This is a genomic window from Candidatus Methylomirabilota bacterium, assembly GCA_035936835.1.
Classification (GTDB): Bacteria; Methylomirabilota; Methylomirabilia; order Rokubacteriales; family CSP1-6; genus AR37.
The window spans coordinates 1-55,883 of sequence record DASYVT010000178.1; the positions used below are offsets into that span (position 1 = coordinate 1).

53 protein-coding genes and 3 pseudogenes (1 of these 56 running past the window's edge) are annotated in these 55,883 nt (G+C 68.7%); 42 read left to right on the forward strand and 14 right to left on the reverse strand.

Annotated features, from left to right (window positions below; all coding sequences use genetic code 11):
* Position 1: 1 nt before the first annotated feature.
* A pseudogene (locus VGV06_15955) lies at positions 2-1,366 on the reverse strand (acetamidase/formamidase family protein).
* A 301-nt stretch (positions 1,367-1,667) separates the two neighbouring features.
* Entirely contained in the window at positions 1,668-2,597 is a 930-nt protein-coding gene (locus VGV06_15960; protein HEV2056638.1) for a 2-dehydropantoate 2-reductase, read from the reverse strand.
* A 211-nt stretch (positions 2,598-2,808) separates the two neighbouring features.
* Here VGV06_15960 and VGV06_15965 point away from each other — a divergent pair, with 211 nt between their 5' ends.
* Positions 2,809-3,648, forward strand: a complete 840-nt coding sequence (locus VGV06_15965) for a tripartite tricarboxylate transporter substrate-binding protein (protein ID HEV2056639.1) — start codon at positions 2,809-2,811, stop codon at positions 3,646-3,648.
* Between the two features lie 192 nt (positions 3,649-3,840).
* Here VGV06_15965 and VGV06_15970 read toward each other — a convergent pair whose 3' ends face one another.
* Positions 3,841-5,103, reverse strand: a complete 1,263-nt coding sequence (locus VGV06_15970; GenBank protein HEV2056640.1) for an MFS transporter — start codon at positions 5,101-5,103, stop codon at positions 3,841-3,843.
* 149 nt (positions 5,104-5,252) lie between these two features.
* Here VGV06_15970 and VGV06_15975 point away from each other — a divergent pair, with 149 nt between their 5' ends.
* The 7 genes from VGV06_15975 to VGV06_16005 all read left to right on the forward strand — a co-directional run bounded on the left by VGV06_15975 (position 5,253) and on the right by VGV06_16005 (position 11,026).
* Entirely contained in the window at positions 5,253-5,495 is a 243-nt protein-coding gene (locus VGV06_15975; protein ID HEV2056641.1) for a CoA transferase, read from the forward strand.
* 140 nt (positions 5,496-5,635) lie between these two features.
* Positions 5,636-6,052 carry a PPOX class F420-dependent oxidoreductase gene (locus tag VGV06_15980; protein HEV2056642.1) on the forward strand — a complete coding sequence of 139 codons (417 nt, stop codon included), beginning with the start codon at positions 5,636-5,638 and terminating at the stop codon, positions 6,050-6,052.
* Between the two features lie 142 nt (positions 6,053-6,194).
* Positions 6,195-7,169: an LLM class flavin-dependent oxidoreductase gene (locus tag VGV06_15985; protein ID HEV2056643.1), complete on the forward strand. Its 975-nt coding sequence runs from the start codon at positions 6,195-6,197 to the stop codon at positions 7,167-7,169.
* Between the two features lie 90 nt (positions 7,170-7,259).
* Entirely contained in the window at positions 7,260-7,802 is a 543-nt protein-coding gene (locus VGV06_15990; protein HEV2056644.1) for a carboxymuconolactone decarboxylase family protein, read from the forward strand.
* Positions 7,803-8,006: 204 nt separating this feature from the next.
* Positions 8,007-8,939, forward strand: coding sequence for a cyclase family protein (locus VGV06_15995; protein ID HEV2056645.1), 933 nt, complete (start codon positions 8,007-8,009; stop codon positions 8,937-8,939).
* Between the two features lie 10 nt (positions 8,940-8,949).
* Positions 8,950-10,257, forward strand: a complete 1,308-nt coding sequence (locus VGV06_16000) for a Xaa-Pro peptidase family protein (GenBank protein ID HEV2056646.1) — start codon at positions 8,950-8,952, stop codon at positions 10,255-10,257.
* A 7-nt stretch (positions 10,258-10,264) separates the two neighbouring features.
* The gene (locus VGV06_16005) at positions 10,265-11,026 is read left to right on the forward strand and encodes a VOC family protein (GenBank protein HEV2056647.1); all 762 of its coding nucleotides are present in this window, start codon (positions 10,265-10,267) and stop codon (positions 11,024-11,026) included.
* Here VGV06_16005 and VGV06_16010 read toward each other — a convergent pair.
* A complete protein-coding gene (locus VGV06_16010; GenBank protein HEV2056648.1) occupies positions 11,014-11,499 on the reverse strand; it encodes a hypothetical protein in 486 nt (161 codons plus the stop codon). The two genes, VGV06_16005 and VGV06_16010, sit on opposite strands and share 13 nt — an antisense overlap.
* Before the next feature lie 19 nt (positions 11,500-11,518).
* Between VGV06_16010 and VGV06_16015 the strand changes: the two genes are divergently transcribed.
* The 4 genes from VGV06_16015 to cobA all read left to right on the forward strand — a co-directional run bounded on the left by VGV06_16015 (position 11,519) and on the right by cobA (position 14,706).
* Positions 11,519-12,517, forward strand: a complete 999-nt coding sequence (locus VGV06_16015; protein HEV2056649.1) for an NAD(P)-dependent oxidoreductase — start codon at positions 11,519-11,521, stop codon at positions 12,515-12,517.
* Positions 12,518-12,680: 163 nt separating this feature from the next.
* The gene (locus VGV06_16020) at positions 12,681-13,313 is read left to right on the forward strand and encodes a peroxiredoxin (GenBank protein HEV2056650.1); all 633 of its coding nucleotides are present in this window, start codon (positions 12,681-12,683) and stop codon (positions 13,311-13,313) included.
* Positions 13,310-13,942 carry a bifunctional precorrin-2 dehydrogenase/sirohydrochlorin ferrochelatase gene (locus tag VGV06_16025; protein HEV2056651.1) on the forward strand — a complete coding sequence of 211 codons (633 nt, stop codon included), beginning with the start codon at positions 13,310-13,312 and terminating at the stop codon, positions 13,940-13,942. The genes VGV06_16020 and VGV06_16025 overlap by 4 nt, the downstream gene beginning before the upstream one ends.
* Positions 13,939-14,706, forward strand: a complete 768-nt coding sequence (gene cobA, locus VGV06_16030; GenBank protein ID HEV2056652.1) for a uroporphyrinogen-III C-methyltransferase — start codon at positions 13,939-13,941, stop codon at positions 14,704-14,706. Before VGV06_16025 ends, cobA begins: the two co-directional genes overlap by 4 nt.
* Here the strand turns inward: cobA and VGV06_16035 are convergent.
* A complete protein-coding gene (locus VGV06_16035) occupies positions 14,703-16,040 on the reverse strand; it encodes a TAXI family TRAP transporter solute-binding subunit (GenBank protein HEV2056653.1) in 1,338 nt (445 codons plus the stop codon). The two genes, cobA and VGV06_16035, sit on opposite strands and share 4 nt — an antisense overlap.
* Before the next feature lie 90 nt (positions 16,041-16,130).
* Here VGV06_16035 and VGV06_16040 point away from each other — a divergent pair, with 90 nt between their 5' ends.
* From VGV06_16040 to VGV06_16055, 4 genes are all read left to right on the forward strand, one after another.
* The gene (locus tag VGV06_16040; GenBank protein HEV2056654.1) at positions 16,131-17,723 is read left to right on the forward strand and encodes a CHAD domain-containing protein; all 1,593 of its coding nucleotides are present in this window, start codon (positions 16,131-16,133) and stop codon (positions 17,721-17,723) included.
* 59 nt (positions 17,724-17,782) lie between these two features.
* A complete protein-coding gene (locus tag VGV06_16045; GenBank protein ID HEV2056655.1) occupies positions 17,783-18,826 on the forward strand; it encodes a Gfo/Idh/MocA family oxidoreductase in 1,044 nt (347 codons plus the stop codon).
* Between the two features lie 63 nt (positions 18,827-18,889).
* Positions 18,890-19,975: an Ldh family oxidoreductase gene (locus tag VGV06_16050; protein HEV2056656.1), complete on the forward strand. Its 1,086-nt coding sequence runs from the start codon at positions 18,890-18,892 to the stop codon at positions 19,973-19,975.
* A gap of 14 nt (positions 19,976-19,989) precedes the next feature.
* Positions 19,990-20,778 (forward strand): aldolase/citrate lyase family protein, encoded by a 789-nt coding sequence (locus VGV06_16055; protein HEV2056657.1) that lies wholly within the window; start codon positions 19,990-19,992, stop codon positions 20,776-20,778.
* A 132-nt stretch (positions 20,779-20,910) separates the two neighbouring features.
* Here the strand turns inward: VGV06_16055 and VGV06_16060 are convergent, their stop codons facing one another.
* Positions 20,911-21,648 carry an HD domain-containing protein gene (locus tag VGV06_16060; protein ID HEV2056658.1) on the reverse strand — a complete coding sequence of 246 codons (738 nt, stop codon included), beginning with the start codon at positions 21,646-21,648 and terminating at the stop codon, positions 20,911-20,913.
* A gap of 136 nt (positions 21,649-21,784) precedes the next feature.
* Between VGV06_16060 and VGV06_16065 the strand changes: the two genes are divergently transcribed.
* The 3 genes and pseudogenes from VGV06_16065 to VGV06_16075 all read left to right on the forward strand — a co-directional run bounded on the left by VGV06_16065 (position 21,785) and on the right by VGV06_16075 (position 27,981).
* The gene (locus VGV06_16065) at positions 21,785-25,387 is read left to right on the forward strand and encodes an ABC transporter ATP-binding protein (GenBank protein HEV2056659.1); all 3,603 of its coding nucleotides are present in this window, start codon (positions 21,785-21,787) and stop codon (positions 25,385-25,387) included.
* 137 nt (positions 25,388-25,524) lie between these two features.
* Positions 25,525-26,844, forward strand: coding sequence for a S1C family serine protease (locus VGV06_16070; GenBank protein ID HEV2056660.1), 1,320 nt, complete (start codon positions 25,525-25,527; stop codon positions 26,842-26,844).
* Positions 26,845-26,892: 48 nt separating this feature from the next.
* A pseudogene (locus VGV06_16075) lies at positions 26,893-27,981 on the forward strand (FAD-dependent oxidoreductase).
* Here VGV06_16075 and VGV06_16080 read toward each other — a convergent pair.
* Positions 27,972-28,472: a CinA family protein gene (locus VGV06_16080; protein ID HEV2056661.1), complete on the reverse strand. Its 501-nt coding sequence runs from the start codon at positions 28,470-28,472 to the stop codon at positions 27,972-27,974. The pseudogene VGV06_16075 and the gene VGV06_16080 sit on opposite strands and share 10 nt — an antisense overlap.
* 67 nt (positions 28,473-28,539) lie before the next feature.
* Between VGV06_16080 and VGV06_16085 the strand changes: the two genes are divergently transcribed.
* The 7 genes from VGV06_16085 to VGV06_16115 all read left to right on the forward strand — a co-directional run bounded on the left by VGV06_16085 (position 28,540) and on the right by VGV06_16115 (position 36,211).
* A complete protein-coding gene (locus tag VGV06_16085) occupies positions 28,540-29,964 on the forward strand; it encodes a M20/M25/M40 family metallo-hydrolase (GenBank protein ID HEV2056662.1) in 1,425 nt (474 codons plus the stop codon).
* Positions 29,965-30,039: 75 nt separating this feature from the next.
* Complete coding sequence (locus tag VGV06_16090; protein ID HEV2056663.1) at positions 30,040-30,723, forward strand: dienelactone hydrolase family protein; 684 nt, start codon at positions 30,040-30,042, stop codon at positions 30,721-30,723.
* Between the two features lie 54 nt (positions 30,724-30,777).
* Positions 30,778-31,932 (forward strand): MFS transporter, encoded by a 1,155-nt coding sequence (locus tag VGV06_16095; protein HEV2056664.1) that lies wholly within the window; start codon positions 30,778-30,780, stop codon positions 31,930-31,932.
* A gap of 46 nt (positions 31,933-31,978) precedes the next feature.
* Positions 31,979-32,479 carry a thioesterase family protein gene (locus VGV06_16100; GenBank protein HEV2056665.1) on the forward strand — a complete coding sequence of 167 codons (501 nt, stop codon included), beginning with the start codon at positions 31,979-31,981 and terminating at the stop codon, positions 32,477-32,479.
* Positions 32,480-32,539: 60 nt separating this feature from the next.
* The gene (locus VGV06_16105) at positions 32,540-33,343 is read left to right on the forward strand and encodes a sugar phosphate isomerase/epimerase (protein ID HEV2056666.1); all 804 of its coding nucleotides are present in this window, start codon (positions 32,540-32,542) and stop codon (positions 33,341-33,343) included.
* Positions 33,340-34,611, forward strand: coding sequence for an HlyD family secretion protein (locus VGV06_16110; GenBank protein ID HEV2056667.1), 1,272 nt, complete (start codon positions 33,340-33,342; stop codon positions 34,609-34,611). Before VGV06_16105 ends, VGV06_16110 begins: the two co-directional genes overlap by 4 nt.
* 4 nt (positions 34,612-34,615) lie before the next feature.
* The gene (locus VGV06_16115; protein HEV2056668.1) at positions 34,616-36,211 is read left to right on the forward strand and encodes a DHA2 family efflux MFS transporter permease subunit; all 1,596 of its coding nucleotides are present in this window, start codon (positions 34,616-34,618) and stop codon (positions 36,209-36,211) included.
* A 287-nt stretch (positions 36,212-36,498) separates the two neighbouring features.
* Here the strand turns inward: VGV06_16115 and VGV06_16120 are convergent, their stop codons facing one another.
* On the reverse strand, positions 36,499-37,503 hold the full coding sequence (locus VGV06_16120) for an ABC transporter substrate-binding protein (GenBank protein ID HEV2056669.1): 1,005 nt from the start codon (positions 37,501-37,503) through the stop codon (positions 36,499-36,501).
* Positions 37,504-37,854: 351 nt separating this feature from the next.
* On the opposite strand from VGV06_16120, the pseudogene VGV06_16125 reads away from it, so the two are divergent.
* Positions 37,855-38,214 (forward strand): annotated as a pseudogene (locus tag VGV06_16125) (alkaline phosphatase family protein).
* Between the two features lie 6 nt (positions 38,215-38,220).
* Here VGV06_16125 and VGV06_16130 read toward each other — a convergent pair.
* Both VGV06_16130 and VGV06_16135 read right to left on the reverse strand, forming a co-directional pair.
* Entirely contained in the window at positions 38,221-39,417 is a 1,197-nt protein-coding gene (locus tag VGV06_16130) for a CoA transferase (protein HEV2056670.1), read from the reverse strand.
* Positions 39,414-39,845 carry a MaoC family dehydratase gene (locus VGV06_16135; GenBank protein HEV2056671.1) on the reverse strand — a complete coding sequence of 144 codons (432 nt, stop codon included), beginning with the start codon at positions 39,843-39,845 and terminating at the stop codon, positions 39,414-39,416. The genes VGV06_16130 and VGV06_16135 overlap by 4 nt, the downstream gene beginning before the upstream one ends.
* 92 nt (positions 39,846-39,937) lie before the next feature.
* Between VGV06_16135 and VGV06_16140 the strand changes: the two genes are divergently transcribed.
* Positions 39,938-40,492, forward strand: coding sequence for a methyltransferase domain-containing protein (locus VGV06_16140; GenBank protein HEV2056672.1), 555 nt, complete (start codon positions 39,938-39,940; stop codon positions 40,490-40,492).
* Here the strand turns inward: VGV06_16140 and VGV06_16145 are convergent.
* Complete coding sequence (locus VGV06_16145; GenBank protein HEV2056673.1) at positions 40,489-41,313, reverse strand: alpha/beta hydrolase; 825 nt, start codon at positions 41,311-41,313, stop codon at positions 40,489-40,491. The two genes, VGV06_16140 and VGV06_16145, sit on opposite strands and share 4 nt — an antisense overlap.
* A gap of 113 nt (positions 41,314-41,426) precedes the next feature.
* Between VGV06_16145 and VGV06_16150 the strand changes: the two genes are divergently transcribed.
* The 13 genes from VGV06_16150 (at position 41,427) to VGV06_16210 (ending at position 52,511) form a co-directional block, all read left to right on the forward strand.
* Entirely contained in the window at positions 41,427-41,780 is a 354-nt protein-coding gene (locus tag VGV06_16150; GenBank protein ID HEV2056674.1) for an NADH-quinone oxidoreductase subunit A, read from the forward strand.
* A complete protein-coding gene (locus VGV06_16155) occupies positions 41,771-42,409 on the forward strand; it encodes an NADH-quinone oxidoreductase subunit B family protein (GenBank protein ID HEV2056675.1) in 639 nt (212 codons plus the stop codon). Before VGV06_16150 ends, VGV06_16155 begins: the two co-directional genes overlap by 10 nt.
* Before the next feature lie 174 nt (positions 42,410-42,583).
* Complete coding sequence (locus tag VGV06_16160) at positions 42,584-43,039, forward strand: NADH-quinone oxidoreductase subunit C (protein ID HEV2056676.1); 456 nt, start codon at positions 42,584-42,586, stop codon at positions 43,037-43,039.
* Between the two features lie 19 nt (positions 43,040-43,058).
* Positions 43,059-43,694: an NIPSNAP family protein gene (locus tag VGV06_16165; protein ID HEV2056677.1), complete on the forward strand. Its 636-nt coding sequence runs from the start codon at positions 43,059-43,061 to the stop codon at positions 43,692-43,694.
* Positions 43,695-43,706: 12 nt separating this feature from the next.
* Positions 43,707-44,867 (forward strand): NADH-quinone oxidoreductase subunit D, encoded by a 1,161-nt coding sequence (locus tag VGV06_16170; GenBank protein HEV2056678.1) that lies wholly within the window; start codon positions 43,707-43,709, stop codon positions 44,865-44,867.
* A 6-nt stretch (positions 44,868-44,873) separates the two neighbouring features.
* Positions 44,874-45,869 carry an NADH-quinone oxidoreductase subunit NuoH gene (nuoH, locus tag VGV06_16175; GenBank protein HEV2056679.1) on the forward strand — a complete coding sequence of 332 codons (996 nt, stop codon included), beginning with the start codon at positions 44,874-44,876 and terminating at the stop codon, positions 45,867-45,869.
* A gap of 106 nt (positions 45,870-45,975) precedes the next feature.
* The gene (locus VGV06_16180; GenBank protein HEV2056680.1) at positions 45,976-46,515 is read left to right on the forward strand and encodes an NADH-quinone oxidoreductase subunit I; all 540 of its coding nucleotides are present in this window, start codon (positions 45,976-45,978) and stop codon (positions 46,513-46,515) included.
* Positions 46,512-47,006 (forward strand): NADH-quinone oxidoreductase subunit J, encoded by a 495-nt coding sequence (locus VGV06_16185; protein HEV2056681.1) that lies wholly within the window; start codon positions 46,512-46,514, stop codon positions 47,004-47,006. The genes VGV06_16180 and VGV06_16185 overlap by 4 nt, the downstream gene beginning before the upstream one ends.
* Before the next feature lies 1 nt (position 47,007).
* Positions 47,008-47,307: an NADH-quinone oxidoreductase subunit NuoK gene (gene nuoK, locus VGV06_16190; protein HEV2056682.1), complete on the forward strand. Its 300-nt coding sequence runs from the start codon at positions 47,008-47,010 to the stop codon at positions 47,305-47,307.
* A 10-nt stretch (positions 47,308-47,317) separates the two neighbouring features.
* On the forward strand, positions 47,318-49,180 hold the full coding sequence (gene nuoL, locus VGV06_16195) for an NADH-quinone oxidoreductase subunit L (GenBank protein ID HEV2056683.1): 1,863 nt from the start codon (positions 47,318-47,320) through the stop codon (positions 49,178-49,180).
* Positions 49,177-50,715 carry an NADH-quinone oxidoreductase subunit M gene (locus VGV06_16200; GenBank protein ID HEV2056684.1) on the forward strand — a complete coding sequence of 513 codons (1,539 nt, stop codon included), beginning with the start codon at positions 49,177-49,179 and terminating at the stop codon, positions 50,713-50,715. The genes nuoL and VGV06_16200 overlap by 4 nt, the downstream gene beginning before the upstream one ends.
* The gene (locus tag VGV06_16205) at positions 50,712-52,139 is read left to right on the forward strand and encodes an NADH-quinone oxidoreductase subunit N (protein ID HEV2056685.1); all 1,428 of its coding nucleotides are present in this window, start codon (positions 50,712-50,714) and stop codon (positions 52,137-52,139) included. Before VGV06_16200 ends, VGV06_16205 begins: the two co-directional genes overlap by 4 nt.
* A 3-nt stretch (positions 52,140-52,142) precedes the next feature.
* Positions 52,143-52,511 carry a hypothetical protein gene (locus tag VGV06_16210; protein ID HEV2056686.1) on the forward strand — a complete coding sequence of 123 codons (369 nt, stop codon included), beginning with the start codon at positions 52,143-52,145 and terminating at the stop codon, positions 52,509-52,511.
* A gap of 48 nt (positions 52,512-52,559) precedes the next feature.
* On the opposite strand, the gene VGV06_16215 is transcribed toward VGV06_16210, so the two are convergent.
* Genes VGV06_16215 through ftcD form a run of 3 tightly spaced genes read right to left on the reverse strand, consistent with a single transcriptional unit; the run spans position 52,560 to position 55,006 of the window.
* The gene (locus VGV06_16215) at positions 52,560-53,687 is read right to left on the reverse strand and encodes a potassium channel family protein (protein ID HEV2056687.1); all 1,128 of its coding nucleotides are present in this window, start codon (positions 53,685-53,687) and stop codon (positions 52,560-52,562) included.
* A gap of 34 nt (positions 53,688-53,721) precedes the next feature.
* Entirely contained in the window at positions 53,722-54,063 is a 342-nt protein-coding gene (locus VGV06_16220; GenBank protein HEV2056688.1) for a hypothetical protein, read from the reverse strand.
* Between the two features lie 46 nt (positions 54,064-54,109).
* On the reverse strand, positions 54,110-55,006 hold the full coding sequence (gene ftcD, locus VGV06_16225; protein ID HEV2056689.1) for a glutamate formimidoyltransferase: 897 nt from the start codon (positions 55,004-55,006) through the stop codon (positions 54,110-54,112).
* Positions 55,007-55,071: 65 nt separating this feature from the next.
* On the opposite strand from ftcD, the gene VGV06_16230 reads away from it, so the two are divergent.
* On the forward strand, positions 55,072-55,883 hold the 5' portion of the coding sequence (locus VGV06_16230; protein ID HEV2056690.1) for an AIR synthase family protein. It continues 208 nt past the right edge of the window; only the first 812 of its 1,020 coding nucleotides appear in the window; the start codon lies at positions 55,072-55,074; the stop codon falls past the right edge of the window.

Consider the following 55,883-nt stretch of genomic DNA (forward strand, 5'->3'; position numbering starts at 1 on the left):
TCTACGCGCCTGCGAACAGGTTCTTCTTGATGATGGCGTGGACGCCCCAGTTGCCGTCCACTACCTGCGTCACGCCGAAGTCCACGGCGACGGACATCAGCGAGATCGCCTCGTCCTCGCTCAAGCCCTGGGTCGTCATCAAGAAATGCCGCATCTTCCGGAACGCATCGCGCATCGCCAGGTCGATGGAAGACTTGCTGTAGATCTGGCTCTGCGCGTCGGCGCCGAGCTCCGCCAGGTAGTTGGCGTAGCTGAACCCGTGCAGGACCCACTCGTCCTGGGTCGCTAGCAGCGGATAGTTGAGCCCCGCCAGCGCGGTGCCCGCCAGCATGGCGCGCTTGTGCACGATGAGCTGGAATGTGCCGGTGAGCGAGCACTCGATAGCGGTGCCGCAGAGCTCGGAGTCGCCCTGCGAGGCGTGGGAGTCTCCCGCGGAGAGCAGCGCCCCCTTGACCGCGACCGGATAGTACATCGTGGCGCCCTTGCCGATGCGCCAGTCGTCGATGTTGCCTCCGGTGTAGCTGGGCGGAATGGAGTCCACCATGTCGGCCTCGGCGGGTGCCAGGCCGAGCACACCGAAGTGAGGTCGGATGGGCACCCGGATGTTCTTGAGCACGCCCTGGTTCTCTTGCACCGTGCGATGGTCGACCGGGACGCCGGGGTAGTCGATGGTCTTGTGGACGACGCCGAACGGGTCCGTCTGCGGCGTCCAGCGGAAGTTGTACACGGCCTTCGCCCAGTTGCGCTCGCCGCTCGCGTCGACTTCGTAGATGGTGATCACCTCGCGCGGCTTGGGATCCGTCAGGAGCTCCTTGTAGTGGAAGCCCCACCACGCGGCGGCGTTGCTCCCGAAGCTCTTGCCCTTGTACGAAGGATTGGCGCAGGGCCTCGGCTTCACGTCGATGATCCGGACCTCGAGGATGTCCCCAGGCTCCGCCTCGCGGACCGCGACCGGCCCCGTGCAGATGTGGACGCCAAGACCTTCGCCCGCGCCACGGCCGAAGAGCGTCGGGTTCATCGGGCCCGCTCCGCGGCGGTCCACGCCCTTGCGTTGCTTGTCCCAGTAGAAGACGCTCTCCGCGCCCGCGTCGCCCTCCACCATTCGCTCGGCGTCGTCGTTGGCGTGATGCGTGAGCACCTCAATCGTGACAAAGTCCCCGGAGCTGACTTCGACCTGGGGCTTGAGGAGCTTGCTGAAATATCCCCAGTGCACCGTCTTGTCGGTCGCGGGAACGTAGTAGTGGTTCTTGGTTCCCGGTACTATCCCAGGCTGCGCCTGGGCAGTCGTCACCGAGGACAGTCCGGCCGCCGCTAACGACGCCGCCGCACCTCCGGCTGCCAAGGCTCCCTTCAGGAAGCCCCGGCGCCCTTCGTCCACCTGGTTACCAGAACCGTCGCGTTTGCCGTCGCTCGGGGCACCCTCACCACTCCCGCCGTGAGTCACTCTCGCCATGGGTTCTCCCTTTTCTACGTAACGCCTGTAATGAAGAGTTGTTGGGAATTGCCACAGCGTCGTTGCTGGCCTGTGCCCTACGTTGGGCAACTCTGCGATCCTTCGTGGAGTCGCGAACTCAGGGAACAATACCAGAGCAGTCCGGGCTACTCAAGGACCCCGGCGCTCCCGTCTTCATCCCAGTTGGGCGTGGCATTCGCCTTAGCGAAACGACTTAGTCTTTTCTTGGCGCACCGTTCACATAAGGTTTCAGCGCCGCATAGATAAAACTGTTCACCGGCGTGGGGATGGCGTGGCGCCGGCCAAGCTCGACCACCTTGCCAGCAAACCAGGGCAGCTCGATCCGGTTGCCGCGGAGCAGATCATTGCCCATCGAGGTGGTGTGGTGGGGCGGCATCGAGCGCATCATCGCGAGCGTCTTGTCGACGCTGTCCGGCGGCAGCTTGACGCCCTCGGCGAGGCCGACGGCGACGGTTTCGCGCAAGGCCGCCTCGTAGAGGGTGAACAGGTCGGGATCGTCGCGCCATGTGCCGAGCGGCAGCCGGGTCAGCGCGTTGAGGTCGCTCAGCGGCACCAGCAGGGCGAACTTTTCCCAGATCGGGAGCCTGATGTCGGGGCTCAGCACGCCCTCGAACCCGGCCGCTGCGCAAAGATCGCGCAATCGCTTGCCGCGGGCGCTGCTCCTGCCGTCGAGCTCGCCAAAGGTCATCTGCTGATAGGTCCCGGTCTGGCGGATCACCCCGGGCGTGACGATCGCCCCGGTGACAAAGGCGGTGCCGCCCATCACCCGATCGCGCCCGAGGATCGGGATCAGCCGGTCGGCGGCGTCGACGCCGTTCTGCAGCGGGATCACCGCGGTCTGCGGTCCGACGATCGGACGGATCTGCTCGCCGGCGCTTTCGACATCCCAAAGCTTGACGCAGAACAGCACAAAATCGACGACGCCGATGCGCGCGATATCGTCGGTGGCCTGGGCCGGATTTATATGAGTTCCCCCGCGATCCCCTTCGATGCGCAGCCCGCGCTCGCGCATCGCCGCGAGATGCGCACCGCGCGCGACGAAGGTCACGTCGGACCCGGCCTTGGCAAGCGAGGCGCCATAGATTGCGCCGATGCCGCCGGCGCCGATGACCGCGATGCGCATGCGATTCTCCTGATTTGGGCTCGGAGGGCCGATTCCACTCGCTCCAGACTTACTCTAGGCTCAGAAAGCTCACCAGCACAGGAGACGATGATGGCCCAATCGGCAAGCTCTCCTCCGCGCGAACGCATCCGCGGCGCCGTTGAGCATAGATAACATAAAACTCGTTCTCAGTCATGGCCGGCCGAGGCTCAGGTTCTTGCCTTGGCACAGCGTGAGCGACGTGCTCGGCCAGCAGGTGGTGATCGACAACCGTACCGGCGGCAACTCGGTGGTGGCCGCCAACGCCGTGCTGCAGGCGCCGCGCGACGGCTACACGTTCCTGGTCGATGCCGCCAATCAGCTGACCAACCCGTTCCTGATCAAGGATCTGCCGTTCGACTATCCGTCGACATGGATGCCGGTCAGTCAGTTGTCGAGCTTTCCCAAGGTGATCGCGGTGCGCCACGACTTCCCTGCCCGCACCATCCAGGAATTCATCGCGCTCGCGCGCGAGCAGCCCGGGGAATTCAGCTACGGCACGCCGCCTGCCGCCGGCATGGCCCACATGGCGGGCGAAGAATTGCAGCGCCGCGCCGGGATCAAGCTCGTCCACGCGCCCTATCGCGGCGGCTTCGACGCCGCGCGCGACATCGGCTCGGGCTCGCTGGACGCGGTGCTCATCACCACATCGTCGATCCGCCTGCCGCTGCAGAACGGCAAAGCACGCATTCTGGCCGTGACCAACCCCAGGCGGACCGCTTCCTTCCCCGACGTGCCGACCCTGGTCGAAAGCGGCTTCCCGGGCTTCGACATGAACGACTGGACTGGATTGTTCGCAGCCGCAGGCACGCCGGAGCCGTCGATCGCGCGCCTGTACGAAGCGGTCGCCAAGGCCTCGAAAACCCCCGCCGTCCGTGAGCGGCTAGACCCGATCGGGGCAGAGCCGGTCGCCAGCACGCCTCAAGAATTCGGCGTCTGGCCGGCCGGCCAGCGCGCGCTGCTCGGCAAGCTGCTCGTCGAGGCCGGCATCAAACTGGGCTGGCGGGCGGCGGCTTCGCCGGCGCCGCGCTGACCGGGCCGCTGGCGAGACTGCCAAGAGTCGATTCCGGCGCGGGCGGCGCGGGAGAGCTCGGCGGCGTGGACGGCGGCGGGTTGAGGAATTGAGCGCTGGCGGGGCCCGCGACCGCAATCAGGGCCACCGTCAGAATGCTGCGTTTCATAACGAACCTCCTGCGCTCGCTTGAGCGCGCACACGAGGCGCACTCTACAGCGTGGCGTCGGCCGTCGGCGACCGGCTGGTCTCCCGGAAAGTCAGGGCCGCCAGGAACGACAGCCCGGCGGCGCCCATGACGAGGAACGCCGGACTGAGGTCGTTGTCGGTTCGGTGCACCAGCCAGGTCGCGACCAGCGGGCTGATGCCGCCGAAGATCCCGAGACAGATGTTGTAGCCCAGTGCGATCGCGGTGCAGCGGATCGCCTTGGGCACCGCTTCGACCATGATGGCAGGCTGGGGGCCAAGGAACATGCCGACGGCCACCACAAAGCCCAACTGGCCCAGCAGGATGAAATGCGTCTGCGGGTGGTGCATGAGCCAGAGAAAGGGCACCGCGCCGACAAAGCCGATCGCCGTCGCTCCGAGCAGCATCGGCTTGCGGCCGATCCGGTCGGAAAGCCATCCCGCGCCGATGATGAGCGGGACCAGCACCAGCATGCTGACCGTATTGATTTCGAGCGCGCGCGCGGGGGCGATACCGTCGGCGAATTGCAGCCAGCTGACGATGTAGACGAAGAGCAGGTAGAATCCGACGGCGTTGAAAAGAGACAGGCCGGCCAGGCGAACCAGCAGCCGGCGGTGCAGTTGCAGGGTCTCCACGAGCGGGGCGCGTGTGGCGCCTTCGGCTTTGGGCTCGTCGCTGAGATGCCGGCGCAGCAGATAGCCGGCGATGCCGACGATCAGCCCCATGAGGAACGGGATGCGCCAGCCCCAGGCTTCGAGCGACTCGACCGACATCAGCGAGGCAAGCCCAGCCCCGACGGCCGATCCGAACAGAATTCCCCCGACGGCGCCGCAACAGGCCAGCGCCCCCACGGACCCGCGGCGGCCTGGCGGTGCGTTTTCGACCATGAAGACGATCGACGTTGTGTATTCGCCGCCGACGGACAGGCCTTGCACCATGCGCAGGAATGTCAGCGCAATGGGCGCCATGACCCCGAGCGTGGCGTAGCCCGGCAGAACGCCGATCAGAAAAGTTGGAACGGCCATCGCCGTCACCGAGAAAGTGAGCGCGGCGCGACGGCCAAGCCGATCGCCGATATGGCCGACGACCGCGCCGCCCACGGGCCGCATCAGGAAGCCGACGGCGAAGATGCCGAAGGCCGCCAGGACCTGGGCGACGGGATCCTCATGCGGGAAGAACTTCTTGCCGATGGCGGCGGCGAAGTAGCCGTAGATTGCGAAATCGTACCATTCGAGCACATTGCCGATGGCGCCGGCCGCGACGACCTTGCGTGTATTGATAGGATGCATTGTGCTCTTCTCTAGTGGGTTTTGAAAACGTAATGCAGCGCCAAATTAACCAGCTCGCCCGAGATCACGACTACGAGCAGCAAAAACACTCATTTGGGCGCATTGGATGAAGCGGCCAGTCGCGCGCCGAGCATGCCCCCGGCGAGGTCATCAACGACCCGCACCTCGTGGAGCGTGGCATGTGGGTGGACGTCAAGCACGCCAAGCGCGGGAAAACGCGGGTGCCAATCTCGCCGATCCGCCAGCACGGCGGCCCGTCGGCAACGGTGGACCGCCCCGCGCCGCTGCCGGGCCAGGACACGGACCGCGTGTTGTCGGAACTGCTGGGACTGACCCCCGACGAGCTGGCGGCACTCCATGCGGCAGGCGTGATCGAGCCGGTCAAGAGCTAACGAACACACCGCCGGATCTTGCGGACGTCATCCCCTCACCTTCGGTCGGCGACCGCGGACGCCATTCCGGTGCTTGACAGCGGCCACCGCCAGGTCTAGGTTCGCCGTAAACCCCCGTAAACCCACTGAGGAGGAAAGCCATGGCGATCGCGCTGCCCCAGTCCGTCAAGAAGATCATGCAGGACAAAGCCTATGGTCACGTCATCACGCTCAACGCGAACGGCACGCCCCAGGTGACGATGGTGTGGATGGACGCCGAAGGCGACGAAGTCCTGTTCAACACCGCCGACGGGCGGCTCAAGCCGAAGAACCTGCGCCGCGACCCCCGCGTCATCATCGCTGTGCAGGACCGCAACGATCCCCAGTCCCACCTGGTGTTCCACGGCAAGGGGACGGTGACCGAGGCGGGGGCGGACGACCACATCGACAAGCTGGCCAAGCGCTTCCTGGGCGCGGACAAGTATCCCTTCCGCCGGCCCGGCGAGAAGCGCCTGATCGTACGCGTCAAGGTCGATCGCATCGGCGGCTACGGCCCCAAGATGCAACCCTGGACGTAACGCCTTCGGGGTTGCGCTGTGACACGGCAGACCCCGGGGAAGACCCTCGGACGGGGCGGGCCATGACTGAGAAGGCAATGCTGGGCGGCGCCGTCCTGGGCCTGCTGCGGAGCCGTCTGTCTTCGATTCCCGGGCGGTGATCGTGGATATCTCCTGCGCGTTCCCCCCCGTCCCCGACACGCCGGATCACATCGCCCTGGCCGAGCGCCTGGGCTATCGCCGCGCGTGGGTCTACGACACCCCCGCGCTCCAGCTGGACGTCTGGATGACGCTCGGGCGCGCGGCGGAGCGCACGCGGCGCATCGAGCTCGGCCCCGGCGTCCTGATTCCGAGCCTCCGTCACGTGCTCGTCACGGCATCGGCCGTCGCGACCCTCGTTGAGCTCGCGCCCGGTCGCGTCAACGTCGGGATCGGGTCCGGCTTCACCGGGCGCCTCGCCATGGGCCAGCGGCCGAACGCGTGGCGGCTCGTGGCGGAGTACATACGCCAGCTCAAGGCGTTGCTCGCCGGCGAGGTCGTCGAGATCGAGGGCGCGGCCACTCAGATGATCCACGGGCCGGGACAGGCGCCCTCGAGACCGATCCGCGTCCCGATCGTCATCGGCACCGGCGGACCTAGGGGCGAAGCGGTGGCCCGACAGCTCGGCGACGGCATCTTCACCGTCGTACCGGTCGCCGGGTTCGCGTGGGCCTCGCTCCTCACGTTCGGCACCGTGCTGGAGCCGGGAGAGTCGCCCGAGTCGGAGCGCGTGCTGCTTGCCGCCGGCGCCGGCGCGGGCGTGGTCTTCCACCGCGCGTTCGATCTGCCCGGGGCGCCGGGGCGTCCCGGGATGAGCGATCTGCCGGGCGGCGCCGAGTGGCTGGCGGCGATCGAGGCCATGCCACGCCGCGAACGGCATCTCCACACGCATCGTGGTCACCTCACCTATCCGAACGACATCGACCGCAAGGTGTTGACCGGCGACGTGATCCGGCGGTTCACCTTCACCGGGGAATCGCCCGCGCTGCGGGAGCGGATGCGCGAGCTGGGCGCCCGCGGCGTGACGGAGATCGCCTACCAGCCGGCGGGGCCCGACATCCCGCGCGAGCTCACGGCGTTCGCCCGAATGGCCGGCTAGTATCGCAGTATCGGGGTCAGGTCTTGCAATCACGCATCGCCGTGGCGGGCAGCGACACTCGTGGTGAGCTAGTCAACGCGGAGACCACACATGGCAAGGCTACCGTCCATCACCAGCAAGGACCAGGTCGCTCCCAAAGACCACGCGATCGTGGACGGCATCGTCCAGAGCCGTGGCGCGCTGCAGGGGCCGTTCACGATGTTCCTCCACTGCCCGGAGCTGGCCGCCCGCCTCGCGCATTTGGGCGCCTTCGTCCGCTTCGAGGGCTCGCTCGACATGCGGGTGCGCGTGCTCGCGGCGATGACCGTGGCGCGGGAGCTCGACGCGGTCTACGTGTGGGGCGCGCAGACGGGTGGCGCCCGGCGGCTCGGCGTGCCGGAGACCACCATCACGGCCATCCGCGAGAAGCACGCGCGCGGCATCCCGCCGGAGGACGCCCAGATCGTGGAGTTCACGCGCGAGCTCATCCGCAAGCATCGAGTTGACGACGCGACGTTCAAGGCGCTCCGGACACGGCTCGGCGATGACGGACTCATCCAGCTCACGGGGGCGATCGGCTACTACAGCATGCTGTCGATGACGGTGAACGCCTGCGAGCTGGAAGCCGGCAAGGGCGCCGAGGTCCTGCAATGATCGTCGACGCGCAGGTCCACATCTGGGGGAGCAGGTCAGCTGCGTGTCGTCGCTAGCGCATCCCATTGAGAACATGAGCGATGAGGGCGATTGAACGTGAGGACTGTAAACCCAGAATCAAGGCCAATGCGGATAGTGTTTGACCCCAGCCGCGGCTTGGTCTAGTTGTGAGGAGGCTTTTCACTCTCACACCCGGAGGATGGCATGGCCGGACGTCCGCTGCCGACCGAGCAGGAAGTGCGCGCCTGGATCCGCGAGCGCCGCAACTGGGGGCGCTGGGGCAAGGACGACCAGCGCGGCGCGATGAACCTCGTCACTCCGGAGAAGCGGGTCGCCGCCGCACGCCTAGTAAAGTCCGGCCGGAGCGTCTCGCTCAGCCGGCCCTTCCCGAAGGAGCCCGGGCTCAACAACGCGCTGCCGGCACAGCACTACATGAAGGTCATTCCGCGCGGCAAGGGCGCCTACGCCGGTGACTACTACGGCATCTTCTACCACGGCGTCGCCTCGACCCACATCGACGCCCTCTGCCACACCTGGGACGACGACGCGATGTGGAACGGTCGCGACCCGAAGAAGGAGATCACCTTCGACGGCGCGACGTTCGGCTCCATCGAGCACTGGTCCGACGGCATCATCACCCGCGGGGTCATGCTGGACGTTCCGCGCCATCGCGGCGTCCCGTGCGTGACCCAGGACGCGCCCGTCCACGGGTACGAGCTGGAAGATATCCTGACGGCGCGCGGGATCAAGCTCGCGCCGGGCGACGCCGTCTGCGTCTACGCCGGCCGCGACGCCTGGCAGGCGGCCAACCCGGACAAAACGTACGGGCGTCCGTACGGCGGCGGCACCCAAGAGAGGCCGGGGCTCCACGTCTCGTGCCTGCCGTTCCTGCGCGACCACGACGTCAGCATGCTCGTCTGGGACATGCTCGACCACCTGCCCATCGGCTACGACATCCCGTGGGCCGTGCACGCCTGCCTCTTCGCCTACGGCGTGGCGCTCCTGGACAACGCGCAGCTCGAGCCGCTGGCCAAGGCCTGCGTCGACGAGAAGCGTGACGAGTTCATGCTGGTGATCGCGCCGCTCATGGTCGTCGGCGGCACGGGCTCGCCGGCGAACCCCCTCGCGGTGTTCTAGGGAGACCGTCATGGCCCGCAAGCCCGCATCTGTCGCACGCAGGGGCGCCGTCCCCGAGGCGCCGGACCCGCAGCACCGCTGGGACCGGCCCATCCAGGCGCCGGGGCACATGCAGGTGGACTTCGAGGAGCGGGTGGATTTCAGGCGCCTGCACGACTACCGCCTCGCCCGCGTGCGCCGCGCGCTCGCGCGCTCGGGGCTCGGCGCGCTCCTCGTGTTCGACCAGAACAACATCCGCTACATCTCGGGCACCGTCATCGGCGAATGGGCGCGCGACAAGCTGATCCGCTACTCGCTTCTCACGGGGCCGGGCGAGCCCTGGGTCTGGGACTTCGGCTCGGCCGCGCGTCACCACCGCCTCTACGCGCCGTGGCTCCGTCCCGACCACTGCCTGGCCGGCATGGTCGGCATGCGCGGCGCGGTGCCGCCCTCGGCGGGGCTCTTCGAGCAGGCCGCGCGGGAGATCAAGGGCATCCTCAAGCGCGAGGGCGTGGCGGACATGCCGCTCGGCATCGACGTCGTCGAGCCGCCCTTCCTCTTCGCGCTCCAGAAGGAAGGCGTCGAGGTGCGCGACTGCCAGCAGGTCATGCTCGAGGCGCGCGTCATCAAGAGCGGCGACGAGCTGGTGCTGCTCAACATGGCGGCGGCCATGGGCGACGGCGTCTACCAGGACATCTTCGAGGCGCTCAAACCCGGTGTCCGCGAGAACGAGATCGTGGCGCTGGCGACCAAGCGGCTCTACGAGATGGGCTCGGACTGCGTCGAGGCGATCAACGCGATCTCGGGGGAGCGCTGCTCGCCGCACCCGCACAACTTCACGGACCGGATGCTCCGGCCGGGCGACCAGGCCTTCTTCGACATCATCCAGTCCTTCGTCGGCTACCGCACCTGCTACTACCGGACGTTCAGTGTCGGCCGCGCGACGCCGGCCCAGCACAGCGCCTACAAGCGTGCGCGCGAGTGGATGGACAGCGCGATCGAGCTGATCAAGCCCGGCGTGTCCACCGAACGCATCGCCAAGTGCTTCCCCAAGGCGCAGGAGATCGGCTTCGAGAGCGAGATGGATGCCTTCGGCCTCAACTTCTGCCACGGCCTCGGCCTGGGGCTCCACGAGCGGCCGATCATCTCGCGGCTCAACTCGATGGACCATCCCATGGAGCTCGAGGCGGGCATGGTCTTTGCCGTCGAGACCTACTGCCCGGCTTCCGACGGCGTCTCGGCCGCGCGCATCGAGGAGGAGGTGATCGTGACGCCGAAGGGCGCCCAGATCATCACGCTCTTCCCCGCCGACGAGCTGCCGATCGCCAACCGCTACTAGCGCCCCCATGAACCTCCGGATGCGTCAGATCTGCCTCGTGGCCCGTCAGCTCGCGCCCGTCGTCGAGACCTTCCGCGATGTGTTCGGCCTCGAAGTCTGTCACCGCGATCCTGGTGTGGGGAAGTACGGGCTCGAGAACGCGCTTTTCCCCGTCGGGAACGGCTTCCTCGAGGTGGTGGCGCCGGTAAAGGATGGCACGACCGCGGGGCGCTATCTCGAGCGCCGCGGCGACGGCGGCTACATGGTGATAACCCAGTGCGCGGATCTCGGTCCGCGCCGCGAGCGGTGCGACACGCTCGGTGTCCGCGTGGCCAACGAGATCCGCTATCCCGACTACCAGGAGCTTCAGCTGCACCCGCGCGACGTGGGCGCCGCGATGCTCTCGTTCAGCCGGCAGGAGGGCGGTGAGCCGGCCGACGGCCCCTGGCACCCAGCCGCGTCCCGGAGCACGTCCGCGTTCTTAGCCGCGTCTGTTCGTTCAATGACCGGCGCCGAGCTCCAGAGCGATGATCCCGAGCGGCTCGCCCGCCGGTGGAGCGAGGTGATGGAGCTTCCGCTGTCCCGCGACGGGCGCTCGCGGCCCGTCATCGCTCTCGATGACGCGAGACTGCGCTTCGTTCCAGCCACCGACAGCCGCGGCGAAGGACTCGCCGGGCTCCATCTGGACTGCGCCGACAAGGGCCGCCTACTCTCGCGCGCGCGCTCGAAGAATCTCGCGGCGGAGGGCGACATGGTCGTCGCGTGCGGGATGCGCTTCTATGTTGTCTGAGAGCGCGGCTGGGTCGTCTGAGAGCGGGGCTGGACGGCGCCGAGGGTACAGCGCCGGCCGTCGAGCGTGATCGCGGGCCCCGAGCCGTCATCGCCGAGCCAGGGCGCGATCTGCTGCATGGCCATCCTGCCGAAGCGCGCGCTGAAAGCGCCCTTGCGGATCCGGCAGAAAAGCCGCGCGCCGTCGTGCTCGAGGGTCGCCGGGTCGAGCGGCTCCCGATAGTCTCCCGCGAAATATAGCCCGACCGACCGCAGCCGTCCCTCGGCCACCCCAAGCCCCAACCGCTGCACCACGAAGGGCGTGTCGTACGGCTCGAACCAGTTCCGCTCGCCCTGGCACACGGCGAGCCAGCGTCCGTCGGGCGCGCGCTGGAGCGCGAGCAGAAAGAAGCGCAGCGTCGCCGCGTCCACGATCTCGGTGCCGTCGTGGAAGATGCGCCCCTCGCGATCGACCCGGTAGTGATACTCGCGCATGAGAGCCGCATTGTAGACCGTGCCGCCGGGCTGGACAACGCTGCGCCCGCCATGTCTACTTCCGCTGAGCATCGCGGGCCGCTGCTTCCTCCTGACCAACGACAAGGGGCACCAGATGAACGAGACCGTGGGATTCATCGGGCTGGGCACGATGGGGATGCCGATGGCGTCGAACCTCGCCAACGCCGGCGTCATGCTGGTCGTTCACGACGCCAACCCGGCCGCGGCCGCGGCCGCCGGGAAGATGGCTGGCGTCGCCGTCGCTGGAAGCGCAGCGGCCGTCGCCGCGCGGTCCGCCGTGCTGTTCACCTGCCTGCCCAACGACGATATCGTGCGCGCGGCCTACCTCGGCTCGGGTGGGATCGCGTCGGGCGGCAAGGAGGGTCTCGCCACCTGCGACTGCTCGACCGTCAGCCCCGAGGCGACGCTCGAGGTCAGCCGCGCGCTCGCGGCCAAGGGCATCACCCACATGGACACGCCCATGCTGGGCTCGCAGCCCCAGGCGGTCTCGGGCGAGATCTTTTTCATCGTGGGCGGCGACAAGGCCACGCTTTCGCTCATCGCGCCCTACCTCGAGATCATGGGCAAGATGCACATGTACGTGGGCGGCTCGGCCATGGGCAACCGCGTGAAGCTGATCCACAACGGGCTCGCCGCCGTCACGTCCGTGGCGGTCGCCGAAGCGCTAGCAGTCTGCGTCCAGTCGGGCGTGGATCCGTACACCTTCTACGACGTGGTGCGGAGCGGCGGCGGCATGGCCTTCGGCACCTACTTCGACCGCCGCGCCAAGCGCATCTTCGACGGCGAGTTCTCGCCCACCTTCATGTGCGAGCTGATGCGGAAGGACGCGGGCCTGGCGCTGGCCCTGGCCCGCGCCTCCAAGGTGCCGACGCCCATCCTGGAAGAGACCAAGCGAACGTACGACCTGGCGGTGGACGGCGGCTGGGGCAAGGAGGACTTCTCGGCCGTCACCCACGTGATCGAGAAGCGGATAGGCCGGAAGTTGTCCCGGGGTTAGGGGCGGTCTGCCGCCGCCCCTATATAGATGTAGGGGAGTTCGACCCGCCCTGGCCCCGAAAAGTTCTTGACAATCCCGATAGAGATAGGGACTATTGGCCAATGAGGCCCGTAACCCAGGTACAAAGCCACGCTGTTCAGCGTCACCACAAAGGAGACACGACATGTCACTGAGACTGGGCGACACAGCACCCGACTTCAACGCCGAGAGCTCCGAAGGCCGGGTCAGCTTCCACGAGTTTCTGGGGAACGGCTGGGGCGTGCTCTTCTCCCACCCGCGGGACTTCACGCCCGTGTGCACGACCGAGCTGGGGTACGTCGCGCGGCTCAAGCCCGAATTCGAGAAGCGTTCGGTCAAGGCCATCGGGCTGTCGATCGACCCCGTGGACTCTCACAAGGGCTGGCTCAAGGACATCCAGGAAACGCAGGGGCACGCGGTCAACTTCCCGATCATCGCCGATCCCGACAAGAAGGTGGCGAACCTCTACGGCATGATCCACCCCTCGCACGACGAGGTCTACACGGTGCGGACGGTGTTCGTCATCGATCCAAAGAAGAAGATCCGGCTGATGATCACGTATCCGCAGACGACGGGCCGCAACTTCGACGAGATCCTGCGGGTGATCGACTCGCTCCAGCTGACCGACGCCCACCGCGTCGCGACGCCGGTGAACTGGAAGCAAGGGGAAGACGTCATCATCGTCCCGGCCGTGACGGACGAGGAAGCCAAGGCGAAGTTCCCCCTGGGCTGGAAGACTCTCAAGCCCTATCTCCGCCTGACGCCACAGCCGAAGTGAGTCAGTACTACCCCGTTGCCCTCGACCTCCGGGACCGCCCCTGCCTCGTGGTGGGCGGCGGTCCCGTGGCCGAGAGCAAGGTCGAGGGGCTCCTCGATGCGGGCGCCCGCGTCACCGTCGTAAGCCCCGCGCTGACCGAGCGCCTGGCCTTGTGGGCGACGGAGGGCCGCATCGCTCACCGCCAGCGCGAGTACATTGAGTCGGATTGCGAGGGGCAGCATCTCGCCTTCTCGGCCACAGACCGCCGTGAAGTTACCGAGGCGGTGGCGGCGGACGCGAGGCGGCGGGGCGTGTGGGTGAACGCGGCCGACGATCCCGTTTACTGCGACTTCCTCCTGCCCTCGGTGCTGCGCCGCGGGCGGCTGCACGTCGCCGTCTCGACGGGCGGCGCGAGCCCGGCGCTGGCGGCCCGCGTGCGGCGCGACCTCGAATCCTACTTCACGCCCGAGTACGAGGACCTCGTCGAGCTGGCCGCCGAGGTGCGGCGCGAGCTCCGCGCCGGCGGGCGGCGAGCCGACGGGGCCCTCTGGCGCGAGGCGCTCGACGCCGATCTCAGGCGGCTTCTCGCCGAGGGGCGGCGCGGTGACGCCAAGGCAAGGCTGCTCGATCGCCTCGGGGTGACCGCGTGAGGCCGGGACGCGTCTGCCTCGTGGGCGCCGGCCCCGGCGACCCGGGGCTCCTCACCGTCCGCGCTCTCGAGCGGCTGAAAGAAGCGGACGTCGTCGTCTACGACCGCCTCGTCAACCCCGCGATCCTGGACGAGGCGCCGCCCGAGGCGCTCCGCATCTTCGCCGGCAAGCGCGTGGGTGCTCACTGCCTGCCGCAGGCCGAAATCAACGCGATCCTCATCCATCACGCTGGAGTGGGCCGCTTAGTCGTCAGGCTCAAGGGCGGTGATCCCTTCGTCTTCGGTCGAGGGGGCGAGGAAGCGCTCGCGCTGTCCAAGGCGGGCATCCCCTTCGAGGTCGTGCCGGGCATCAGCTCGGCCATCGCCGTGCCAGCCTATGCCGGCATTCCCGTCACCCACCGCGGAATCGCATCCTCGTTCGCGGTGCTGACGGGCCACGAGGATCCGTCGAAGGACGGCGGCGTCGTCGACTGGCCGAGGCTCGCGACGGCGGTGGACACCTTGGTGGTCTTGATGGCGGTCGGGAGTTTCCCGCGGATAGTCCGCGCGCTGCTCGCCAATGGCCGGCCTCCCGAGACGCCGGTCGCGCTGATCCGCTGGGGAACTACCGAAGCACAGGAGGTGCGCGTCGGGACGCTGTCCGACATCGTCGGGCGGGCCCGGGGTCTCGAGCCTCCGGTGGTCGCCGTGATCGGTGAAGTCGTCCGGCTGCGGGAGCGCCTCGACTGGGCCGTCGAAGCGGCCACTGCCGTCCACGCGCTCTAGCGCGCAGCCGAAGCCTCCATCCTGTTCAGGCGCTCGACCGCCTCGTTCAGGATCAGCGAGACGTGCAGGCGCCAGTGGTAGACGTCCTGCTGCTGCTGGAGCGGCAGCTTGCCCGAGACCGCCTGGACCTCCCCGCGCAGCGCCTCGAGCTCGTTGATGCCCTCGCGCAGCTCGTTGGGCCACCGCGCCGTCGCGAGCTTGTCCTCCACCTTGCGCAGCCGGTCGTAGTAGCGCTTGAGCCACCGCTGCTTCCGCCACTCGGCGATCATCGGCGCGATTCGGAGAAGAGGCACCCAGACGGCCACGAGCGGCAGGATGAGGAGCTTGAGCAGCAGCACCCAGCGCAGCGCGCGGTAGGGCAGGTTGCGCGACAGGAAGGACTCGCCCGACGTCAGGTAGGTGTCGGCCACCTCGTTGACCGGCACGTCGACGCCCTCGAGTGTCGGGAACTTGAGCGGCGGATCGATGAGGCTGCCCGGGCTGTGCACGGCCTGGGCGACCTTGAGCACCAGCTCGACGACCCGCGGATTGATATCCTCCCGCGCGACCAGCATGGCCGAGGGCGAGAGCAGCGTGATGTTTTCCGGCGGGATGTTGTCCCGGAGGTCGAGCAGGCCCTCGGGCAGCCGCAGCGGCGTGAGCCCGCGGAACTTCCGCGTGTAGGCAGCCTCGCGCCGGAAGCTCGTCAGCTGCAGGTCCCGGCTACGCATCAACTCCATGATGCCGGGGTCGCGATACGAGGTGACAAAAAAGGCGACGTCGAGCTTGCCGTCCATGAGCTGTCGCCGCGCCTCGACGGAGGTGAGGTTGACGATGGCCGGCGAGGTGATGTCGTACCCCTGCTCGGAGATGATGGCCTTGGCGACGGCCTCGGTGCCGCTGCCCTTGGGCCCGACCGCCACGCTGCCCTCTCGGTAGGCGAGCTTCTTGTCCTCGATTCGGATGCCGCGCCGGGCGAAGATCCAGAGCGGCTCGTAGTAGATGGCGGCGAGCCCCGACACCTTGTGCTCGGGGTCGCTCACGACCTGGTACGTACCCGACTGGGCGAAGGCGACATCCGCCTTGCCGTCGATGATCCGCCGGAAATTGTCGACCGAGCCCGCGGTGTTGACCAGCTCGACTCTCAGGCCCTGCGCGCGGAGCCGCTTCTGGTACTCGCGGCCGAAGCTGTCGTACACGCCGCCCGGCTGGCCCGTCGCCAGCACGATCTTGCTTGGCGGCGGCGTGCCGCCAAGCCAGACGGCGCTCACGCCGATCAGCACGATCGTGAGAACGATCCCCACGATCCAGGCGATCGTGCGACGGCGCGTGTCCTGCGACCAGAAGCTTCGCATAAGGGCTGCTGCAGGATAGTCAGCGCAGCGGCGCAACGCAAGCCGGGCCCCGCATTGACCAGTCCGCGGCGATCTGTCAGGATCGCCGCGATGGCAGCGTTTATGGAAGTTGAAGCCAAGTATGCGGTAACCGACCCAACCGTGTTCGCCGCCTTGCTCGAGCTCCAGGCGCTGGGCGGCTATGCGCTCCGCCCCAAGGGCGAGCGACATGTGATCGACCACTACCTGGACACGCCGCACCGTGACCTCCTGCGCGGCGGCTACGCCTGTCGGCTGCGTGAAGGCGAAGAGGAAGATCGCTGGCTGCTGACCGTCAAAGGATTGGGCAAAGCCGCGGGCGCGGTGCATCAGCGCGAAGAGCATGAAAGCGAGATCCCGCCGAACGCTCCGCCGGACGATTGGCCGGTCGGCCCTGCGCGCGAGATTGTGACTCGCCTGAGCGACGGGCAACCCCTCGCCGAGCTGTTGACCCTCCGTCAGCAACGCGCCTGCCGCGCCGTGGAACAAGGCGGTCGAGCCGTCGGCGTGTTCTCGCTCGATACCGTCGAGATCGATCTTGGCGGCCGCAAGAGGGTCAGCCGCGAGATCGAGATTGAGCTCACGGCGACCGGCACGATGGATGATCTCCGCGCCATCGGCGCCGCACTGGCGCCTTACAAGCTCAAGGCCCAATCGAAGTCCAAGTTCGAGCGGGCGCTCTCCGAGCTGGACGGCGCGCCGACGAGAGCGGCGACGAGGAAGAAGAAGGCCCCCGGGGTGCGCGTGGACGAGCCGCTGGTCGAGGCCGGCAGAAAGATCCTGCGCTTCCACTGTGAGCGCATGCTCGCGAACGAGGACGGCACACGCGAGGGCAAGGACATCGAGGCCCTCCATCACATGCGCGTCGCCACCCGCCGCCAGCGTGCGGCCTTCCGCATCATCGCGCCCTATCTCAAGCGCAGTGCCATTCGCGACTTTCAGGATGAATTGCGGGCGGCGGCAGGGTATCTGGGCGCGGTGCGCGACCTCGATGTGCTGATCGAAGCGGCGGAAGGCTATCAGTCGTCATTGGGCGCCGATGCGGCGGGGACGCTCGAACCGTTGCTCGACGAATGGCGGGGAAAGCGCAGCGCCGCCCGCGATGAGCTGGTGGCGTACCTGAGCGGCGACGACTACCAGGCGTTCAAAGAGCGTTACGAAGCATTCCTCTCCTCGACCGGGGCAGGGGTGAAAGACGCCGCCCCGGACGACCTGCCCGAGCCGCATCTGGTCCGCCACATCCTGCCCGTTGAAATCTGGAATCACTACGGCCGGGTGCGGGCCTACGAAACGGTGCTGGGGTGGGCGTCCATCGAAACGATCCATGCCCTGCGGATCGAGGCGAAGCGCCTGCGATACCTGCTGGAATCCTACAGCGAGGCGCTGGGGCCCGGTGTCGCCGAGGCCGTCGAGGATGTAGTCGGGCTCCAGAATCACACGGGCGAGCTGCATGACGTGGACGTGACGATCGGCCTGCTTCGTCATTTCCTCATGCACAGCGCGCACGCCTCGGTCAATCCGGCGGTGGCCGCCGCGGTCAAGGGATACCTGAAGGTCAACGAGGCCCGGCTCCGCGCGTTGCAGCGCGGGATCATGCGGCCGTGGCGGCGAGTAGCCGGCAAGCGTTTTCGGAGCGTGTTGGCCCGGGCGGTGGCGACCCTCTAGACGGCGGCCCTTCAGACGCCGCGCGACGAAGACGGCGCGAAGTGCTACCATGTCGCGCCATGGCCACCAACGTGATCCGTGTCGGATTCATCGGCGCTGGGGCCAATACCCGGCTCCACCACCTGCCCAAGCTTCGCGCGCAGCCCGGTGTCGAGCTGGCGGCCGTTGCCAACCGCTCGAGGGAATCCGGCGAGCGCGTCGCGAAGGAGTTCGGCATCGCCAGGGTCCACGAGGATTGGCGGGAGGTCGTGCGGGCCCCGGACCTCGACGCCATCTGCATCGGGACCTGGCCCTACATGCACTGCGAGATGACGCTGGCGGCGCTCGAGGCGGGCAAGCACGTGCTCTGCGAGGCCCGCATGGCCATGAACGCGGCCGAGGGGCGGCGCATGCTCGAGGCATCCCGCAAGGCGCCCCAGCTCGTGGCCCATCTCGTGCCCGCGCCGCACACGCTCGAGACCGACTCGACGCTGCAGTCCTTGCTCGCCGACGGCTACGTGGGCGAGGTCCTGGCGGTGGAGCTGCACGCGAGCCAGGGGCGCTTCGTCGATTCCGACGGCCCGCTGCATTGGCGCCACCAGGTGTCGCTCAGCGGTCACAACATCCTGAACATGGGCATCTGGTACGAAGCCATGATGCGCTGGCTCGGCCCGGCTCGCCGCGTGATGGCGATGACCAAGATCGCCGTCGCGCGCAGGCGTGACGGTGGCGGCGCCTGGCACGACGTCAAGGTGCCCGATCACGTCGACATCCTCGCGACCTTCAAGCGGGAGGCGGTCGCCCACATGCGATTCAGCGCCGTGACTGGGTTGGCGCCGGCCGCCGGGGTGTGGATCTTCGGGAGCGAGGGCACGCTGCATCTCGAGGCGGACGCCAAGCGCCTCTCGGGCGGGAAGCGCGGCGACAAGGAGCTGCGCGAGATCCCGATCCCCACGGTGCGGCGGGTCGGCTGGCGCGTCGAGGAGGAATTCGTCAACACGATTCGGGGTCGCGAGAAGATCACGCGCACCAACTTCGAAGACGGCGTCCGCTACATGGAGTTCACGGACGCGGTGACCCGGAGCGCCGCCGAGGGCCAGGCTGTCGACGTCGCCGAGCTGTGACCCACAGGACGGGCCGGTAGGGTCGGGGGCCATGCCGGTAGGATAGGGACCATGGAGACACCGATGCGAGTTCTTCCGCAACAGATCCGCCAGCAGCTCAGCTCGGTCCTGCGCGCCTGGGGTATGTCGGACGCCCACGCCGACACCACGGCCGAGATGATGCTCGAGACCGACCTTCGGGGCGTCGATTCGCACGGCATCTCGATGCTACCGACGTACGACCGCGAGTTCCGCAGCGGCCGGCTCAACATGCGCCCGATGTTCAAAACCGTTCGCGAGGGGCCGGCGATGGCGCTGATCGACGCCGACGCGTCGCTCGGCCATCCGGTTTCGGTGCACGCGATGAACCTCGCCGTTGACAAGTGCCGCGACACCGGCGTGGCCGTGGTGTCCGTGTTCAACTCGCATCACTTTGGCGCGGCCGGCTGCTACTCGCGGATCGCGGCCGATCGCGGCGTGATCGGCATGGTCACCGCGTCCACCCGGGGCGTGACGCTGGTGCCGACGTTCGCGGCCGAGCCCGTCATGGGAACCAATCCCCTCGCGTTCGCGGCCCCGGCCCGGCGCAATCCGCCGTTCGAGCTCGACATGGCGACCACCACCGTCGCCGCCGGCAAGGTCAAGGTGTACAAGCTGAACCATCGGCCGCTGCCGCCGGGCTGGGTGGTCGACGGGAGCGGCCAGCCCGTCACCGACTCGGAGGAGGCGTTCCGCCACGTCTTCGAGCGGCCGGAGGGCGGCATCACGCCGCTCGGCGGCGCGCGCGCGGTCGGCGGCCACAAGGGCTACGGCCTCGCGGTGATGGTGCACATCCTCGGCGGCGCGCTCTCGGGCGCCTCGTTCTCGCCGATCCGCAACCGCACGCAGGGGCCGTCGGATCCGCACAACATCGGCCACTTCTTCATGGCGATCGATCCCCGCGCCTTCCGCCCAGACGGCCTATTCGAGGAGGACCTCGACCAGGTCATCGACGTGCTCCACAACGCGAAGCCGGCCGATCCCGCCCAGCCCGTGCTCGTGGCCGGGGACCCGGAGATGGCGACACGGCGCGAGCGGCTCCAGCACGGCGTGCCGATCCCCGACGACCTGATGGAACAGCTCCGGGCGGTGGCGAAGAGCGCCGGCGTGCCCTTCGTCCTCGCGCCCTAGCGGAGGCGGTACCGATGAACGAGAACGCTTACCGGGCTCGCGCCGAGCGTGGGGAAGTCCAGATCGGGACGTGGGTGACCATGATCCGGACCCCCGCGGTGCTGACGCTGCTCCGGGCCTCGGGGCTGGACTTCGCCCGGGTCGACATGGAGCACTCGCCGTTCTCCATGGAGACGGTCGCCGACATGGCGACCCTGGCGCGCGCGCTCGACTTCCCGCTGGTGGTCCGGCCGCCCGAGGGCAACCGCGAGTGGATCACGCGGCTGCTCGACGCCGGCGTGTGGAACCTGCATGTCCCGCAGGTCGACACGCCCGAACAGGCGGCCGCGGTCGCCGCGTGCTGCCGGTACGCTCCGCTGGGCGCGCGGGGCATGTACGGCTTCGGCCCCCACACCGAGTACCGGACACTGCCGCCGGCCGAGCACATGGCCGCCGCGAATGCCCGCGCGCACGTCACGATCATGCTCGAGACCAAGGCTGCCTTCGAGCGCCTCGACGAGATCGCGTCGATCCCGGGCATCGACGCGCTGACGATCGGGCCGACCGACCTGGCCCAGGACCTGGGAGTACTCGGCACGCACGCTCAGCGGGAGGTGCTGGACGAGCACCGCCGCCGGCTCGTGGCGGCCGCGCGCAAGCACGGCAAGGCGGTGGCGATGGTGACCGACAGCGTGGAGGGTGTGCGCCAGATGATCGCGGTCGGCGCCACCATCATCAACTACGGGTCGGACGCGGGCGTGCTCCGGTCCGGCTACGCCTCAGTAGTAGAAGAGATCCGCCGCGCTCTTCCCACCGCCCGCTAGAAAACGGCAGGGCGTCGAGAAGGGTCCAGATGCGAGGCGCCGCCCGAAGGCCGCAGGCGAGGCGTAGCCCGGCTACGTTGAGCCTGGGGCTGAGGGCGGCAACGAAGCAGATGGGCCCTTATCGGCGCCCGACTACAGGTACTTGGTTGGGGCGATGATCGTGCGCCACATGTGCGCCGTCGGGCTGCCGTCGAAGCCCAACCCTTCCTTCGGCTGCCTGAAGTTCCGGCCCACGATGTCCGTGAATTCCTCGAGACGCACCTGCACGGTGGGATCGAACGAGTAGAGGTCGTTGACGCAGATCAGGCGCGACGTCATGTACCACTTGTGCTCGCGCGCTTCCCGGTGGGCCCGCTTGATATAGGGCTCGGGCTTGTAGTCCGGGCCGAACAGCTTGACGTACATGTCCGGGTAGCGGTACCCGACGGACTCGTCGGCGAAGAACCGCAGTGCCTGGTGATACCGGATGGCCCAGCTGATCTCTTCGTCCACGTAGGGCTCGAGAAGCTGGGCGGCCCAGTAGCCGTGGTCGCTGCGGATGAACCCGGCGATAGCGATGTCGTGCAGGAGGCAGGCGAGGATGATCTTTTCGCTTGCCCCGCTCTTCTGCGCGAGCCGCGCGCTCTGCATGAGGTGGTTGGCGGGCGCGAACCGGCACTTGAAGAAGTCGAGCAGGGTCGGCTTGTCGGGCATGCGGGGCAGGCGCGGGTCGGGCCCCATCATGTAAAGCTTGCCCCGGTCCGGGGGCCGCGGGACCGGCTTCGTGGGATCCTGCTCGCCGGAGGTGAAGAGCACGGACTTTACGACGACGCGATCGAGCTCCTCGCTCATCGCCCGCTCGGCCGCCTCCGCCCGCTCAAGCGTCGTCATCGCGCCGATCATCGGTCACATGGCCGCTCGCTGTCAAGTTCCGGGGCGGCCGGCTGCAGAGGCCCGCACGCAGCAGGCCTCGGCGTCCCGGGCGCCCCGCCGGCGTCGTCTCGGTGTATCTTGGTGGGACTCGCCCATGTACCTCGACCGCCGACTCTGGGCATTCACGCGCGGCGTCCGGCTGCGCATCGCGGGCACCGTGCTGCTCGGCCTCCTGGCCGTCGGGACCGGGATCGCGCGCCTTGCGCTCTTCGGATGGCTCCTCGGCCGCGTCATCGCGGGCGACTCGCTGCGCTCGTTCCTGCCGCTCATGGCGCTGGCGGCGGCCGCGGTCGTGCTCCGGGGCGCCCTCGACTACTGGCGCGCCATGGCGGCGCACCGCACCGCCGCGCGCGTGCAGACCTGGCTCCGCCAGGCCATCTACGAGCGCGTCACCGCGCTGGGCCCCGCCCACTTCACCCGCTCCCGCACCGGCGACGTCATCCTTTCGATGGTGGAAGGCGTCCAGCAGCTCGAGGTCTACTTCGGCCAATATCTCCCGCAGCTCGCCGTCGCCGCGCTGACGCCGCCGCTCATCTTCGGCTTCGTCGCCTTCGTGGACCTGCCCATCGCGCTGGTCCTGCTCGCGGCCGCGGTGGTGACGCTGATCGCGCCGTCCCTCTGGCACCGCAAGGACAGCCGGCAGAGCCTAGCGCGCCAGAAAGCCTATGCCGCCTTCGGCGCGGAGTTCCTCGACTCCGTCCAGGGGCTGGCCACGCTCAAAGCCTTCGGCCAGAGCAGCTCGCGCGGGCGCCTGCTCGAAGAGAAGGGCACTGCCCTCTTCCACACGACTATGGGATTGCTCGGGGCGAACACGTTTGCCCGCGGCATCACCGACACGGGCATGGCCGTGGGCGCGGCGGCGGCGCTGGGGCTCGGCGCCTGGCGAGTCCAGGCGGGAGAGATGAGTCTCACCGCGCTCCTGGTCATCCTGATGCTGGGCATCGAGGTGTTCCGCCCGCTCCGCGAGCTCCGCGTCGTTCTCCATCAGGGCATGCTCGGCCTCTCCGCCGCGGGCGGCATCATCGAGATCCTCGAGGCCGAGCCTCTGGTCCGCGACCGCGAGACGCCGCTCTGCGACGCGGCATCGCTCGCGCCCGCCGTGACCTTCGAGGGCGTGACGTTTTCCTATCCCGGCGGCCGCCGCGCGGCGCACCTCGGCCTCTCCTTCGAGGTCACGGCCGGCGAGCGCGTCGGGATCGTGGGGCCCAGCGGCGCGGGCAAGTCCACCATCGCCCGGCTGCTCCTCCGCTTCTATGACCCGGAGCGCGGCCGCGTCACGATCGGCGGCCGCGACCTCCGTGACCTGACGCTGGATCAGCTCCGCGGCCTCATCGCGGTGGTGAGCCAGGACACCTATCTCTTCCACGGCACCGTCGAGCAGAACCTCCGGATGGGCAAGCCCGACGCCACGCCGGAGGAGCTCCGGGCCGCCGCCCGCGCGGCCAACGCGGAGGAGTTCATCACGCGGCTGCCGCAGGGCTACGACACCGTCGTGGGCGAGCGCGGCATCCGGCTGTCCGGCGGCCAGCGCCAGCGCATCGCGATCGCGCGGGCCCTCCTGCGCGACGCGCCGATCCTCATCCTGGACGAAGCGCTCTCCGCGGTGGATGCCGAGAGCGAAGCGGTGATCCAGGAGGCGCTCGACCGACTCATGGAAGGTCGGACCACGCTGATCTTCGCGCACAGGCTCTCGAGCGTGATCGGCGCCGACCGGATCCTCGTCCTCGACGACGGGCGCGTAGTCGAGAGCGGCGGGCATGCGGAGCTGATGGGCCGGGGCGGCGCGTACCACCGGTTGATGGCCGCGCAGGCCCAGGATGGCGCCGGCCGCGCCGCGGCCCCCGCCGCGCCGGGCCTCGAGCCCGAGCCGGACGCCTTCGAGGTCGAGCCGCCGGCGTCCGCCGCTGCTGATCCTGAAACCGTGGATGCCATCGTCCGGGCCGAGGGGATGGGCTGGCCCCAGCTGATCCGCGTCCTGCTCGGCATGGTCGCCGGGTACCGCGCCCGCCTCGTGCTCACATTCCTGCTCGGCGTCGCCCGGGTCGTCGCGCTGATCGGCGTCGGTGTGCTGAGCGCGCTGATCGTCCGCGCGGTGAAGAACGGCATGCCCTTCGGCCGGCTGCTGGTCGCCCTCGCGCTGGCGGCGCCGCTGGCGGGGCTCCTGCACTGGCTCGAGTCATGGCTGGCCCACGACATGGCGTATCGCCTGCTGAACGACATGCGTCTCGACATCTTCCGGAAGCTCGACGCGCTCGCGCCCGCGTACTTCACGCGCCGGCGCACAGGCGACCTCGTCGGCGTCGCCACGCACGACGTCGAGCTGATCGAGTATTTCTTCGCCCACACCATCACGCCCGCCTTCGTCGCCGTGCTGGTGCCCTTGGGCGTTCTCGTCACGCTCGCGGCCTTCGGCTGGCCGATGGCGCTGGCGCTGCTTCCGTTCCTGGCCTGGGCCGCGCTGACGCCCGTGCTCGCCCGCTCCCGCATCGACAGGCTCGGCTCGCGGGCGCGCGAGGTGTCGGGAGACCTGACGGCCCACGCCGTGGATTCGGTGCAGGGACTGGGCGAGATCGTCGCCTTCCGGCACGTGCGCGCGAGGGGGGAGGAGTTCGGGGCCAAGGCGCTGGAGTACCTCCGGGTGCGCATGCCGTTTCTCCACGACCTGACCTTACAGACCTCTTTCCAGGAAGTGGCCACCGGGTTCGGCGGGCTCGCGGTCGTGGGCGCGGGCGCGGCGCTGGTGGCCGCCGGCCGGCTCGACAGCGCCCTCGTCCCGCTCCTCACGCTGCTCGCCCTGTCCGCGTTCGTGCCGGTCTGGGAGATCGCCCAGGTGAGCCGTCAGCTCGCCGATACCCTGGGCGCGGCGCGGCGCGTCCACGCGGTGCACGCTGAGCCTACACCCGTGACCGACGGCGTCGGCGTGCGCGTGGGAAGTGCCGTGTCGGGCGGCCCGGCCCTCGAGATGTCGCTGGTGAGCTTCACCTATCCGGGCCGCCGCCGGCGCGCCCTCAGCGAAGTATCGTTCGCGGTGCCGCGCGGGAGCACGGTGGCGCTCGTCGGGCCCTCGGGCGCGGGCAAGACCACGGTCGCCAGCCTCTTCCTCAGGTTCTGGGATCCCGACGAGGGCGCAGTCCGGCTGGACGGTCACGACCTGCGAGAGTACCGGCTCGACGACCTCCGCCACCGCATCGCTCTCGTGGCGCAGGACACCTACCTCTTCAACGACACGCTGCGGAATAATGTCTTGCTCGCGCGCCCCGAGGCGACGGAAGCCCTAGTGGCGGCGGCGGTGGAGCAGGCCGCGCTGACCGAGTTCCTGGCCGGCCTGCCCGACGGGCTCGACACCGTCGTGGGCGAGCGCGGCGCGCAGCTCTCGGGCGGCCAGCGGCAGCGCGTGGCCATCGCGCGCGCCTTCCTCAAGGACGCGCCCATCCTGATCCTCGACGAGGCGACCTCGCACTTGGACGCGGTCAGCGAGCAGGCGGTCCGCGGCGCCCTGGATCTCCTCGCTCGCAGCCGGACTACGTTGGTGATCGCACACCGGCTCTCCACGGTGCGCAACGCCGACCGGATCATCGTGCTCGAGGACGGGCGCGTGGCGGAGACCGGCAGCCATCGCGAGCTGCTGGACAAGGGCGGGCTCTACGCGCATCTCGTCTCGCGCCAGCTCGCCAGCGCCTCCGGCGCGCCCGACTGACGCGATGGCCTTTTCGGGGTCAGGTCTTGAATTCACACATTCTTGACGACCTGCGCTCCGCTCCCAGCGAACATGGGGCACCGGGCGGAGAATCCAACCCCGGGAGACTTGGGGAGGGGCCCAGGGGGGAGGGGCCAATGTCGAGGACGGTAGTCGCTCTACTGATCGGCGCGGCGGCGTGGCTCCTGGCAGCGGGATATCCGGAAGCTCCGGAGGCCGCGACGGAGGCCGAGCTCCAGTCGGCCGTCTTCCGTGCCAAGCCGGCGGTCGTCATGATCGCGGTGAAGATCGGCGCCACGGCGACGGTGCGCTGCGGCTCGGGGGCGAGCGCGACCGTCCGGCCGGGAGCGATCGGCGAGATGGGGAGCGGGTCCATCATCCACCCCGACGGCTGGATCGTCACGAACGGCCACGTCATCCAGCCCTACCAGGAGGGCGCCGACAGCTCGTTCGCGGCGGAGCTCGCCGAGAATGCGGTGGCGACGGCCTGCGCCGCCGAGCTGGACGGTCTGCCGGGTCCCGCGCGGGTGCAGCGCATCCGGGCGCTTGCCGCTACGCCCGAGAACCGTCGCGGTCTCGCCGTCGAGCGGACGCTCGAAGTGCATCTCTCCAACGGGAAGGCCTACCCGGCCGAGGTCAAGTTCTACAGCCCGCCGGCCTACGTCGTCGTCGGCGCCACCCCGGATTCATCCGGGAACCAGAAGAAGGAGCACGGCCGCGACGTGGCCATCCTCAAGATCGAGGACAAGGAGCTGCCCGTCGTCCGCATGGCCCGGCACAGCACGGACCTGCACCTGGGCCAGGCGCTGTTTGTCATCGGCTTTCCAGGCGTCGTGGTTTCTCACGAGCTGCTCAGCCGGACCACCCAATACGAGCCCTCGATCACGGTCGGCCGCGTCTCGGGCTTCAAGCGGGACATCGGCGACCAGCGCGTCATCCAGACGGACGCCGCTATCATCCAGGGCAACAGCGGCGGCCCGGTTTTCGACGACCGCGGCCAGGTCATCGGCGCGGCGACGTTCACGTCGCTCCAGGGAGAGCAGGTCGTCCAGGGCTTCAATTTCCTGATCCCCGTCGAAACGATCCAGGAGGCCGCGGCCAAGGCGGGCGTCACGCCCAAGGGCGACAGCATGTTCACGCGGCTCTGGAACCATGGTGTAGATCTCTACATCCGCGATCTCCACTACCGCGCCTACAGCAACATGAGCGCCGCGAACAAGATCCACCCGGGATTCCCCGACGTCGAGCGGGTGCGCGAGGACTGCGACATCAAGCACAAGGAGCAGGGCTACCTTCACCGCGAGGAGGTCCAGTGGGGCGTGATGGGCTTCGCGCTCCTCGGAATGGTCGCGGGCGTCTGGTTCGGCGGGCGCCGGGTGATGTCCACGGCGCGGCAAAGCCTCCGCCGCATCATCAGAGAAGAGTTGGAAGGTCGGGGCGGGCGCCCCGGGAGCTGAGCCACGGTCGATTCTTCCTCCCGGACCCGCCACGAGCTCGTCCTTGTCGGCGGCGGCCACAGCCATGTCGAAGTGCTGCGCGATTGGACGCGGCAGCCCGTGCCCGGCGCTCATCTCACCGTCGTGGTCGACCGTCCGATGGCCGTGTACTCCGGCATGGTGCCGGGCTTCGTCGCCGGCCAGTACAGCCTCGAGGACATCCAGATGGACGTGCAGGGGCTCGCGCGGAAGGCGGGCGCCCTGTGGGTCGGCGCGAGGGCGACGGGGCTCGACGTGTCGGCGCGGCGGCTTCGCATCGAGGGTGCGCCGCCGATCTCTTACGACACGGTGTCCTTCGACGTGGGCTCGACCGTGTCGGGCTGGGACCGCCCCTTCGTCAAGGAGCACGCGCTCCCGACCCGCCCCATCGGGGATTTTGTGCGGGCGGTGGATGCGCTCATCGAGCGCGCGCGAAGCCGGCAAGGATTTCGCCTCGTCGTCGTGGGAGCGGGGGCGGGTGGTGTCGAGCTGGCGTTCGCCTTCCGCGCGCGCTTCGATCGCCTGGGACTGCGCGGCACCTCAGTCCTGCTTCTCGAAGCCGGGCCGAGAGTCTTGGCGGGCTACCCGGGCTCCGCGGCGCGCCGAATCGAGGAGAATGCCCGCGCTCGCGGCATCGTGATCCGCTGCGGGTCTGCGGTGGCCGAGGCTCATGCGGATGCGCTGACGCTCGAGGACGGCACGCGGCTTCCATGCGACGCCTTCGTCTGGGTCGCGGGGGCGGCGAGCCTGCCGCTCTTCGACGGCTCAGGCCTCGAGCGGGACCCGCGCGGCTTTATCAAGGTCCGCGAGACGCTCCAGGCGGTGGGCCGCGACGAGATCTTCGCGACCGGAGACTGCGCGAGCCTCGTCACGGATCCTCGACTCGCGAAGGCGGGGGTCTATGCAGTACGCCAGGGTCCGGTGCTGGCGTATAACTTACGGGCGCGGGTGACGAGGCGAGTGTTCAAACCGTATCGCCCTCAGCGCGATTTCCTCTCGCTGCTCAACCTAGGCGATGGCCGAGCCGTGGCCTCCAAGTGGGGTCTTTCCGCCGAGGGCGCGTGGGCATGGCGGTTCAAGGACCGGATAGACCGGCGCTTCATGCAGCGCTATCGCTGAGCGCCGGCCGCCTCGCGCAGGCAGGATGAGAGGAGATCGAGAGCGGCGCGGGTGAAGGCCCACATGTTCGCTTCGCGGTCGGCGCTCCGCGTCTCGAGGGTGATCACGCGCTCGACGGGCCCTGCGATCGCGATACAAGCGTGGCCGGCGGCGTCGCCGTAGCGGTTGCCCGTGGGGCCGCTGGCACCGGTCTCGCTGAGGCCCCAAGTAGTCCCGAGGCGCTCGCGGATCGTGCGGGCGGCCAGGAGCGCGAAGGCCTCAGTGCTCGACCGCATGCCCTTGACGCTTTCGTCGGGGATAGCGAGGAGCGTGCGCCGCGCGCCCTGGGTGTAGATCACGCCCCCGCCCTGGTAGTAGGCTGAGGCGCCCGGGATGGCGAGAAGCGCGGCGGAGATCAGCCCGCCGGCCGAGGATTCGGAAACGGCCAGGGTCTGACGGGCCTGGACGAGCAGGGCTGCGGGAGCGGTTGCGAGCATTGCCAAGTTGTTCATGGCATAAGATTGCCACGGACCGATGTCATCCGGCAGACGAAAGGGACCCAGCAGGAGAATGGAAAAAATGAGCAAGCCAAATGGCGCGGTTGCCGACGCCCTCCGCTATCTCGACGCTCACATGGGCGACTTCACGCGGGAGCTCAGCGAGATGTCGAGGATCCCGAGCGTGTCGGCGAACGGCTTCCCGAAGGAGGAAGTCCGGCGATCCGCCGAGGCGACGGCCGAGGCCCTGCGCCGCGCGCGGGTGGATAATGTCCGCGTCCTCGAGATCCCGGGCGTGCATCCTTACGTGTACGGCGAATGGCTCAAGCGCCCGGGAGCGCCGACGATTCTCCTCTACGGCCACCACGACGTCCAACCGCCGGGCAGGCCGGAGAAGTGGCTCTCGCCGCCCTTCGAGCCGACGGAGCGCGGCGGGCGGCTCTACGGCCGCGGCACCGCGGATGACAAGGGCGGCGTCATGGTTCACGTGGCCGCCGCCGCCGCGTACCTCCAGGCCGCGGGCTCGCTGCCGTGCAACGTCAAGTTCATCGTTGAAGGCGAAGAAGAGATCGGTTCCGAGAACCTCGGCCGCTTCCTGACGGAGTACCGCGACCTCATGGGGGCGGACTACATCGTGCTGTCGGACACGGCGAACTTCGACACGGGCGTCCCGGCGCTGACCTACCAGCTGCGCGGTATCTGCCAGGTGGACGTCGAGGTCGCCTGCCTCAAGCAGCCGGTGCACAGCGGCGCCTGGGGCGGCCCCGTTCCCGACGCCGTCCAGATTCTCTGCCGTCTGATCGCCGATCTCACCAAGGCCGACGGCTCGCTCGATGTGCCGGGCCTCTACAAGAAGGTCGCCAAGCCGAGCGCGAAGCAGCTCGGCCGCATCCGCGCCCTGCCGTTCAACGAGACCAAGTACAAGAAGGAGGCCGGGATGCTTCCGGGAGTACGGCTCGGCGGCGAGAAGCGCTTCTCGGTCTACGAGCGCCTCTGGATTCGCCCCGCGCTCACGGTCATCGCGCTCGAAGCGCGGCCGTTCCTGGGCTCCTCCAACCAGATCATCGAGGCGGCGCGGGCGCGGCTGTCGCTGCGGACTGTCCCTAGGATAGACGCGCGCGAGGCGGGGCGGCTCCTCGCACGCAAGCTGACCAGCCGGCCGCCCCAGGGCGCGCGCGTGACCGCGCGACTGACGAGCGCGGCGCCCTGGTGGACGACGGACCCCGAGGGCCCGGCCTTCGAGGCCGCGCGCCGCGCGCTCAAGGCCGGCTTCGGCCGTGAGGCGGCGATGATCGGCTGCGGCGGCTCCATCGGCTTCGTCGGCCCGTTCGCCCGGGTGCTGGGTGGCGTGCCCTGCCTCCTCATGGGCGTGGAAGACCCCGCGACCAACGCGCACTCCGAGAACGAGAGCCTGCATCTCGGCGACTGGCTCAAGTGCATGCGCGCGGCCGTTCACCTGTACGACGAGCTTGCGCGCGTGCCGGTCGTGCGCCGCCGCCGCGGCTGAGGTAAGATGGCGCCCGCATCCGGTTCCCACCCCTGAACGCGGCCGGCCCTCAGGGCCGGCCCGGAGGACCCACCTATGGATCACAGCAAGGGTCAGATGGTCACGCTCAAGGCCGAGGACGGCTTCTCCTTTTCCGCCTACCGCGCCGCGCCGGCGGGGAAGGCCAAGGCCGGCCTCGTCGTCATCCAGGAGATCTTCGGCGTCAACCCCCACATCAAGAAGGTGTCAGACGGGTTCGCCACCGACGGTTACGTGGCGCTGGCGCCGGCCATCTTCGACCGCGCCGAGCGCGGCTTCGAGACCGGCTACCAGCCCGCCGACATCGAGCGCGGGCGCGGCATCCGCGGCAAGATCGACATCAACGACATGATCAAGGACATCCGCGCGGCCGTCGGCTCGCTCGCCGCGGAGGGCCTCAAGGTCGGCGTGGTCGGCTATTGCCTGGGCGGTACGCTCGCCTGGCTCGCCGCCACGCGCATCAAGGGCGTGGCCTGCGCCGTCAGCTACTACGGCGGCGGCGTCGCCGAGACCGCGTCGGAGAAGCCGCTCTGCCCCGTCCTCTTCCACTTCGGCGAGACCGACCAGTCCATTCCGCCGGATCATCATGCGAAGATCCGCGCCGCGCACCCCGAGCTGCCCCTGCACGTCTATGTCACGGCGGGGCACGGCTTCAACTGCGACGAGCGCGGCGCCTATCACGCGCCCAGCGCGGCCCTCGCGCGCACGCGGACGATGGAGTTCCTGGCCAAGCACCTGTAGAACGGGTTCGAGGCTCTGACCGCTCCATCGTCGCAGCGGCGGCTCGTCGTCGAGTTGGCAGCAGCCGCGCTCGCGCGCCTCTTCCTCAACACGGCGCGGCGCTTCGCCTACCCCTTTGCGCCGGCCTTGGCGCGAGGGCTCGACGTGCCGCTCACCAGCGTGACCTCGCTCGTCGCGCTCAACCAGGGGGCGGGGCTCCTGGGTCCGTTCCTGGGCCCGCTCGCCGACCGGTGGGGGCCGCGCGCGATGATGCTCGTGGGCATGGCGAGTCTCTGCTGCGGCATGATCGCTGCGGCGGCGCTGCCGCTCTACGCTACGGTGTTGGTAGCGCTCCTGCTGGCCGGAGTCGGGAAGAGCTGCTTCGACCCGGCGATCCAGGCGTACGTCGGCGCGCGCGTCCCCTGGGAGAAGCGCGGGCTCGCCGTCGGCCTCGTCGAGTTCGCCTGGGCAGGCAGCTCGCTCGTGGGCATTCCGCTGATCGGCTGGCTCATCGGCCGCTTCGGCTGGCGCTCGCCCTTCCTCCTTCTGGCCGCGCTCGCCGCCGCGAGCTTCACGCTCCTGGCACTTCTCTTGCCGCGCGTCCCGTCGGCGCGAGGGGCCGAGCCGGCCGGCATCAGCCTAAGTCAGGCGTGGCGGCTTCTCGCTCGGCGGCGCCCCGCGCTGGGAGCTCTCGGCTACAGCGTCTGCTTCACCATGGCGAATGATTCGCTCTTCGTCATCTACGGCGCCTGGCTCGAGAAGGATTTTCGGCTGCCGCTGGCGGCCTTGGGCTTGGCGACGATCGTGATCGGCGCGGCCGAGCTCCTGGCCGAGTCGCTGACGGCGTTCCTCGCCGATCGCGTAGGCCTCGTTCGCGCGTCCATGGGCGGCGTCGCGCTCACGGCGGTGGCGTATCTCCTGCTTCCGGCCGTGTCGCGGACGCTCCCGCTGGCCCTCGCGGCGCTCTTCCTGGCATTCCTCGCCTTCGAGTTCACCGTGGTGACGGCCATGGGACTCTTCACCGAAGTGCTGCCGGGCGCGCGCGGGACCATGATGGGCATGCTCTCCGCCACCTCCGGCACGGGGCGCATGCTGGGCGCTCTCATGGGCGGCTACGTCTGGCTGTGGGGCGGGCTCGCCGCCACGGGCGCGGTCGCCGCGGTGCTGTCGCTGCTCGCGCTGGGCTCGCTCGTCTGGGGGCTTCGCGGCTGGCACCCGCGCCCCGTATGATGCCCGCGTCTCGTATCATGCCCGCGTCTCGTACATGGAGATTGCTGTGACCTCAGACATCCGGGCGCCGTTCGACGTCTACCGCAACCGTGTGCGCCCCGAGTGGATAGACGACAACGGCCACATGAACATGGGCTTCTATCTGGTCGTCTTCGATCTCGCCACCGACGAGTTCTTCCGCTCGATCGGCCTCGACGAGGCGCACCGACGCGCCTCCCGCGTGACCACCTTCGCCCTCGAGGCCCACGTAACCTACCATCGCGAGGTCCGCGAGGGCGACCCGCTGCGCTTCACCACGCTGCTCCTCGGCCACGACGCCAAGCGCCTGCACTACTTCCACCAGATGTACCACGCGGAGGAGGGCTACCTCGCCGCGACCAACGAGCTGATGTCGCTCCACGTCAGCGAGGAGACGCGCCGGGGCGCGCCGATGGCGCCCGAGATCCTTGAGCGCCTGCGCTTGATCCAAACGGCTCACGACCGGCTCCCGCGCCCGCCCCAGGTGGGCCGCCGGCTTGGCCTTTCCACGCCCCCTACGACGCGCTGAGCGCCGCAGCCTCATTTGCCCCGGCGCCGGCCGCCGCGGCGTTATAATCCTCGCGTTTCCATGCGCAACCCGCTCGCGCTCCACACCTGGACCCTCGACACGACGCCGCTCGGGCGCGTGCTCGAGATCGCGCGCGAGACCGGGTGGCGGGCCGTCGAGCTCCGCCGCCTGGACTTCGCGCGAGCGGCCGAGCGGGGGCAGGCGGCCGAGGCCGTGCTCGACCTCGTGCGATCGTCCGGCCTCGCCACGGCCTGCGTCGGCGTCACGCTCGGCTGGATGTGGGCCGAGGGCGACGAGCGCGCCAAGCTGCTCCGCGCCTTCGACGAGTCGTGCCGCTGGGCCAAGGCCCTCGGCTGCCGCACCGTCATGAGCCCGGTGGACAGGGGGCGCGGCGACGCCGCGCGCGCGGTGGCGAGCATCGGCGAGGTGGGCGACATCGCCGCGCGTCACGGTGTCAGGCTCGCGCTCGAGTTCAACTCGCAGTGCGACCAGTTCAACACGCTCGCGAGCGCGCGCGAGGCGCTCGCCAAGGCCGCGCATCCCCATGTCGGGCTCCTGCTCGACGCCTATCACCTCGGCCGGAGCGGGGCGCGGCCCGAGGACCTCGACAGCGTCCCCGGCGGGGACATCGCCTACGTCCAGTTCAGCGACGTGCCGCGAAGCGGGCTCGTCCCCGGCCAGGCGCTCGACCGCTTGCCGCCGGGGCAGGGCAGCGTGCCGTTCAGGGATTTCTTCGCCGCCATCGAGCGCCGAGGGTACGCGGGCTACTGCTCGTACGAGGCGCCCAACCCCGCGGCGTGGGCCCGCGACCCCGCGGCCGTCGCGCGCGAGGCGCTCGAGGCGACGAAGGCCGCCGCGGCATGAACGGCCTCCCCGACGACCGCCGGCGGATCGTCATCGGTGCCGCGGCCGTGGTCGGCCTGGCCGGCCTCCTGTTCGGCGGCTGGGCGTGGTGGCAGGCCCGCTCCCAGGTCAGCACCGACGACGCCTACGTCGAGGGCGCGGTGGCCGTCGTCAGCGCCAAGGTCATGGGCAATGTCGTCGAGCTCCTCGTCCAGGACAACCAGCAGGTCAAGGCGGGGGACGTGCTCCTCCGCCTGGACCCGCGGGACTTCAGAGCCAAGCGCGATCAGGCGGCCGCCGCGGTCGCCGTGGCGGAGGCGGCGCTGCTGGCCCTGCGATCCGAGCTGCCGATGACGCGCGGGGTGACCGCGGCGCAGGGTGACGAAGCGCGTGGGGCGCTCGAAGGCGCGCGGGTTGCCGAAGCGGCGAGCCAGTCGGCCGTCGAGGAGGCGCAGGCTCAGCTCGAGGCCAAGCGCGCGGCGGCGTCGGCCGCCGAGGCGGACGTGGCGGGCGCGCGGGCCACCGCGGTCCAGGCCGTCCGCGAGAAGGCCCGCCAGCGCAAGCTCGTCGACCAGGGGCTGGTCGCCCAGCGGGACTATGACCAGGCCGAGGCCGCCGAGGGCACGGCGCGCGCCTCGCTCGAAGCGTTTGAGCGGCGCAAGATCCAGGTCGAGCGTGAGGCGCAGCAGGTCGAGGCCGCGCTCGCCTCCAGGCGGCTCGGGGTCCAGCAGGCGCGTCAGCGGGTGGCGGAGCTGCGCGGCACGCTGGCCAAGACCGAGAGCCAGCGCCAGCAGGTTCCGATGAAGGAAGCCGACATCGCCCGGGCGGAAGCGGCGCTGGCCCAGGCGCGGGCCGATCTGGCCTTCGCCGACCTCCAGCTTCAATACACAGAGGTTCGGGCGCTCGTGGACGGCGTCGTCTCCAAGCGCACGGTCGAGCTCGGCCACGTCGCCCAGATGGGGCAGCCGCTCCTGGCCATCGTGCCGCTGCACGAGGTCTGGGTCCTGGCCAACTTCAAGGAGACGCAGCTCGATCGTATCCGCCCGGGCATGCCCGTCGAAGTGCGCGTGGACACGTTCAGCGATCGCGTCTTCAAGGGCACCGTCGACTCGCTCGCCGCGGGCACGGGCGCGCGCTTCTCGCTCCTGCCGCCGGAGAACGCCACCGGCAACTGGGTCAAGGTGGTCCAGCGGCTGCCCGTCAAGATCAAGCTCGACCCCGGGCAGTTCGGCAACCCCCACACGCTGCGCGCAGGCATGTCCGCCGTCGTCACCGTAAAGCTCCGCTAGCTCGATGAACTCGTGGGCCAATCTCCCGGGAGCGCAGAAGTGGCTCATCACGCTGTCCGTGATGATGGTCACCATCATGCAGATCCTCGACACCAGTGTCACCAACGTGGTGCTGCCGCACATGCAGGGCTCGCTCTCGGCCGGCCTCGAGGAGGTGACCTGGGTCCTGACCTCCTACTTAGCAGCCAACGCGATCATCATTCCCGCCACGGGATGGCTCGCGGGCTACATCGGCCGCCGCCGCTTCTTCCTGCTCTGCACCACGCTCTTCACCATCAGCTCCTTCGCGTCGGGCCTGGCGCCGAACCTGACCTTCCTCATCATCGCGCGCATCTTCCAGGGCATCGGCGGCGGCCCGCTGATTCCGCTGTCGCAGGCCATCCTCTGGGAGATCTTCCCGCTCGGCCAGCGCGGGCTCGCCATGGCGGTCTGGGGTATCGGCATCATGATGGGGCCGATCTTCGGTCCGACGCTCGGCGGCTGGATCGCCGACAACTGGTCATGGCGCTGGATCTTCTACATCAACCTGCCGATCGGGCTCCTGGGCTTCTTCATGATCAGCACCTTCCTCTTCGACCCCGAGTACCTGAAGAAGCCGGGGCGCATCGACGCGCCCGGGCTCGTGCTGATGGTGGTGGGCTTCGGCTGCCTCCAGCTCGTTCTCGACCGCGGTGAGCACGAGGACTGGTTCGACTCGGACCTGATCGTCGCGCTGTCGGTCATCGCGTTCGCGGCGCTCGTCGGCTTCGTCATCCGCGAGCTGACGGCGCGGGAGCCGATCCTGGACCTGGGCGTGTTCTCGGACCGCAACTTCGCCACGGGCTCGTTCTTCGTCATGATGGTCGGGCTCGGGCTCTACTCGAGCATGCTGCTGGTGGCGCTGTACACGCAGAAGCTCCTCGCCTACGATGCCTGGAACTCGGGCGCGGTGCTGGGTCCCGGAGGCGTGGGCAACCTGATCTCGCTCATCATTGCAGGGCGTCTCGTGACCCGGATGGACCAGCGAGTTCTCGTGGCCCTCGGCTGCGTCATCAATGCCGTGAGCCTCTACATGATGTCGCATCTTACGTTGACCGTGGATTACTGGGCGCTCGTGTGGCCGCGCTTCCTCCAGGGCTTGGGGCTCGGCTTCATCTTCGTGCCGCTCGTGACACTCACGCTCGCCACGATCGGCCGCCAGAAGCTCGGCAACGCCACGGCGGCCTTCAACGTGCTGCGCAACCTGGGCGGCAGCGTCGGCGTGGCGCTCGCGACGACATTCCTCACCAGGCGGAGCCAGGGGCACCAGTCGGTGCTGGCGGCGCACGTCAACGTCTGGGACCCCGCGACGGCGGCCCGGCTCAAGGCGTGGACGGCCCACTTCGCCTCGCGCGGCGCCGACTCGTTCACCGCCGAAAAGCAGGCGACGGCCATGCTCTACCACGATGTGGTGGGGCAGGCGCAGGTGCTGGCTTACGCTGACGACTTCTGGATGCTGGCCGTCCTCTTCACCGTGCTGCCGCTCGCCATCCCGCTCATGCGCCGTGTCAGCGCCCAGCCGGTTGCCGCCTCCGAGGAGCCGACGGGGCGGGTGGAGCCCCTGCCCTCGGCGGTGGAGTGAGCCCGGGCGCGTTTGAATCTTTCCGGTAGTGGGTCAGTTTGACGGGGGCCCCTTCTTTCGTCTCCGCTGCAAGACCTGATGCGGATGCTCAGGAAGGTGTTTCTCGCAGTATTCAACAACAGGCGGTGCCACGGCCTTGCTTCCACAGCCCCCATGTAGGCAGAGCCCGGCCTCCTTTTTGGCCTCCTTCATCTCATCGCGTGAGGCCATGGTGGTCTCCTAGGCAATCAGTCAGTTTGAGATCAAGTGTGCTAGGGACGGTAGTCGCCACAATCTCCCCTTGACTGTCATTGGATGATCTCATCCGCCCGCAGCAGGAGCGAGTGCGGGATCGTCAGGCCGAGGGCTTTCGCCGCCTTCAGGTTGATGATTAGGTCGAACTTGGACGGCTGCTCGACTGGCAGATCAGCGGGTCTGGCACCCTTTAGAATCTTATCGACCTGGCCCATAGCTCGGCGTTGCATGTCCGCCAGACTGGCGCCGTAGGAGAGGAGACCACCCGCGTCTACCCAAGCTCGGAACCCGTAGACTGCCGGGAGGCGCTGCCTATTGACGAAGTCGATTGTCTGGTCTCGCACGCGCGCCGTGACCGAATCCGGATAGACGAACAATGCGTCAGGACGCTCTTTGGCGATTGTGGAAAGCGCGTGGTCGATCTCGGATGGATGTTGGATCGTCACGGGAAAGAGCGTCACCCCTAGTGACGGAGCCGCGTCCTGGCAGAATTTCAACGCCTGAGATGGCCCGGGGTCGTCAGGGTTGTAAAGAAACGCGACGCGACTAATACGGGGCACGGCTTGTTTTAGGAACTCGAGTTTCTTTGGGCTCAACTCGGACGACATACAGGTTTGCCCGGTGACGTTCCCACCGGGCCGTGCGAGGCTGTCAACGATCCATCTGTACGGATCGCAGGTCACAAGCACGATAGGAATCCGGCGGGTGGCTTGACGTGCCACCTGCCCAGGCTTGAATGCGCCTGCGACAATGACATCGACGTTCAGCCTGACAAGTTCGCCCGCTAGATCAGGCAACCGTTCGAGCCGCCCGTCGGCCCATCGCCATTCAGTCAAGAGATTACTGCCCTCCCGCCAGCCCAAATCACTAAGGGCCTGATAGGTCACGGAGTGTTGCTTCCAGTCGGGAGCAGCGGGAGGCGCATCGCCGCTCAGAAAGCCGATTCGGGCGACCTTTCCCCCCTGCTGCGCATCCGCGCCAAAAGAAGTGGTCAGGACGACGAGGAGTGCGAGAAAGGTCAACCTAGCGGCAGCCGAGACGAATCGCCCTTCAAACATTCTCTGTCCTCCTGGTTGGTAGGTCACTCTGCAAACTCCGGTGATAGCAGTACGAGAGCGACCCGCTGTAACTTGCCTACCTGCTGCGCCTCGGCGGCGAGCGGCGCGAACAGAGCGGTGAGCATGAAGAGCAAGGGGAGCCCAGCTGAACGCCGCCGCATTCCGGGCCTCCTGCAGAGCCGACTGGTGACCTGGTAGGACGTGACGGGAGTCTAGGCGGGTTGGGCGGCCGTGTCAAAGCGCACAACTTCCCGTAACTCCGTACCCAAGGGTCGTACCGCACCCGGTTCTCTGCGTAGGCTTCCCCACTGGGTAGACAGTTTGAGGGTAGACTTTCCGGGGCCGTGACGTTGGTTCACCTACTACTACTGGCTCGACGACGAGCGGGCGCCGGACTTCGCGCGCACCGTCGATATCCACCGCAAGCCCGGCTACGATCCGGTGGAGTTGTTCCTGGATCCGGCGCTGCGCGCCCCCAAGCTCAAGGTGGGCTGGATGCTGCTCAGGAAGGCGGCGGGGTTCCGGTACCTCATGGATGTGATCCCCCTCGACGCGAGCCTCGTGCGAGGCTCCCCCGGCCGGCTCCCCGAGAGCCCCGAGGCCGGGCCCGTGCTGATCTCGAGCGAGGCCGGGCTCATGACCGGGGATGTCGTGCGGGCTACCGACGTGAAGCCGCTCCTCCTGGCCCACGTGTTCGGGGCATCGCCGTAGCCCGGCTCACACCGCGCCGGCAGCGTGGAGGCGCGTGATCTCCTCCTCGCCGTAGCCGCACTCGCGCAGAATCTCCTCCGTGTGCTGGCCCGGCATGGGCGGCGGCCGTCGCACTTCCGCGCGTCCCGTCGAGAGCTCGAGCGGGAAACGGAGGAGCTTGACGGGCCCCGCCACGGGATGCTGGATCTCCTCGACGGCGTCGGCCGCCTGCACGGCGGGGTCGGCGAAGGTCTCGTCATACGTGTTGATGGGCGCCGCCCAGATGCCCTGCGGCACCAGGCGCTCGAGCCACTCCGCCGTCGTGCGCCCGCGCGTGACGGGCTCGATGAGCCGGGCGACGGCCTCGCGTGCCTCGAAGTTCCACGTGACCGCGGCGTAGGGCTCGAGCGCGGGAAGCGGGAGCGCGCGGGCCAGCGCGCCGAGCGGCGACATGGAGAGCACGATGTGCCCGTCGCGCGTCGCGTACACGCCGTAGGGCGGCGGGTGGAACGTGCTCGCGAGCCCGGTCGGGCTCCTCTCGAGGCGCGCGCCGTTCAGGTGATAGGACGCGACCTCGATCTGGAGATCGAGCGCGGCCTTGAGCATGCTGGCTTCGACCTGGAGACCCTTGCCGGTCCGCGCGCGCTCGAGGAGCGCCGCCAGCACGCCCATCGCGAGCAGCGCCGCGCCGTGCTGGTCGATGACGGCCGTGCCGACGGGCGTCGGCGGCTGGCCGGCGCGACCGGAAATGGAGGCGAGGCCGGAGAACGCTTGCATGAGAAGGTCCTGCCCGGGCCTCTCGCGGTACGGGCTCGACTCGCCGTAGCCCGAGGCCGAGGCGTAGATGAGCCTTGGGTTGACCTTCGAGACCTCGTCCCAACCGAGCCCCAGCCGCTCCATGACTCCGGGCCTGAAGTTCTGCACGAGCACGTCCGCGCTTTCGACGAGCTTCCGCGCGACGGCGAGGCCCTCGGGCTTCTTCAAGTCGAGCGTCAGGCTGCGCTGGTTCCTGTGGGCCAGGAGGAAGAAGACGCTGACGCCGTTGAGAAACAGGTTGGCGCCCGACCAATGGCGCTCCCATAGCGTTCCGCCGGGAGGCTCGATCTTGACCACGTCGGCGCCCATGTCAGCAAGGAACTGGACGCCCGACGGCCCGAGCAGGAACTGGGTGAACGAGAGGACGCGGACGCCCGAGAGAACGCTGAGCGCCGGGCGCTCGCTCACTCGACGCCCTTGAGGATGTGGGTCGCCGCGCACACCACGTCGCCGCGCTGGGTGGTGCAGGTGACGCGCGCGAAGGTCTTCCGCTGCGCCGGGTCGCGCTCGACGATCTCGTAGTCGACCGTGACCGTGTCGCCGATGAAGAGCGGGGCGGGGAAGCGGACCTTGTCGTAGCCGTAGGAGACCCACGTGCCCGCCAGCCCCTCGAGGATCTTCGTCGAGGTGTTGGACATGAGCCCGAGGGCGAGCGCGCCGTGGGCGATGCGCCGGCCGTACTTGGTCTTGCGCATGTACTCCTCGTCGACATGATTCGGCGACAGATCGCCCGTGATGCCGGCGAAGAGGTAGACGTCAGATTCCGAGATGGTCTTGCTGAAGGTGACGCGACGCCCGATCGTGAGCGCCTCGAAGCCGTCCTTGCCCGTTGCCATGGGTTGCTCCTTTCTCTTGCGCGCGAAGCGGGGCTGACTGTAGGGCCGGGCGCGGGCGGCGTCAAGCCTGCTGATGGGATAGGATGCCCCTCATGAGCCGCGTCCGAAAGCTGCCCGCGGTGTGGGCCGGCCTCTGTCTGCTCGTGGCCGCCTCCGCAGGCTGCGCGCGCGTGCCCGGCGTCGAGGTGCCGGACGTCCGGACGCCGCCCGAGGTCGTGGTCGAGATCCTGAGGCTCGCCCGCGTGGGCCCGGGCGATATGGTCTACGACCTGGGCTCGGGCGACGGGCGCATCGTGATCGCGGCGGCGCGCGATTTCGGGGCGCGCGGGGTGGGGATCGAGCTCGATCCGGATCTCGTGGCCGAATCAGCGAGGAACGCGCGGCGCGCAGGCGTCGCCGAGCGCTCGAGATTCCTGCAGCAGGACATCTTCGACGCCGACATCAGCGAGGCGACCGTGGTGACGCTGTATTTGTCCCCCGACGTCAACCTGCGATTGAAGCCCAAGCTCCTGTCCCAGCTCAAGCCCGGCTCGCGCATCGTCTCCCACGACTTCCCGATCGGTGACTGGCAGCCCGCGCGCGTCGTCAACTTCAAGGGCCCGGAGCGCACCCACGCGCTCTCGCTCTGGATCGTCCCGCCGCGTTAGGGCAGCTTCTTCGGCACGGGCTTGCCGGCGATCCAGTCGGCGATCACGCCCACCACCTCGCGCTCGCGGCCGACAAAGCCGTGGGCGGCGAGGGCCTCGCAGGGCTCGGAGCGCGGCGGATCGCCGCCCGTTACCTCGACGAAGTCCACCTTGGCGCTGCCAGAGAGGGCCGCCGGCAGCCCTGTTGCGGCGCCGAAGGGCGAGGCCCAGCATGCGTCCTGCTGGTGGTGCACGACCAGGACCGGTGCCGTGATCCGCTTGAGCGGGGCGTCGTACACGGTGACGGCGCGGCTGCGGCCGCGTCCGCCGTCGCCCAGGCTCGTGGTCAGAACGAGACCCTTCACGTTCGGATCCTTGAGTGAGGCGGCGACGGCCGCGACCGACAGCGTGCCCCGGCTCGTCCCGGCGAGGTAGATCGGCGCGGGAGCCCGCGCCTCGAGCGACTGCAGTACCGTTGTCACGTCCTCCACGTGGGTCTTGCCCATCCTGAACGCATCGTCCATCCCCTGGGGCTGGTCCGAGGGTGTGTCGATGACCGCCACGAGAAGGCCGCGCGCGGCGAAGAGCCGCGCGGTCCGCACGAGGAAGTTCTGGCCCATGAAGATGCGTCCGTCGCGCTCGCCGAAGTGGTTGGCCCCGAGGCCGCCGGGGAACATGAGCAGCGTGGCCGATGGCTCCCCGGCGGGCGCCACAAGCAGGACGCGCACGGCGACGCCCGGGCGGGTTGGGACGCTCAGGATCTTCTGGGCTGAGACGGGGTTGGGCAGCACGGCGGTCACGAAACCGACCAGGAGGGCGGCTCGGGCCCACGGGAGTCGCATGGGCCGAGTATAGGACAGCATGCGGTCGCGCCGTGATGCAGCCGCCTGATATACTGGGCACAGGGCCTGTGCTATGCTCCGCGCGGTTTTCCACATTCTCAGGAGGCGCGCACGTGACCGGGTATCTGCCCGTGATGATCTTTTTCGCGCTCATCGTGGCGTTCGCCGTGGTGTCGCTCGCCGCGGCCTCCGTCCTGAGGCCCGCGCGCCCCTACTTCTCCAAGCTCGAGAACTACGAATGCGGTTCCGAGCCCATCGGCGAGGCGTGGGTGCAGTTCCCCGTGGGCTTCTACCTGGTCGCCTTGATCTTCATCGTCTTCGACGCGCTCGCCATCTTCCTCTTCCCGTGGGCGCTCGTGCTCCGCGGACTCGGGATGGGCGGCGTCGGCGTGATGGCGCTCTTCGTGGCCATCCTCGGGCTCGGCTGGGTCTACGCGCTTCGGGAGGGTATTCTCGAATGGAAATAAAGGCTCCGACGCCGCAGATCCCGCCCGCCGTCTGGACCGAGTTCAAGGATCTTCAGGAGTGGGAGAAGCTCCACCAGACGCGGCCCGAGGGCGACAAGCACTCCGCGCTCTTCGAGACCCTGGAAGACGGCGTCTTCAACTTCCCGGGTGGCTTCATCGTGACCACGGTCGCCGACGCCTTCTTCAACTGGGCGCGCAAGTCCTCTGTCTGGCCCGTGACCTTCGGCCTCGCCTGCTGCGCCATCGAGATGATGGCGACGTTCGCCTCGCGCTTCGACGTCGAGCGCCTCGGGATGGTGCCCTTCGCCTCGCCGCGCCACTCGGACCTCATGATCGTCTCCGGCACCGTCACCATCAAGATGGCGCCGATGCTCAAGCGCATCTACGAGCAGATGCCCGATCCCAAGTGGGCCGTGTCCATGGGCTCCTGCGCCAACTCGGGCGGGCCGTTCCGCCACGGCTACCACGTGGTCAAGGGCGTGGACCGCATCATCCCGGTGGACGTCTACGTGCCGGGCTGCCCGCCGCCGCCCGACGCGCTCCTCTACGGCCTGCTCATGCTCCAGGACCAGATCTCCCACTTCCGCAAGACGGGCCAGCGCGCCACGCCCACCGAGAAGACCGACTAGTGCCGGCCCAACTAACTTCGCCATACTTCGTTCTCGGTCGGCAGCAGCCCTCAACGTACACCCACGTACGCCTCGGGCTGCTGCCTCCCTCGGGCCTCGTCTGGCTCGTCATTTGGCCCGGCACTCTGCGGGCTCGCGCGAGCCATTGGGAATACCCGTTGGAGCCGCACTAGCGTGCCGACCCCGGAGCAGGCGCGCGTGCTGGTCCAGGAGCGGTTCGGCGTCACCGCATCGGGCGAGGGCTCCCTCCTCGTCGTGGAGGCGCCGGCCGACCGGTGGCTCCCGCTCGGCGGATTCGCCCGCGAGACCCTCGGCTGCGTCTATTTCTCCTTCATGACGGCCGTGGACTGGAAGGAGCAGGGGCTCGAAGTGGTCGCGCGCGTCGAGAACCTGGACGCCAACTTCGCCGTCTTCATGAAGACGAAGCTCGGCCCCGGCGAGACGCGCTGCGCCTCGCTCCAGCCCGTCTGGCGCGGCGCCGACTGGATGGAGCGCGAGTGCTACGACATGTTCGGCATCCGCTTCGAGGGGCATCCGGATTTGCGGCGTATCCTCCTGCCCCATGACTGGGAAGGCCACCCGCTGCTCAAGTCCTACGCCGTGGACACGCCGCATCCCCCGTATCGCTAACAGGCAAGGGAGCCTTCACATGATCCATGAGCTTCGGACCTACACGCTGCAGCCGGGCACGCAGGGGCAGTACTTGAAGAACTCCGCCGAGGTCGGGCGCAAGATACGCGGCGATAAGTACGGCAAGTTCGAGGGCGGCTGGTCGACGGAGTTTGGGACGCTGAACCAGTACGTCCACCTCTGGAGCTTCGAGAGCCTCAACGAGCGGGAGCGGCTGCGCGGGGAGCTCGCGAAGAACGAAGAGTGGACCAAGGTCTACCTGCCGCCGACGCGCGGCATGCTGCTGGCCCAGGAGAACAAGATCCTGTCGAGCGTTTTGCCGCTCAAGCCGCCCGCCGAGCCCGGCCATGTCTACGAGCTGCGCTGGTACCGGGCGCACGTCGGTCGGTTGGCGGAGTGGATCGGCCTCTTCAAGGGCGTCATGCCGACGCGCGAGAAGTACTCGAAGAATGTCGGGGTCTTCCAGACCGAGGTGGGCCAGCTCAACGAGGCCGTGCACCTCTGGGCCTACAAGGACCTCAACGACCGCGCCGCCGTCAGGAGCAAGGTGCTCCAGGACCCGGAGTGGCAGGTCTTCCTCGGCAAGTCCGCCCCGTGCCTCGCCGAGATGAAGTCCATCATCCTCAACCCGGCGCCCCACTCGCCGATGAAGTAACGCCCGCGAATAATGGACATCGAAGCGCGGCAGGTTCTCGAGATGGGCTACGGCGGAGCTGAGCGCATCACCATGAACATGGGGCCTCAGCACCCGTCCTCCCACGGGGTCTTCCGCGCGATCCTCACGCTCGAGGGCGAGACCGTGATCGCGGTGGACGCCGTCATCGGCTACCTCCACCGCTGCCACGAGAAGCTCTCCGAGACGCTCACGTACACGCAGTACCCGTCCATCGCGTCCAAGACGGACTACGTCGCCGCGATGACGAGCGAGCTGGCCTACGTGCGCGCGGCGGAGATGATCGGCAAGATCGACGTGCCGAAGCGCGCGCAGTACCTGCGGGTCATCGCCGCGGAGCTCCAGCGCGTCGCCTCGCACTGCCTCTGGCTGGGCACGTGGTGCCTCGACATGGGCGGGGCGCTGGGCGGCGGCGCGACGGTGTTCCTCTACTGCATCCGCGAGCGCGAGGACGTCCTCGACCTCTTCGAGTCGCTGACGGGCGCGCGGCTCCTCTACGGGTTCCACCAGGTCGGGGGCACGCGCTACGACATCCCGGAGGGGTGGGCCCGGAAGTGCCGCGAGACGGTGGACAAGATCGACGGGCGCATTTACGAGTTCGAGGAGATGCTCGAGTCGAACGCGTTCTTCATGGCCCGGACCCAGGGCGTGGGCGTGGCGTCTCGCGAGCTGGCGCAGGAGGTCGGCATCTCCGGGCCGCTCCTCCGCGGCTCCGGCGTCAACTACGACATACGGCGGGCGGAGCCCTACTCCTCCTACGGGGACTTCGACTTCAAGGTGCCCGTCGAGACGGCGGGGGACTGCTTCGCGCGCTACCGGGTGCGGATGGTCGAGTTCCGCGAGTCCATCAAGATCGTCCGCCAGGCTCTCGACGGACTTCCTGAAGGTCCCATCTCGTCTCGCCCGGGGGTCAAGTCGGTGGGGCAGGTGCGCATCCCGAAGGGCGAGGGCTACGCGCGCGTCGAGGGCGCGCGCGGCGAGGTCGGCTGCTATCTCATCGCGGACGGATCAGCCAAGCCCTACCGGATGAAGTGGCGCGGCGCCTCGTTCTCGAACCTCTCGATCCTGCCGCACATCATCCCGGGCCACAAGGTCGCTGACGTCGTCGCCATCATGGGTTCCGTCGATCCCGTCTTCGGCGAAGTCGACCGCTAGCCCCTCATGCTCTCCGCGATCTACCCCTTCATGGTGGGCTTCATCGTGCTGAACGCCATCATCGGTATGGTGACGTACGTGACGCTCCTCGAGCGGAAGTTCGCCGCGCGCATGCAGTCGCGCATCGGCCCCTACCGCGTCGGGCCGCACGGGCTGCTCCAGCCCATCGCGGACGCGCTCAAGCTCATGATGAAAGAAGACATCGTCCCGCGGCTCGCCGACCGCCGCGTCTACAACCTCGCGCCCATCGTGTTCCTGATCCCGTGCATGCTGATCTTTGCCACGCTGCCGTTCGCCCCGGGGCTCGGCGTCGCCGACCTCAACATCGGCATCCTCTTCTTTCTCGCGGTCTCGGCCATGGAGATCGTGGGGCTGTTCATGGGCGGCTGGGGCTCCAACAACAAGTACGCGCTCCTCTCCGTGATGCGGGCGGTCAACCAGATCATCTCCTACGACCTGCCGTTCGTCTTCGCCGCGATGGTCCCGGTACTGCTGACGGGCTCGCTCAAGCTCTCCGACATCGCCGCCGCGCAACCGGACGTGCTGCACTGGTTCGTCTTCTACCCGGTGATCGGACAGTTGGCCTTCGTCGCCTACATCGTGGCGATGCTCGCGGCCGAGAACCGCGTGCCGTTCGACATCTTGGAGGCCGAGTCCGAACTCATCGCGGGCTTCCGCGTCGAGTACTCGGGGATGAAGTTCGCGCTGATCCAGCTGGGCGAGTACGCGCACGTCATCGCCACCTCCTTCCTGGGCGCGCTGCTCTTCCTGGGCGCCTGGGGCGGGCCCGGCGCGGGCGCGCTGCCGGCCCTGGGCGTGCTCTACTTCCTCCTCAAGGCGATGTTCATCTTCCTGCTGGTGACCTGGATACGCTGGAGCTTCGTCAGGATCCGGGTGGACCAGATCCTCGCCATCTCGTGGAAGCTGCTGCTGCCGGCCACGCTTGTCCTCCTCATGGCCACGGCGGTCGTCGTCGCGTGGAAGGGGCCCGTCGTTGGGTAAACGTCTTGGGGATAGGCACCTTGGGGATAAGCCCCTTGGGAACAGGCAGCTCGGCGAGAGCTTCTGGCACGACCTGGGCAACCTGCTGAGCGCCGTCAGGCGCGCGATGGGGATCACGCTCCTGAACCTCTTCCGCAAGCCCGTCACCGTGCACTATCCCGAGGTCAAGCGCGTCTACCCCGACCGCTTCCGCGGCGTGCTTGCGCTGACGTACGACAAGGAGACCGGCGAGGAGGACTGCATCGGCTGCCGGCTCTGCGAGTACATCTGCCCGCCGCAGGTGATCAAGGTCGAGATGCTCAAGGGGGAGAAGCGCAACTTCGCCAAGACCTTCACCCTCGAGCTGTACGCCTGCGAGTTCTGCGAGCTGTGCGTCCAGGTCTGCCCCACGGACGCCATCATCATGATGAAGTCCTTCGATCTGGCGACCAGCGATCGCCGCGAGATGCTGCTCGACAAGGACCGGCTCCACACGATCGGCCTCCAGTTCGAGCCCTCGTGGGCGACGGGCACCGGGCTTCGCGCCATGCAGACGCCTCCCAAGGCTCCCGCCGACGCCAAGGCGGAGGTCAAGGGCGCCACGCTGGAGGATGGCGCCGCCACGCTGGAGGGTGGTGCCGCCACGCTGGAGGATGGCGCCAAGTGACCCTCGAGGTCGTGAGCTTCTGGGGGCTGGCCGTCCTGCTCATCGGCTCCGCCCTGGCCGTGGTGCTGACCAAGAACCTCTTCCACTCGGTCCTCTACCTCGCGCTGTCGCTGACGGCGACGGCCGGCGTGTTCCTGGCGCTCGACGCGGAGTTTCTCGCGGCGGTGCAGCTCCTTCTCTACGCGGGCGGCGTCGTCACGATCGTGGTCTTCGCCATCGTGGTGACGGAGCGGCTCGTCGGCGACCGCATTACGCAGACGAGCCGGCAGATCCTGACCGGCCTGGTGCTGGCGGGCGCCTTGCTCCTGGGGATCCTGCGCTTTCTGCGCGGCGCCGACCTGCCCGTCGAGCGCCCGGTCATCGCCGTGGACGTGACGCGGGCCATCGGCCAGGTGCTGCTGACCGAGTTCGTGCTGCCCTTCGAGCTCCTGGCCGTGCTGCTGCTGGTCGGGCTCCTGGGCGCGCTGTACTTCGCGAGGCCGGAAGAATAGCATGGGTCTTGGCGCCTACCTCACGCTCGCCGCGGTGCTCTTCGCCATCGGCTTCTTTGGCGTCGTCACGCGGCGGAACACCATCGGCATCCTGCTCGGCATCGAGCTGATGCTCAACGCCGTGAACATCAACCTGGTCGCCTTCGCGCGCTTCAACGCCGACGTGGTGGGAATGGTCTTCACCGCGTTCACCATCCCGATCACGGTGGCCGAGGTGGCGCTGGGGCTGGCGATCGTCATCCTCATCTTCAGGATGAAGCGCACGGTCATCGCCGATCATCTGGATCTCCTCAGAGGGTGACCGGGCACCCATGACCGACCCGGCCTACCCCGCGCTCGCCGCCCTTCTGCTGCCGGCATGCGCCTTCGTCTTCCTCGGGTTGGTGGCGCCGCTGCGACGGCTCGGGCGCCCGGCGGCGTATCTCTCCATCGTGTTCTCGGCGGCCGCGCTCGTGGCGGCGCTCGGCGCCCTCCGGCTTGCGGGTGGCGGCGGCTATTCCGAGTGGCTGTGGAGCTGGATCCCGGCCGAGGCGGGCCCGCTCGCCACCGTCGGCGTGCTGGCCGACGGCGACTCGGCGCTCATGCTGGTGCTGGTGGCGCTGATCTCGTTCCTGGTCCAGGTCTACTCGCTCGGCTATCTCTCCGACGAGTCCATGCCCTCGCTCGGCCGCTACTACGCCTACCAGTCGCTCTTCGCGTTCTCGATGATGGGGCTCGTGCTCGCGCCCAACTTTGTCCAGCTCTTCATCTTCTGGGAGCTGGTGGGCCTCTGCTCCTACCTCTTGATCGGCTACTGGTACACCAAGCCCGAGGCGGCGCGCGCCGCCGTCAAGGCGTTCTGGATCACCAAGGCGGGTGATGTCGGCCTGCTGATCGGCATCGTGCTCCTGTGGCGGCAGACGGGCACCTTCGACTTCCTCGAGCTGCTCATGCTGGCCGACGCGGGCGTCATCCCTCTGGCCGGGCTCGGCGTCATCACCTTCTGCATCTACCTCGGCGCCGCGGGCAAGTCGGCGCAGTTCCCGTTCCACGTCTGGCTGCCGGACGCCATGGAAGGTCCCACGCCCGTCTCTGCGCTGATCCACGCCGCCACCATGGTGACGGCCGGCGTCTACCTCCTCACGCGAACGGTCTGGCTCTTCAGGCTCACCCCGGAGGTGATGGAGATCGTGGCGTGGAACGGCGCCTTCACGGCGCTCCTCGCTGCGGTGCTCGCCTGCGTCCAGACCGACATCAAGCGCGTGCTGGCCTATTCCACCGTCTCCCAGCTCGGCTACATGATGGCGGCCATTGGGGCGGGCTTCGCCTCGGCCGGGTTCCTCCATCTGCTGACCCACGGTCTCTTCAAGGCGCTGCTCTTCCTCGCCGCGGGCGCCGTCATCCACGCCGTGGGCACCAACGATATCTTCGAGTTGGGCGGGCTCTGGGGAATGGGCGGGCTCTGGCGCCGCATGCCCCAGACCGCCATCGTGTTCGTGATCGGCACGCTGTCGCTGGCCGGCGTCCCGCTCTTCGCGGGCTTCTTCTCCAAGGAGGAGATCCTGGGCGCGGTGCTCGCGGGCGGCTTCCCGGTGCCGTTCGCGATGCTGCTGCTGGGCGCCTTCCTCACGGCGTTTTACATGTTCCGCGTGGTCTTCGTCACCTTCTTTGGAGCGCCGGCGGCCTCGCATGGCGCGGACAGCCACGTCCACGACGCGCCCCCCTTCATGGCGCTGCCGCTGTGGATCCTGGCCATCATGTGCGTGGGCGTGGGCACGCTCTTCGCCGTCTGGCACCCCGAGGCCGAGTTCGAGGCGCTGGGCTGGCTCACGCTCGCCGCCATCGGCGTCGCGGCGGCAGGCATCGCGCTCGCGTACCTCGTCTACCAGCGCCGCGCGATCAGCGCCGACGGGCTCGCCTCGATGTTCGCGCCTATTCGAGCGGCGGCGCTCAGGCGCTTCTGGATCGACGACGTCTTCGTCGGGATCTACGGCTGGCTGATGCTGCCGTTCTCGAGGCTCGTGGGCTGGATCGACCGCTACTTCGTTGACGGCATCTTGAACGTCCTCTCGGCCTGGACCCTGATGGCGGGCGGCGGGCTCAGGCGCATCCAGTCGGGCCGGGCGCAGGACTACGTCTACGGCATCGCGCTGGGCGTCCTCGCCCTGATGGTCGGGATGTGGTGGCTGCAATGACCCAGTTCCCGACGCTGTCCGTCATCACGTGGGCCCCGTTCGTGGGCGCCGTCCTCATCATGTTCCTGGCGCGGCGCCGCCCGCTCCTGGTCCGCTGGATCGCCCTCGTCTCCACCGGCGTCTCCCTGGCGCTCTCGATCCGGATCTACGCGCTCTACGAGCGGGAGGCGGCGGGCTTCCAGTTCTACGAGGAGCTGCCGCTGGTGCCGCCGCTCGGCATCAACTACCAGCTGGGCGTGGACGGCATGAGCCTGCTCATGGTGCTGCTGACCAGCATCATCATCTTCGCGGGCGTCTTCGCCTCGTGGACGGTCAAGGAGCGCAGCCAGGAGTTCTACGCCCTCCTGCTGCTGCTCGTCACGGGCGTCTACGGCGTCTTCGTCTCGCTCGACCTCTTCGTCCTCTTCCTCTTCTACGAGATCGCCGTGCTGCCGATGTACCTCCTGATCGGCATCTGGGGCTCTTCGGGCGAGATCCGCCCGCAGGGCATCTTCGGATGGGCCTTCCGCCGGACGGGCGTCGGCACCAAGGAATACGCGGCGATGAAGCTGACACTGTATCTCCTCTTCGGGTCGGCCTTCATCCTGGTCGGCATCCTGGCGCTGTACGTCGCCTCGGGCTCGGTCTCCTTTTCGTTCCTCGAGATGGAGCAGATCCGGTTCGACCCGGCGCTGCAGTCCTGGGTCTTCCTCGCCTTCTACGTGGGCTTCGGGATCCTCGCGGGCATCTGGCCGCTGCACACGTGGTCGCCCGACGGCCACGCGTCCGCGCCCACCGCGGTGTCCATGCTCCACGCGGGCGTGCTCATGAAGCTCGGCGCCTATGGCGTCGTCCGCCTCGGTCTCGGGCTGCTCCCCGATGGCGCGACGCAGTGGGTGTGGCTGGTCGGCGCCATCGCGTGCGTCAACATCGTCTACGGCGCGCTCTCCTCGATGGCGCAGACGGACCTCAAGTACGTCATCGCCTACTCCTCGGTCTCCCACATGGGCGTGGTCATGCTCGGCATGGCGACGCTGACGGAAACCGGGCTCAATGGGTCCATCTTCCAAATGTTCGCCCACGGGATCATGACCGGGCTCTTCTTCGCCCTGGTCGGCCTGGTCTACGAAAAGGCGCACTCGCGCGCCATCTTCTCCATGGGCGGCTTCGGCCAGATGATGCCGGGCATCGCGACGGCCTTCACCGTCGCGGGCCTGTCGTCCATGGGCCTGCCCGCGACGGCGGGCTTCGTCGCCGAGTTCCTGACCTTTCTCGGCGCCTGGCAGTCGGCCTACTCCTGGTGGCTCTTCCCCGGCGTGCTCGGCGCCTTCCTGACCTCCGTCTACGTCCTCCGCGTCACCAAGCAGATCTTCTGGGGCCCGAAGAGCGCCGACCCCCACTTCCAGCACCTGCCTGACGCCCAGGGGCCCGAGTGGGTCGCGCTCATCATCCTGGTCGGCACGCTCGTGCTCTTCGGCGTCGCGCCGGGCATCGCCATCGGGCCCGTGGACACGGCGACCGTGCCGCTCCTGCTCCGGTTCGGAGTCCTGCCGTGAGCGGCGGCATGGCGCTCGAGGTCGGGCTCGCGATCCTGATCCTGCTGGTCTTAATCACGGGTCTCTTTTGGCCCGGAAACGACAGGCGGCGGCTCGGCGGCTTAGTGGCCATCGGGCTCGCCATCCTGCTCTGGATGGCGTTCCGCGTTGACCCGGGCGCCGTCCTCTTCGGAGGCAGCTTCGTCCAGGACGAGCTGGCGATCTTCTCGAAGCGGCTCTTCCTGCTGGCGACCTTCCTGGGCGTGCTGGCCTCGCTGTCCCTTCGCGCGCCCACCTTCGCGCGGCGGGCGACCGAGTACTACGTCGCCATGCTCGCCTCGCTGCTCGGGATGCTGGTGCTGGCCTCCGCACGCGAGCTCATCCTGCTCTTCGTCGCCTTCGAGCTGATGTCCATCCCGCTGTACGTCATCTCCGGGTTCCGCAAGCGGGAAGAGGAGGCCGTCGAGGCGGCGCTCAAGTTCTTCCTCATCGGCACCGTGTCCTCGGCCTTCATCGTCTACGGGCTGTCCTTCGTCTACGGCATCTCGAACACGACCGACATGGCGGGCGTGGCGGCGGCGCTCCAGGACGGCCACCCGCTGCTGATCCTGGGCATGGTCCTGACGCTGGGGGGCCTCGGCTTCAAGATCGCGGCCTTTCCCTTCCACATGTGGGTGCCGGACACGTACGAGGCGGCCGGCACGCCTTTCGTCGCGTGGCTGTCGGTGGCGCCCAAGGCCGCGGGCTTCGTCGTGATGTTCCGGCTCTACCTGGAAGGCGTGGGCGGGCCCGTCGTCCTCTGGGTGCCGCTCGCGGCGGGGCTGGCCGCGATCACGATCATCGCGGGCAACCTGATGGCCATTCCCCAGCAGAACATCAAGCGCCTGCTGGCCTACTCGGGCATCGCGCACATCGGCTACATGCTGGTCGGCTTCGCCGCCGTCTCGGCCTCGGGCGTGGCGATGATGCTCTTCTACCTGGTCGCCTATCTCTTCGGGAACATGGGCGCCTTCTTCGTGGTGGAGGCCGTGGCCCAGTCCGACGGCTCCGAGGCCATCTCGGCGTACAAGGGGCTGGCCCAGCGGTCACCATTGCTTGCGCTCTCGATGCTGCTCTTCCTGCTGTCCCTGGGCGGGATCCCGTTCGTCGCGGGCTTCTGGGCCAAGCTCTTCGTCTTTTGGGCCGCGATCGAGGGCTGTACCGGCTGGTGCCAAATGTATTGGCTGGTGCTGGTTGGTGCTATCCTGACGGTCGTGGCGCTCTTCTACTACCTGCTCGTGGCCAAGCGCATGTACATCGACGCCCCCGAGCGCACGCAGCCTGTGGCCGTCTCGCCCTTCCTGGCGTTCTCCATCTTCGTCTGCGCGGCGGGTGTCGTCGGCATCGGCGCGTACCCGAAGCCCCTCGTGATGGCGGCCCTGCGCGCCGCTTCGGGCCTGTTCTAGCGCATGCTGTCGCGACGTGTTTCAGCCGCCGCCGTCATGGTCGTGCTGCTGGGGGCCGCGGTCGCCCTAGCCCAGGCGCCCACGGTGACCGAGAGCCGGGGCCTGCGCATCCAGTGGACGGTCGAGCCCCAGACGCGCGACTTCAACGCCGTCTGCGGCCAGATCTTCAACGATCAGCGCACGAGCGCCAAGAACATCGGCCTGATGGTCCAGGGCGTAGACGGTGACCGCGTGACGTCCAGAAACATTCCCAACGTCGCGCGGGAGATCGTCGGCCAGTCAGGATGGCAGTTCTGCGGGACGGTGCTGAAGGCGGCGTCCTATCGCGTGATCGTCACGTCCGTGGACTGGGACACCAACGTCGGTCAGTAGCGGCCGCCGCCCCGCCCGCGTCGGATCACAGATGCGGCCCGCGGTGGTTTACAGTTCCGGATGGTCGCCCAGATCGTGCCTCGACAATCCAGTGTTTCCGGACGCTCCAGTCTCCCATGCGCTGGTGCGCCAATTGTCGGCTTCGTCTGCCGGCGAGCGCCATGGCGGCAGCGTGAGGCGGAGACGGGTAGCCAGCCGCGCAACGTAGGGCTCGTACAGAGCGCGCAGTGCGGCCAACGTGGTCTCGGCCATCGCGCCCTCCTTCAAGATCACCCCGTGCTGGGCCAGGTGGGATCGAAGAGACTGGAAGTTCTCGGGCGGTAGCCTGTCTGGATCCGGACGTTCGGGCGCGATGCCGGCGGCCTGCGCCAGATCCACGACAGCGTGGCGCGCCATGGCGAACGTGAGCTGGGCCTGGCGGGCCGGGCCGCCCTCCACACCGACGATGACGAGCGCGCTCGCGTCGAGCACGGCGGTCAGGGCGCCGAGCCAGGACTGGTGCTCGTGCTGCGAGCGGAAGTAGAGCAGCACCGGGTACGAGAGATGGCTCTCCATCAGCTCGGCCGCCCAGCGTTCCCAGTCGCGCAGCAGGGTCTCGAGCCCGGCCATGTCGCCCACGTGGCGGAGCAGGAGCTCCCCCGCGCTCGGCGGCGAGCCGGCCCGGGCGTCGAGGAGGGAGATGTTGACCTCGCGCCGCGAGAAGCCCTGGTAGAGGACGGGCAGGTACCCGATCACGAGCGCCAGAAAGCCGAAGCCCACGCCCGCCTCGATGACGGTGATCGCCCGGGCGATCGCGCCATTCGGCGTGACGTCCCCGATGCCCAGCGTGAAGAGAGTCGTGCCGCTCATGTACAGGTCGGCCCAGAATCCGGCCGTCCCCTGGGGCACGTTGAGCCGCGAGCCGAGTCCCCACTGCGTCATGGCAAAGCCCACCATGAGGGCCACGGCCCAGCAGGCCATGAGGATCAGGAAGGACAGCGGCCCGAATATGGCGAGAAAATTCTCGCGCCGCCGTCCCCGCCCGAGGAGACAGGCGAAGGCTGTCCAGGCCGGCCAGGAGACCTTGTAGAAGAGCCGCGCGGGTCGGAAGCGCCGGCTCGCGGTGCGGGGCAGGACAAGGGCTTCAAAGGCGTCCCAGACTATCGCGAGGATCACGATGATCCCCGCGATAGCCACCAGGGTCGGCATCACCGTCTGAACGCGGTGCGGATCAGGCCGCGCGCTTGAGCGCGCCTGGGACGGTCACCGGGCTCGGCCTGAAGACGAGGGCGTAGCCCGCGGGGACCCGTGACAGCACTACCGGCCACACCTCTTCGAGGATGGATTCCCAGCCGGCCGGCACGAAGATCTCGACCGTGCCCGTGCCGCGCCGAGCGCCGGCCGCGACGCGCACGGCGACCAGCGATTCGCCGCCGAGCTGATGGTTGACGGCCGCCTGGATGTCGGCCTGGAGTCCGAGCGCGCGATCCTCGAGCTTGTCGCGCCGGGCCCGCCAGAAAAGCGGCCCCAGGAACAGCAGGGATATCAGCGCCACTACGATCCACGTTGTCATGGTCATCGCCTCCACCCATTACGACGCGGCCGGCGGGGAGGGGGATTCAGGAGAGGTAGGTCTCCAGGTACTTCGTGTCGGCGAGATCCGGCAGGCCGACGGTCTCAGGCGCGCGGCCTTCGAAGGCGGCGCGCGGAGCGAGCCCCACGAGCTCGGCGCGACTGATCGTGATGCCTCGCCGCGCGGCCTGTTCCGTAACCGCATCGTAGGCACGGGCGATGCCGGTGCGTCGGTAGTCGAGGAGGTTCATCGAGACCTGGACGAGCCCGCGGCGCTCGAGCGGCAGCCCGAGCGCCTGGACGCACGCCAGGCCTCCCGACGACTCACGCACGACCCGCGCGATGGCCGTCGCGGCGCCCAGATCGGTAGAGTCGAGCCAGACGTTGTAGGCGACGAGGACGTCGCGGGCGCCCACCATGGCGCCGCCGCGCCGGGGCACGAAGACAGCGGGCCCGGCATCGGGCCAGCCGGCGGGAGTGGTGAGCCGCGCGGCCAAGCCCTCGTACTCGCCATGGCGGATCTCTCGCACCGCTTTGCGCTCGGCGCGCGTCGCCGCCGCGCCGTAGAAGTAGACGGGCAGGGTGTGTACGGCCGCAATGGCTTGGCCGACGCGGCGGGCGATCCCGACGGCGTCGGCCATGGCGAGATCGCGCAGAGGCACGAGCGGCATGACGTCGAGGGCGCCCAGCCGCGGGTGGATGCCGCGGTGCTCTCGCATGTCCACGCGCGCGAACACCGCCGCGGCCAGCGCCAGCGCCGCCTCCTCGACGACCTGCGGCGCGCCGAGGAAGGTGAAGACCGAGCGGTGGTGGTCGGGGTCGGCGTGGACATCGGCGAGCGTCACGCCGGGAACGCCCCGCACCGCGTCGGCAAGGGCCTCGACGGCGCGCAGGTCGCGGCCTTCGCTCACGTTCGGGACGCACTCGAGGAGGGGGCCTGCCACGGGGTCGTATCATACCGCGGCCGCGTCTTGCCCCGGTCGCGCGCGGCTCCTATACTACGGAGGCCATGCCGTTTCTCCCCGTGGGCAAGCTCCCGGCCGAGCTGCTCCAGCGACTTTTTGCCAAATACGTGCCGGCCGACTCGCGCGTCATCGTGGGACCGCAGGTGGGCGAGGACGCCGCCGTCCTCGACATGGGCGATCGGTATCTCGTCGCCACCACCGATCCCATCACATTCGCCACCGACGAGATGGGCTGGTACGCGCTGCACGTCAACGCCAACGACCTTGCCGTGCGCGGCGCTCAACCGCGCTGGTTCATGGCGACCGTGCTCCTGCCCGAGGGCAAGAGCCACGAGGCGCAGGTGGAACAGCTTTTCGCCGAGGTCGCGGAAGCCTGCGCCGCTGTCGGCGTCTCGCTCGTGGGCGGGCACACGGAAGTAACCGCCGGGCTCCCGCGCCCCATCGTCGTCGGCGCCATGCTGGGCGAGGTCGACAAGGACCGGCTCGTGACGACGGGCGGCGCGAAGATCGGCGACACCGTGCTGCTGACCAAGGGCGTGCCGCTCGAGGGCGCGTCGATCATCGCGCGAGAGCGCCGCGAGGAAGCGCTCCGCCGCGGCGTGCCCGCCGAGATCGTGGAACGCGCGCGCGGCTTTCTCCGCAGGCCGGGCATCAGCGTCGTGCCCGAGGCGCGCGCGGCCTGCGGCGCGGCGCGCGTGCATGCGATGCACGACCCGACGGAGGGCGGGCTCGCCACCGCCTGCTGGGAGATGGCCCAGGCGGCCGGCGTGGGGCTTCGCATAGACCGCGAGCGCGTGCCGGTCCTGCCCGAGGGGCGCCGGCTCTGCGAGGCGTTTGGCCTCGACCCGATCGGCAC

Excerpts from the sequence above, each read along its gene's own strand:
- nuoL (HEV2056683.1), top strand. The coding sequence starts at position 47,318 with ATGACCGACCCGGCCTACCCCGCGCTCGCCGCCCTTCTGCTGCCGGCA.
- VGV06_16020 (HEV2056650.1), top strand. The coding sequence starts at position 12,681 with ATGTCACTGAGACTGGGCGACACAGCACCCGACTTCAACGCCGAGAGC.
- VGV06_16220 (HEV2056688.1), bottom strand. The coding sequence starts at position 54,063 with ATGACAACGTGGATCGTAGTGGCGCTGATATCCCTGCTGTTCCTGGGG.
- VGV06_16200 (HEV2056684.1), top strand. The coding sequence starts at position 49,177 with ATGACCCAGTTCCCGACGCTGTCCGTCATCACGTGGGCCCCGTTCGTG.
- VGV06_16055 (HEV2056657.1), top strand. The coding sequence starts at position 19,990 with ATGAACGAGAACGCTTACCGGGCTCGCGCCGAGCGTGGGGAAGTCCAG.
- nuoK (HEV2056682.1), top strand. The coding sequence starts at position 47,008 with ATGGGTCTTGGCGCCTACCTCACGCTCGCCGCGGTGCTCTTCGCCATC.
- VGV06_16070 (HEV2056660.1), top strand. The coding sequence starts at position 25,525 with ATGTCGAGGACGGTAGTCGCTCTACTGATCGGCGCGGCGGCGTGGCTC.
- VGV06_16140 (HEV2056672.1), top strand. The coding sequence starts at position 39,938 with ATGAGCCGCGTCCGAAAGCTGCCCGCGGTGTGGGCCGGCCTCTGTCTG.
- VGV06_15995 (HEV2056645.1), top strand. The coding sequence starts at position 8,007 with ATGGCCGGACGTCCGCTGCCGACCGAGCAGGAAGTGCGCGCCTGGATC.
- VGV06_16170 (HEV2056678.1), top strand. The coding sequence starts at position 43,707 with ATGGACATCGAAGCGCGGCAGGTTCTCGAGATGGGCTACGGCGGAGCT.
- VGV06_16000 (HEV2056646.1), top strand. The coding sequence starts at position 8,950 with ATGGCCCGCAAGCCCGCATCTGTCGCACGCAGGGGCGCCGTCCCCGAG.
- VGV06_16120 (HEV2056669.1), bottom strand. The coding sequence starts at position 37,503 with ATGTTTGAAGGGCGATTCGTCTCGGCTGCCGCTAGGTTGACCTTTCTC.
- VGV06_15970 (HEV2056640.1), bottom strand. The coding sequence starts at position 5,103 with ATGCATCCTATCAATACACGCAAGGTCGTCGCGGCCGGCGCCATCGGC.
- VGV06_16040 (HEV2056654.1), top strand. The coding sequence starts at position 16,131 with ATGGCAGCGTTTATGGAAGTTGAAGCCAAGTATGCGGTAACCGACCCA.
- VGV06_15980 (HEV2056642.1), top strand. The coding sequence starts at position 5,636 with ATGGCGATCGCGCTGCCCCAGTCCGTCAAGAAGATCATGCAGGACAAA.
- VGV06_16085 (HEV2056662.1), top strand. The coding sequence starts at position 28,540 with ATGAGCAAGCCAAATGGCGCGGTTGCCGACGCCCTCCGCTATCTCGAC.
- VGV06_16080 (HEV2056661.1), bottom strand. The coding sequence starts at position 28,472 with ATGAACAACTTGGCAATGCTCGCAACCGCTCCCGCAGCCCTGCTCGTC.
- VGV06_16180 (HEV2056680.1), top strand. The coding sequence starts at position 45,976 with ATGGGGATCACGCTCCTGAACCTCTTCCGCAAGCCCGTCACCGTGCAC.
- VGV06_16005 (HEV2056647.1), top strand. The coding sequence starts at position 10,265 with ATGAACCTCCGGATGCGTCAGATCTGCCTCGTGGCCCGTCAGCTCGCG.
- VGV06_16050 (HEV2056656.1), top strand. The coding sequence starts at position 18,890 with ATGCGAGTTCTTCCGCAACAGATCCGCCAGCAGCTCAGCTCGGTCCTG.
- VGV06_16065 (HEV2056659.1), top strand. The coding sequence starts at position 21,785 with ATGTACCTCGACCGCCGACTCTGGGCATTCACGCGCGGCGTCCGGCTG.
- VGV06_16135 (HEV2056671.1), bottom strand. The coding sequence starts at position 39,845 with ATGGCAACGGGCAAGGACGGCTTCGAGGCGCTCACGATCGGGCGTCGC.
- VGV06_16010 (HEV2056648.1), bottom strand. The coding sequence starts at position 11,499 with ATGCGCGAGTATCACTACCGGGTCGATCGCGAGGGGCGCATCTTCCAC.
- VGV06_16060 (HEV2056658.1), bottom strand. The coding sequence starts at position 21,648 with ATGACGACGCTTGAGCGGGCGGAGGCGGCCGAGCGGGCGATGAGCGAG.
- VGV06_15960 (HEV2056638.1), bottom strand. The coding sequence starts at position 2,597 with ATGCGCATCGCGGTCATCGGCGCCGGCGGCATCGGCGCAATCTATGGC.
- VGV06_16145 (HEV2056673.1), bottom strand. The coding sequence starts at position 41,313 with ATGCGACTCCCGTGGGCCCGAGCCGCCCTCCTGGTCGGTTTCGTGACC.
- nuoH (HEV2056679.1), top strand. The coding sequence starts at position 44,874 with ATGCTCTCCGCGATCTACCCCTTCATGGTGGGCTTCATCGTGCTGAAC.
- VGV06_16165 (HEV2056677.1), top strand. The coding sequence starts at position 43,059 with ATGATCCATGAGCTTCGGACCTACACGCTGCAGCCGGGCACGCAGGGG.
- VGV06_16110 (HEV2056667.1), top strand. The coding sequence starts at position 33,340 with ATGAACGGCCTCCCCGACGACCGCCGGCGGATCGTCATCGGTGCCGCG.
- VGV06_16105 (HEV2056666.1), top strand. The coding sequence starts at position 32,540 with ATGCGCAACCCGCTCGCGCTCCACACCTGGACCCTCGACACGACGCCG.
- VGV06_15990 (HEV2056644.1), top strand. The coding sequence starts at position 7,260 with ATGGCAAGGCTACCGTCCATCACCAGCAAGGACCAGGTCGCTCCCAAA.
- VGV06_16155 (HEV2056675.1), top strand. The coding sequence starts at position 41,771 with ATGGAAATAAAGGCTCCGACGCCGCAGATCCCGCCCGCCGTCTGGACC.
- VGV06_16115 (HEV2056668.1), top strand. The coding sequence starts at position 34,616 with ATGAACTCGTGGGCCAATCTCCCGGGAGCGCAGAAGTGGCTCATCACG.
- VGV06_16090 (HEV2056663.1), top strand. The coding sequence starts at position 30,040 with ATGGATCACAGCAAGGGTCAGATGGTCACGCTCAAGGCCGAGGACGGC.
- VGV06_16035 (HEV2056653.1), bottom strand. The coding sequence starts at position 16,040 with ATGCGAAGCTTCTGGTCGCAGGACACGCGCCGTCGCACGATCGCCTGG.
- VGV06_16210 (HEV2056686.1), top strand. The coding sequence starts at position 52,143 with ATGCTGTCGCGACGTGTTTCAGCCGCCGCCGTCATGGTCGTGCTGCTG.
- VGV06_16045 (HEV2056655.1), top strand. The coding sequence starts at position 17,783 with ATGGCCACCAACGTGATCCGTGTCGGATTCATCGGCGCTGGGGCCAAT.